The following is a 42,290-nucleotide window of genomic DNA, read 5'->3' on the forward strand; positions in this document are numbered from 1 at the left end:
TCTGTGCCTTTCTTGTGTTTGTGGTTGAACAACAAGTATAACACAGAGGTGTTTTCTTATGCCTAGAAGAGCTTTCATTTGACAAGAGGAACCCTTGAAGCAGTTTTGTCAGCTAAACCAAGGCTAATCTTAGCCTTGGCTTGTCAGCCTAACAGCATCAAGCCTCTTATCAAATGAAATCGAGGGCTAGCTATCAGCTAGTTGAACCATCTAATTTTTAGGAGGGCTGGGTGGCTAACTTCATTATAGAACTTTCAATTCTCTTTCTTTTCAGCCTTCTCTTCTGATTTTTCCTGATTTGCTTGATTACTTGAATCAGTCGCTACCTCTTCCTTTTTCTCTGTTTTCTCTTCTTTGATTTTGATTGAAGGAAACAGAAATTCATATTGACTCTTAGGCGTACGAACCCTCGTCACTAAGCCAGTTTTCTTGTTTTGATAGCTCACCTGACCTAGATTAAAAACCTGTTCCCCACTTTCTTGCTCGGCTTTATCCTTGGTTCGTTTAGCCATGGCAAAAGCAATCAGTTTTTCTTTATTTAAAGCATAGTCTTGATAGTGGGCGACTTGTCGGTTCAAGTAAAATTGCAACAAAAGACTAAAGATGGCTGCCATGGTGACTGCATAGAGGAGAACACCTGCCTTAACTTTTTTCTTTTTCCACACGATAGATGAACTCTCTCTCTAATCCTTTTTGAAATTGGAAACGAAAGTGTACCAGTTGGCCCTCCTCTGTAATCTGCGCAGACTTAAGCCCATAGACCATAGGTTGATAACCTCGACCACGAGCATTCGTTTTACGGAAATCATCTGCCCTAGACTTACCCATAGCGATCTCCTTGCCATCCTGCTTCATATAGATACGATTGCCTTCCACCTTTTCAAACTGAGAACGCTCTAACTCTGCCTCCAGCTGGTCCACAAACAAGAGCCACTCTTTTTGCTCGCTTTGTTGCTGGTAGCGAACTTCTGAAATGAGGAGCTGACTCATAGCTTGAAAAAGGAGTAATCCTCCACTGATGACAATCAGGGCAATCAGGGATTCTAACAAGGTAAAAGCCTTGACCTTATGGCTCTTTGATTGCCAACAACTGTTCTGAACCATGGTAGACCTCCAATCCCTTTTCGCTAGAAAACACCTGAATCTCAACTCCGTTTATGTTTACCTGATTTTGACCTGTCTGCAAGGCCATCTTAGCTACCCTCAAGACTTCTTCCTTTTGCAAGATTTTTGCTTCCTCTTGCCTATTTTTTTGAATTTGTCCCAAAAGGAGGGTCGCAATGCTGGCAAAGATAGCTAGAGCGACTACTGCTTCCAGTAAAATCACTGCCCTAATTTTTTGTTTCCTTAATGCGTTTAATTTTTCCATTTCCTAGATATAATTGATAGCGAATCGCTCCTTTACTGGTCTGAAATTCAACCTTAGCTAAGGACGAATTGCCCCCAGCTCGGTCAAATGTAATACTTTGGCCTGATGGTGCCTGAATTCCTTTAGGGACTGGCAAGTTTTGACTGCCATTGCTAATGGTCTGCCCATCTAAGTTCAGACTAGTCTTTTGCTGACTGGCTACACTGCGTTTTTGGGTTTCCCGATAGAGTTCTTCAAATTCCATAAAGAAAATCTGTTCCTCTACTGCCGCAAAAGTGAACTGAACAGAGCCGGACAAGCCCAAGGCAAGGATACTCACAAGACCCAAAACCAAGAGACTTTCCAGCATGGTAAAGGCCTTAATCATTGACTTTACGATTTGCCTCTCCATTTTTAGTATAGTATTCATTATAGGCTTTAGCCTGTTCTTCCGTGATGCGTCCATCGTCTTGTAACTTACTTAGGCTAGCATCTTCATTTTTTTCTAAGCTATAAAGCTCTGCCTGGCTTTCCACCACCTTAACAACAGCAGCTTTTCCTTTGTCGTTGACTGCTTCTTTTTGCTTAGTCAGACTAGGTACAAAGAGTAAGAGAAGCACGCTGATGATGAGCAAGACCACCAACATCTCCACAAGTGTAAAAGCTTTAACCTTAGCTTTTTTCAAGAATGTCATCATTTTTTTCATTTTAAAAATTTACCTCCATATTTTGATACATGGGCATGAGCATTGCCGCATAAAGTAAAACGATAATCAGTGCTACAAAGATAAAAACCAGTGGCTGCACCAAATTCATGGTGCGGTTGACTCGGGTAAAAAAGGCTTCCCAAGTTTTTTCAGCATAGATTTCCAACTCACTCCCCAGCTTAGACTTGACTTCCCCATACTCGATGATGAGACTCAACTCCTTTTTAAAGAAAGGATAGGTTCCTATAGTTTGAGAAAATTCTCGACCATTTTGGAGAGAATGAGCCAAATCTCGACCGATTTCTTTAAAGAGTTGGGAACCTTGTTCCTGCATCATCTGAAAAATCTGCGTCAACTCCATCCCTTGAGAAATCATATTCCCCCACTCACGCGCGTAATAGGCTGTCAAATAGGTCTGCACAAAGATTCCAAAAAAGGGAAGGCGTGCTAAGATAGAAAAGACGCGCATCTTAGAACTTCTTTTATAGAAAGTGAGCGCTAAAAGGACACCTACTGAAACAAAAACTATCATGCCTAGAAAGATTTGTGGCAGATTGCCGATAATTTGGGCGGCAATATTGCTACTATCCAGTTGTGGGAGCAGGTAATTCCGTAGCCCCAGCATAATTAAGAGAAGAAAACCCAGCAAAATCAAGGGATAGGTCGCTACTTCAATCAATTTTTTCTTGACCTTAGCCAGATTGTCCAGATATTCTTCTATCTTTCCCAAACTCAGGTGGAGATTGCCATGAACTTCAGCTAGGGATAACTGGGTGACAATGGCACTTGAACATCCCAAACTTTCCATCATTTCTGAGAATGATTTCCCCTGAGACAAGCCCACACGCATCTGGGTCACACACTGCCTGTCCAACAAAGCACTCCTATCTAAAAAGGAGATGGTCTCCACCAGATGAAAACCGCTAGAAAAGAGATTGTTAAATAGGGTGATGATATTTTTTTGCTTAGCTGTAGCTAATTTTTTCCGTCTCAGCCTGAAGACTTGTGATATGTCCATCTTTAAGAAGCTGGTCAATTTGCTCATTCCACTTGGCTGCTTGGTGTTCTTGATAATCTCTGCTTGCAAAGTCAACGATTCCTCCTCCCCCGATTAATCTCTGGTAGCAGACTCCTTGCAGAACAACTGCCAATTCTTCTTCACTCACACCCAACTCCAGCAGACGCTCATAAACACCTCGGATACTCTTGGCGTGAATGGTTGAAAAAACTGTTGCACCTGTCAAACTAGCTCTGACCACTGCACGCGCCGTCTCGCTGTCCCGAATTTCTCCGATAATCAAGAGACCTGGTCGATGACGTAAGGAAAGCTTGATGAGATTTTCATAGGTTAGTCCAATCGCCTCATTCAACTGCAACTGGAGCATGTCGTCCTGCTTGATCTCAACTGGATCTTCAATGGACATGACTTGTTGCCCCTTAAAGAGAGACTTGGCCAATTCGTGCATCAGGGTTGTCTTGCCACTTCCGACTGGACCAGCAAAGAGATAGAGACCACGTTGCCTATACTGCTTACCCAGTTCTCCAATATCCTGAAACCAAAAATGCAAATCCTGCTCCTCATCATGCAACAAGCGAATAACTAAACTCTCATGTCCTCGATAATCGCCTACGGTAGATAAACGTAGGGACGCCATCTTCTGGTCATATTCATAGTCACAGGAACCGAGTTGACTACGTCGCTTTTCTCCCACATTCATACCCGCCACAAACTTAAAGTGACTGATGACGGCCGCAAATTTTTCGAAGTTATAACAGCCAATTTTACAGCGCTCGTCTCCTACCCTCATATGAAGCTCATAGGCATCTAACTTAGGGACAAAATAAATATCTTGCGCTCCTTTTTTCCGGGCCGAACGAATGATTTCTTGTGCAATTTCTTGAACCATACCTACCTCCTCACCTATACTATTCGCAAAGATTTGGAAAAAATAAAAAAGCAACTCCAAAAAGTTACTTTTTCTCTATTTTACTTTCATACGGCAAGAACGGTGCCTTTCCTTACCTGTTTGTTTTTCATAGCCTGGACGTAGTTTTTCATCTGGAATAACCTGCTCATCCTGTAAAAGAGCCAAAGAATGGTATTGTTGTAAATAGTCATCACATTCATCACACCAGCGTTGATCTTCCGGGTCCCAAAAAATGGTCATCAAGTCCCTTCTACTTTTATAAAGAGGGGATTCTTGTTCCAATCTAAACCAGCAAGTCTTGTAGTATTTGAGAGCATCATAATACTGGTCAAATTTCTTACTTGCTACAATATCTTCTTCCCAACCTTCTAAGAACCACCAGGGTTCAAAATCTCCGTACATTTCTATAACACGATACATATTCATTCATTCCTTTGTACCATATATTATAACCAATTCCGCTAAACAAGGAAAGAAATATGCTCATTTCTTAATTTTTTTGATAAAAAATCCAGCCATCCTATGATGACTGAATTTCTATTTGCTTATGTTCCAAAATCTTTTTACTACTTAAGCTTCTGAAATATCGTTTTCGATGATGACCTTAATGGCATGGTGGTCTGCTGCCTTACCGAAGACTTCGTAGGCTTTTTCAATTTCACTGAGTTTGAAATAATGAGTTACCAATTTTTCTGGTTCAATCTTATGACTTTCAAGAGCTTTCAACAATTGTGGAGTCGTATTTGTAGATACCAAACCAGTTGTTACATTGATGTTGCGAATCCAAAGTTTGTCCAAATCGAATTCGACTGGTTTACCATGTACACCACAGTTGGCAACCGTTCCGTCTACACCGATAATCTTTTGACAGAAATCAAATGTTGCAGGAATACCAACAGCTTCGATAGCGACATCCACACCACGTCCATCTGTCAAATCATAAATTTCTTTAATAGCTTTTTCAGGGTCTGAAGAATTAATCTTATGAGTCGCACCAAATGATACAGCAGTTTCCAAGCGGTTATCGTCTAAGTCCACCATAATCAATTTAGCTGGTGAATAGAATTGGGCTGTCAAAAGAGCAGCCAATCCAACAGGTCCTGAACCAATAATGGCTACGCTGCAACCAGGTTCTACTTTCCCTTTTAAGACACCAATTTCATATCCAGTAGGCAGAATGTCTGATAGCATAACCAAGGCTTCATCTGACAAGTCTTCTGGAGTATGGTAAAGAGTGTTATCTGCATGAGGGACACGCAGATATTCAGCCTGCATACCATCAATCAGGTGACCGAAAATCCAGCCCCCTTCGTCTTCACAGTGGGCATAAATTCCTTTTTTACAGTAGTAGCATTTACCACAGGCACAGACACAAGAAATCAAGACCTTATCGCCTTTTTTGAAGTTCGAAACTCCTTCTCCAACTTCTTCAACAATCCCAATCCCTTCGTGACCAAGAATGGTACCACTTTGGCAAGCAGGAACATCCCCTTTGATAATATGGAGGTCTGTTCCACAAATAGTGGTTTTTACGATACGCACAATAGCGTCAGTTGGTTTGCGAATCACTGGTTTGTCTACATCAACAAAAGAAGCAAGTCCTGGTTTAACATAAGTATAGGCTTTCATAAAGCACTCCTCCGTTTTTTTATTTGTACTATTTATAATATAATTGTAAGCCTTTTCATTTGTTTGTTCAAGATTTTTGTGATTTTTTTAACTTTTTTATTTACCGGTAAAGCAATGTAGATAAAAAAGCAGAAGCTAGCCTCTAACTTCTGCTTTCTCTCTTATGACTCATCTCCAATTTTTCTGATACCTGCAACAAAAATCGAAGATAATAATAATTGGGTAACACTCAACTGATCAAATCCAAAAATGTAATGTGCTAGCAAATGAAATAAGAAAACAAACAAAAACAAAGATAATAAAATCTTACACATAGATTTAAGCCCAGAAATTAATCCGTCCATTATTTGGATATACATCCCTAGCATCAACCCATTGAGCTACCGCATAACCTACATTGTAGAAAATGTTAATATAATCAAATATACGTTCAAGAAGTTCAGATAACCGATTGCTATAAATGCCTAAACGAATAGCAGCTTTTTTAGCTACCCTACTTAAAGTAGCTTTAGCAACTGCCAATCCTTTTTTCTTTACCAAATTACCAATGCCTGCCACACCACCGGAAATAGCAGTAGCAATTAGATTTTCTACTTTTTTAAACTTTTTTCATTTTTTCAAGTACAGTTTTTCAAATTATAGTAAAAAGAGCCAGAATTATACTGACTCTTCTATTGATTATTAAACTTAGAAGCACGTTCTTCTCCCCACCAATAGGGCATTAGTTCTGCGGCTTTCACTGTCTTTCTTGTATCGTAGTCCATCATGAATTCTGCATCTTTATTTTCAGCGTTCAACTCTAAAAGGAATTCTCTGCAAGCGCCACAGGGCATTCCTGAACTTCCACCATAAGGTGCTTTATCTCGAAAGGCTAATACTTTCTTAACCTTAGTTTGTCCTGAAAATTGGTACATATTGAAGAGGGCCGCCCGTTCTGCACAGAGATGGAAAACACCACAGGTTCCCTCCATACAGAAACCTGTAAATATTTGTCCATCTTCTGCTTCTACTGCAGCTACAACATGATTGGCATAAACAAAGTCTGATACTTCATGTGGATTGTATAGTTTCTGTGCTTCTTCGTACATCTTTTCCCAGATGTCCATTATTGTACCCTTCTTACTTAGAGATTTCCTTTAACATATTTTCGATATGCTGGATTGATTTTTCACGACCTAACAAGAAGATAGTATCTGGCAATTCTGGCCCATGCATTTCACCTGAAACTGCGATACGAATAGGCATGAAAAGATTTTTCCCTTTAATACCTGTTTCCTTTTGGACTGCTTTAATTTGTGGGAAGATATTCTCTGTCACGAATTCATCATCTGTCATCACTTCGAGTTTTGCTTTGAAGGCTTCAAGAACTGTTGGGACTGTTTCACCTGCCATGACTTCTTTCTCAGCCTCAGTTAATTCTGGGAAGTCTGAGAAGAAGAGGTCTGTCAATGGGATAATCTCATCTACTGATTTCATTTGTGGTTTATAGAGCTCAACTAATTTTTCAGCCTTGTCAGTCAATCGACCTGCTTCTTCTAGGAATGGTTTTGCCATTTCAAAGATAGTTTCTAGGTCTGCATTCTTGATATAGTCATTGCTCATCCAGTCTAGTTTTTTCTGGTCAAAGGCTGCTGGAGACTTGCTGAGGCGATTTTCATCGAACAGTTTAATGAGTTCTTCACGAGAGAAAATCTCATCTTCGCCACCTGGGTTCCAACCAAGAAGAGCAATAAAGTTAAAAACTGCTTCTGGAAGGTAACCTTTCTTACGGTAATCTTCTATAAATTGAAGTGTATTAGTATCACGTTTAGATAACTTCTTACCAGTCTCAGAGTTGATAATCAAGGTCATGTGACCGAACTCTGGAGCTTCCCAACCAAGTGCTTCATAAACCATGAGCTGTTTTGGTGTATTAGCGATGTGGTCGTCTCCACGGATTACGTGAGAAATCTGCATATCATGGTCATCGATGACAACGGCAAAGTTGTATGTTGGATAACCGTCTTTCTTTTGGATAACCCAGTCACCACCGATATTGCCACCTTCAAATTCGATATCACCTTTGACCATATCATGCCACTTGTAGATACCTGTCTCATTGACAGCCAAACGAACAGTTGGGATGATCCCTGCTGCTTCACGTTCTGCGATGTAAGCTGCTTTTTCTTCTTCACTCATACCAAGGTATTCATTGATGTAGCGTGGTGTTTCGCCAGCTACTTCTTGGCGTTCGCGTTCAGCTGCCAACTCTTCTTCTGTAACGTAAGATTTATAGGCTTTTCCTTCAGCTAATAGTTGGGCAATGTATTTTTGATACAAGTCCAAACGCTCAGACTGGCGATAATTCTCATGTGATTCTGGACTTTCATCCCAATCCATGCCTAACCAGCGAAGGTTTTCAAGTTGTGAACGTTCACCATCCTCGACATGGCGTTTACGGTCAGTATCTTCGATACGAATGAGAAATGTTCCACCATGATGGCGCGCATACAAGTAATTAAACAATGCTGTACGGGCATTCCCGATGTGTAGTAGTCCTGTTGGACTTGGTGCGTAACGTACGCGGATATCTTTTGACATAGTTTCTCCTATAAAGTCTCTAGGCGTCTGCCTTTTTGCTCTCTATATTATATCACAAGTCTTGGCTGAGTCCAATTTCTATGGATAAAGAGAGTAAAAAGAGTGGACAAACCACTCTTTTCTTCTATTATTATAGACGTGCGTTAAGTTCTTTGCTCAATTCTTCAAATCCTGGTTTTCCAAGAAGGGCGAACATGTTACGTTTGTAGGCTTCAACACCTGGTTGGTCAAATGGGTTGATAGCATTCAAGTAACCTGAAAGAGCGATAGCCAATTCGAAGAAGTAGATTGTATAACCAAGAGTGAAAGCGTCTTGCTCTGGAAGAGTCACGTACATGTTTGGTACATCACCGTCTGTGTGTGCAAGAAGAACACCGTCAGTTGCTTTTTTGTTTACAAAGTCAACGTCTTTTCCTTGAAGGTAACCAAGTCCATCAAGGTCTTCTTCCAAAGTAGGAATAATCACATTTTTACGAGGTTTGTCAACACGAACAACTGTTTCAAACATGATACGAGTTCCTTCTTGGATAAATTGACCAAGTGAGTGCAAGTCAGTTGAGAAGTTGGCTGAAGTTGGGTAGATACCTTTTTGATCTTTTCCTTCTGATTCACCAGCCAATTGTTTCCACCACTCTGAGAAGTATTGAAGTGATGGCTCGTAGTTTACCAAGATCTCAGTTGCATAGCCTTTACGGTAAAGAATGTTACGAACTGCTGCGTATTGGTAAGCTTCGTTTTCAGAGATTTTATCTGAAGTGTAGTCTTTGCGAGCTGCATTCGCACCTTCCATAAGGGCTTTGATGTCAGCTCCTGATGCTGCGATTGGAAGCAAACCAACAGCTGTCAATACTGAGAAGCGTCCACCGATGTCATCTGGAACAACAAATGTTTCCCAACCGTTAGCGTCTGCTTCAACCTTAACAGCACCTTTTTGGCGGTCAGTTGTTGCATAGATACGTTTGTTGGCTTCTTCTTGACCGTATTTCTTAACCAAAAGTTCTTTGAAGACACGGAAAGCAATCGCTGGTTCAGTTGTTGTACCTGATTTAGAAATCACGTTTACTGAGAAATCTTTATCAGCTACGTACTCTACCAAGTCAGCAAGGTAAGTAGATGAGATTGAGTTTCCTGCGTAAAGGATTTGTGGAGCCTTGCGTTCTTCTTTTGTTTGCAAGTTTGCAAAGTGGTGGTTCAAGAAGTCGATTGCTGCTTTGGCACCAAGGTAAGATCCACCGATACCGATCACAACTAAAACATCGCTGTCTGATTTGATTTGCTCAGCAGCTTTCAAGATACGGTCAAATTCTTCGCGGTCGTAGTTTTCAGGAAGGTCCAACCATCCCAAAAAGTCGCTACCAGCACCAGTTCCTTTACGAATCAATTCATCTGCTGCTGTTACTTGTGATTGCATGTATTCCACTTCATGTGGTGCAACAAATTTGTCTAAAACTTTTGAATAATCAAATTTAATATGTGACATGTTATTCCTCCAATATTTCTTCTTTTCTATCATAACGCTTACCTTCGTTTTTTTCAAGCTTTTTTGTCGAATTTCTCCAATTTTTATCAGAATTCAAACGTTTGCGTAAAAATGTCACATTCCAAAAATTTTGAAAAAATAAAAGAAAGAACGACTAGATGTTCCAGTCGTTACAGTTCATTCAATAAATACTCAAATAATTCTAAATTACCATCTTCTTCATTAACCAGAAACTCTGGATGCCACTGCAAACCGATAATGCGGTGTTCGTCGATAGATTCAATCGCTTCAATGGTTTGATCTCTCGGATCAATAGCAGTTACACGGAAATTAGATGCCAATTCTTTGATACTCTGACGATGGACGGAATTGACCTGACTTTCTTTTCCAAATAGCTTGGCAACCACGCTTCCTTCCACTGTCTCAATAGAGTGAGATGTTCCGAAAGGTAGTCCTTGCCAGTGACCTTCGATTTCTTGATTGAGGGTTCCACCAAAGGCAACATTGACAAGTTGAACACCGCGACAGATTGCCATAATTGGTTTATTCTGACGAAGCGCTTCTTTCAAGAGGGCCAATTCAAACTCATCACGGACCAGATTATAATCATCGCTCTCAATGGTCTTTTTCTCTCCATAAAACTGAGGATGAACATTTTGACCGCCTGTCAAGATAAGTTTGTCAATCATTTCCACATAATCGCGTACAACTGACTCATCACCAACAGGAATGACTAAAGGGAGACCGCCGACTTGACGAATGCTCTCTGCGAATCTACAAGATACAGATGAATGAATGTTTTTTCCTTCTGCGTCTACGGGACATAGATTTGCAGCAACTCCTACAACCGTTCTAGGCATGATGTCTCTCCTTTCGAATGTTAATACTCTTCGAAAATCAAATTCAAACCACGTCAGCATCGCCTTACCGTATATATGTTACTGACTTCGTCAGTTCTATCTACAACCTCAAAGCAGTGCTTTGAGCAACCTACGGCTAGCTTCCTAGTTTACTCTTTGATTTTCATTGAGTATAACGATAGTCCTATCATATCACTCAAAACGCCTTTCGTCTAATATGTTTTTTTTAAGGATGTGATAAATATTTTTTATGGATAAAAACAAGCTGCCCAAGGGGACAACTTTTTTCTTATTCGAAGACAAATTGATTGTGATAGAGTTCTGAGTAGAATCCACCTAGTTTCAAGAGTTCATGGTGATTACCACGTTCAATGACTTCTCCATCTTTAAGGACAATAATCTGGTCTGCATTGAGGATGGTCTTCAAACGATGGGCAATGACAAAACTGGTTCTACCCGCTACAACCGCCTCCATGGCATGCTGAATCTTGCTTTCTGTCACCGTATCTACGTTTGAAGTTGCTTCATCGAGAATGAGGACTTCTGGATCTGTCATCAGGGTTCGAGCGATAGAAATCAATTGTTTTTGCCCTGTAGAGAAGATGCTTTGATCATCATCTATAAGAGTATCGTACTTATCAGGTAAACTTTCGATATAGTCGTGAATATGGGTTGCTTTGGCTGCTGCCTCAACCATTTCTTGACTAGCGTCTGGCACACCGAAACGGATATTGTCTCGAATGGTTCCGCTAAATAAGACCGAATCTTGCAAGACAATTCCCACCTTGCTTCTGAGACTATCTAAATCATAGTCACGGATGTCTTTGCCGTCAAAATAAATCCCACCAGCATCAACATCATAAAAGCGATTGATGAGGTTCATAATAGTCGTTTTCCCTGAACCTGTTGGACCAACAACCGCCGTCATCTGTCCTTTCGGAGCGGAAATGCTGACATCTTTCAAAATAGGTTTATCAGGCAAATATGAAAAATCAATATGACGGATTTCGACACCTTCTTGCAACTGAGTGAAGGTTGGGGCGTTTTCAGGTCGAATTTCTTCCTCTGCATCAAACATTTCCTGTATCCGTTCAGCCCCCGTAAAGGCTAACTGAAGACTTCCCCAACTAGCCGCAACTTGGATAATAGGCTGGTAGTACTGCTGTGAAAATTGGGCAAACATCACAATCAGACCTAGGGCTGTACTTGTTTCAATGGCCTTATCATTCAGTAGAACAGCTGAACCAGCAAAGATAACGATGGCTGTGTTGACCAGGCTCATCCCATTCATGACAGGGAAAAGAATTCCTGAGAACATCCTTCCTTTAAAGGTTGCCTTGCGCACGCGCTCATTTTGTTCAAGAAATCCTGCCATCATATCCTCTTGAATTCCTTGCACAATCACGGCTTTTTGGCCTGAAATACTCTCGTCCATATAGGCGTTGAGTTTCCCTACCTCTTTCTGCTGGAGGTTGGTGTATTTGCGGGCCATTTTCACGATGAAAATCAGCATGAGGAAGGCAACTGGTGTGCTGGCAATGGTGATGAGGGCCAGCGTCACATTTCTCGAAAACATGACAAGAATCAGACCGATATATAAAACAATATTGCTCATGACCTGAATCAAGCTTTCGTTAAAGGCTTGGAGGATATTATCCAAATCACTGGTAAAACGAGATAAGATATCGCCATCTTGTCGGCGGTCAAAGAAAGAAACGGTCAAACGAGCTAATTTGCCAAAAAGACCTTTACGCATCTCGTTGGTCGACTCTGCAATCACGCGCGTCATGAGACACATGTATATGACACTGGAGATAAAGAGAACCAAAACTAGCAGGCCAAGATTGACCATGATTCCTGATAGGCTTTGCCAAACAAGTTCTGGATTGCCATCTTGATAAGCTTGAACTAAATTGGCTAGCTGCGTCACTGCTTGTCCAGAAAAGACCGGAAAGAGGGCTTGGGCAAGAGTTGCCAGAACAATCATCAAGATGACAACTACAAATGATAGCTTATAGGCTTTAAAATAATTCCAAAAAAATTGAACTGTCTTCATTTTACTCCTCCTTTCCTTTCTGTGTTTCGTAGATTTCACGGTAAACGGCATTGTTGGCAACCAAGTCTGCATGCGTCCCTTGACCAATCAATCGCCCTTGATCTAGAACCAAGATTTTATCTGCATGAACAACCGAGCTAATCTTTTGCGCGATGATAATGGTTGTTGTTCCCTTCAAGTCCTTATTCAAGGCTTCTTGCACTAGGCGCTCTGACTTAGCATCCAATGCCGAGGTCGAATCGTCAAAAATCAGAATACGTGGATTGCTGACAATCCCACGCGCAATCGACATCCTTTGCTTTTGCCCACCTGAGAAGTTGGTTCCCCGTTCCTCAACTGGACTTTCAAAGGTTTTCTCCATACGATGAATGAATTCACTGGCTTGGGCAATATTGGCTGCGCGCTCCATTTCAAATAGAGTAGCATCTCCCTTACCCTGTCTCAAGTTATCTGCAATCGTTCCACTGAAGAGAATGGCACGTTGAAGAACGATAGAAACAGTTTTACGCAGGGTTCCTTCACTCACTTCTCGAATATCCTTGCCTCCGATTTTGATGGCCCCTTCCTGTGGGTCAAAAAGACGTGGAATCAATTGAGCCAAGGTTGATTTTCCTGCACCAGTCGCTCCAACTACACCAACCATCTGACCAGGTTCAATAGTAAAGCTCACATCTTTCAGCATCGGTTCCTTATCCATTGGATAGGTAAAGGTCACATTTTCAAAGCTAAGACTTCCGACCAATTCTTCATCTGGCACATCCTTGAAAGTCATGGCTGGCTCTGCATCCAGAATTTCTCGAATACGACGCATAGAAATCATGGCACGACTGACAGAATTTCCCAAAAATCCAACCATGACAATGGTAAAGATAATCTGGCTTAGGTAATTGACAAAGGAAGCAATGGAGCCAACAACAGAAGCATTCGACTGAACCATCCCAGCAACTAGCCAAATAGAGAGGAAAACCGCCCCATAGCCGACCAACATCATGAAAGGTTCCACTACTGAAAAGGCATAACCGATGTAAAGATTTTGACCGAGTAACTCGTCTGAAACCTCCGTAAACTTAGCAAACTGCTCTTTTTCTTGGACAAAGGACTTGACCACACGAACACCACGCAAATTTTCCTTGGCAATGGCATTGATGCGCTCAAGAAGGGTTTGAAACTTGGCAAAACGAGGCCCCATCATCCCCATCATGACGGCAGTCAAGGCAAAAATTAAGATTACCATGAGAACAATCACCCACCACAGAGAAGGTAAGGTTTGAACCGCCAAGATAAAGGAACCGATGAACAAGAGGGGAAGTCTGAAAAGAATTTGGAAGGTCATCATGACGACGTTCTGAATCTGGTTGATGTCATTTGTCATGCGAACGACTAGATTTCCCGCATTAAATTGTTCAATATTAGCATAAGAAAAGGTTTGGATTTTACGGAAGGCATCCTCCCGAAGGTCAGATGAAACTCCTTGGGCAATATAGGCTGCAAGGACAACATTAAGACCACCAGCAACTAGACCGACCACGGCCACACCAATCAACCAAGCCCCGATACTATAAATAGCTTCATATTTCCCAGCAAGGAGAGCGTCTAACACTTCCTGCAGGTAACGCGGTTGCAAAAGTGAACTAGCAACCATCAAGCCTGTCATCAGGAGCGAGGCCAAGGCCTGCCACTTGTAGGTTTTTATTTTCTGAATCAGCATACTTTCTCCTTAAAAAATAGACAAAAGGGAGCGACAATGTGTCAGCTCCTTCTCATTCTGTTTGTGTGATGTTATTCTAGCAAAAAAGTGGGGGATTGTCAAAGAAGTCTCCTTGATACAGCTAGAATGACTAGTAATTTTCTCTTTATAGTTTCTGTTTTAACTCGACCAAGACATTCATAGCCTGCATAGGTGTCATATTGTAAACATCCAGTTTAGCTAATTCTGCTAGGATAGGATGTTCTTCAGTCGTATCAAAGAGTGAAATTTGTTCTGAGACAGTACTTGTTTGTTTCATAGGAGCAGGACTTTCTTGCCCCTGACTCTCCAGTTGCGTTAAAATCTTATCCGCTCTCGCTAAAAGATTAGCCGGTAAACCAGCAATCTTGGCAACATGGATACCATAGGATTTATCAGCTGGCCCTGGTTCAATCTTGTGAAGGAAGGTGACCTGCCCATCCTGCTCCAAGGTTGCCACGTGGACATTGACCAAGTGTTGTAAACTAGACTCCAGACTAGTCAACTCATGGTAGTGGGTCGCAAAGAGGGTCTTGGCTCCGATATGTTCATGGATGTATTCGATGATGGACTGGGCAAGAGCCATCCCGTCATAAGTTGCAGTTCCACGACCTAACTCATCAAAAAGAATCAAGGAATTCTTTGTTGCATGCGAAATGGCATTGTTGGCCTCCATCATCTCCACCATGAAGGTTGATTGGCCTGAAACCAAATCATCGGCTGCTCCGATACGGGTAAAGATAGCATCAAAAATAGGTAAATGGGCACTTTCTGCTGGCACATAAGAGCCCAACTGGGCCATTATCGCCGTCATGGCTAACTGACGCATGTAGGTTGACTTCCCGCTCATGTTGGGCCCTGTAATCAGTTGAATACTGGTATCTTCTGCCATCTGAATCGTATTGGGAATATAGGTCTGAGCCCCCATAACCTTTTCAACGACAGCATGGCGTCCTTTCTGGATATCAATTCGCGAATCATCTCCGAATTCAGGTCGAATCAAATGCTGGGTTTCAGCTACAACCGCCAGACTTTGCAGGACATCAACTGTCGCAATTCCTTGGGCTAGAGCTTGTAAACGTTGGATGTACTTGCTGACCTCTTCACGAATACGCATAAAAATTTCGTACTCTAGATTAGCTGACTTCTCACGCGCCTCCAGCATATCGCCCTCGATACGGGCTAATTCTTCGGTTCCAAAGCGTTCTGAGTTTTTCAGCGTTGCCTTGCGGAAAAAGTGAACAGGAACATTTCCCAGTTGAGAATTGGTCACATGGAAATAGTAGCCATCTTTTTTATTGTAGTCAATCTTAAGCGTGCTGATACCAGAGTTTTCTCGCTCCTTAGCCTCAATCTCAGCAATCCAGCTAGTCCCTTCTCTGAGCACACGACGGTACTTGTCTAAAGTCTCATCAAAGCCAGTCCGGATAATCCCCCCATCTGTAATCACATGAGGAGCTTCAGGAGCAATCGCTGCGCTAATCAAGCTCTCCAACTCAGGGATTGCATCCAGTTGTGCGATGAGATAAGCTAGAACAGGTTGCTCCATCCCTTCTAAAATCGCACGAATCCGTGGCACACTAGACAAGGTGGTCGCCAACTGCAAGAGATCCTTTGGGTTGGTCTTGCCAAAAGAAACCCGACTAGCCAAACGTTCGATGTCATAAACACCCTTGAGACTGTCTGTCAAATCACTACGCTCAAAGAAATGGCCGAGAAAGACCTGCACTACTTCTTGACGTTGGACGATTCGTTCCTTATCAATCAAAGGACGATGAATCCAAGAACGCAAGAGACGCATGCCCATAGCCGTCTTGGTTTCATCCAAAAGCCAGAAAAGACTGCCTTGCTTCTTGCCTGAACGGGCATTCTCAACCAAATCCAGACTAGCCTTGGTCGCATAATCCATCTGCAAGAAATCTTTAATTTCATAACGGATAACAGGCTTGAGGTGGTTCAATTCCCTCATCTGAGTCCGATGAACATACTGTAGCAGCTTACTGGATGCCGCTTGCTCCACCGTTGCCAATCGCGAATCCAGTAAATGAAGGTCTTCAAAGTTTTCTTTTTCATAAGAGAGCACCAGATTCATCTGGCGGCTGAGGATTTGTTCTTCTTCCTCAGACAAGTCATAACCCAGCACCACTTCTCGCGCCTTGAGATTACGGATTTCCCCACAAACCAGCGTAAAATCCAAAAGACCTGTCACATAAAAATCACCCGTCACCAGGTCCATATAAGCTAGGCCAAATTGATTGCCTTCGCGGTCTATGGCAACCAAAAAATTATTCTGACTGTCTGGCTTACTACTATCGACCACTGTCCCTGGCGTAATGACCTGAACAACCTCTCGTTTCACAACCCCAACTGCTTGTTTAGGATCTTCCATCTGCTCTGCGATAGCCACCTTATAACCCTGCTCAATCAAGACATCAATATACTGTTGGGCAGAATGATAGGGAACACCCGCCATAGGGATCGGATTGTCGGCATTCTTGTTACGACTCGTTAAGGAAATTTCCAGAATCTGCGCAGCATTGACCGCATCCTCATAAAATAATTCATAAAAATCACCCATACGAAAGAGCAAAAACGCATCTGGATATTGCTTTTTAATCTCCACATACTGTTGCATGCCAGGTGATAGCTTTTCTGTCGCCATTGTCCGTCTCTCCTTGTCAAAAATAAGTCTTGAGAGCAACTCCCAAGACCTTACTTATCTTTCATCAAATCTAGCAAACGATCTTCCATGAGTTTGGCAACGTGCTGGTCTCGACAAATAACCAATAAGGTATTGGCACCAGCAACTGTTCCTAAAATCCATTCATCCTTGTTTGCATCTACAATATTTGCCAAAACAGAGGCTTCTCCTAATTTGGTATGAAGTACCAAGGTAAACTCTGCTCTTGCAACACCTTCTAAATGATGAGACAAGAATTCCACCAAATCAATCTTTTCTGTCTCATTTGCTAGCACATAATACACCATATCATTTTTCTTGACCTTGGTCAAGCCGATTTCGCGCAAATCACGAGACAGGGTTGTCTGCGTCACACAAACATTGTGCGCCTCCAACCGATCTTGAATTTCTTTTTGTGTACTTAATTTCTCCTCAGTAATCATTTTTTTTATTAACTGATGACGATCTCTTTTTCTCATAAAATCCTCTTATGTGAATATTTATAACTATTTTTATAACTATATTATACCAAAAAAATAGGAGATTTCAAAAATTTTTTCTTCTTTCTTTAAAATTGTGATAAAATAGTAGAAAAGTCCAAAAAGGAGCTCTTAATGAATACAAAAGAATTGATTGCTAGCGAATTGGCTAGCGTCATTGATAGCCTGGACCAAGAGGCTATTTTAAATTTACTGGAAACCCCTAAAAACTCAGAAATGGGAGACATTGCTTTCCCTGCTTTTTCTCTTGCAAAAGTCGAACGTAAAGCACCTCAAATGATCGCGGCTGAACTGGCTGAAAAAATTAACAGCCAATCCTTTGAAAAGGTTGTTGCAACAGGACCTTACGTCAACTTTTTCCTTGATAAATCTGCCATTTCTGCTCAAGTATTGCAAGCTGTTATCACTGAAAAAGAACACTATGCTGATCAAACTATTGGCAAACAAGAAAATGTTGTTATCGATATGTCTAGTCCCAATATCGCTAAGCCATTCTCTATTGGCCACCTACGCTCAACTGTTATCGGAGATAGCTTGTCACATATTTTCCAAAAAATCGGTTATCAAACAGTCAAGGTCAACCACTTGGGAGACTGGGGTAAACAGTTTGGGATGTTGATTGTTGCCTACAAAAAATGGGGCGACGAAGAAGCTGTAAAAGCTCATCCAATCGATGAACTTCTTAAACTCTATGTCCGCATCAACGCTGAAGCTGAAAATGACCCTAGCTTGGATGAAGAAGCGCGCGAATGGTTCCGTAAACTTGAAAATGGAGATGAGGAAGCTCTCGCTCTTTGGCAATGGTTCCGCGATGAAAGTTTAGTGGAATTTAACCGCCTTTACAATGAATTGAAGGTTGAATTTGACAGCTATAACGGAGAAGCCTTCTACAATGATAAGATGGATGCAGTTGTAGACATTCTTTCTGAAAAAGGACTACTTCTTGAATCAGAAGGTGCCCAAGTTGTGAACCTTGAGAAATATGGAATTGAACATCCCGCCCTCATCAAGAAGTCTGATGGTGCAACTCTCTATATCACACGTGACTTGGCTGCAGCCCTTTACCGTAAAAACGAATACCAATTTGCTAAATCTATCTATGTCGTTGGTCAAGAACAATCTGCCCACTTTAAACAGCTCAAAGCTGTCTTGCAAGAGATGGGCTACGACTGGAGTGACGACATTACTCACGTTCCTTTTGGTCTGGTTACAAAAGAAGGGAAGAAACTCTCTACTCGTAAAGGGAATGTCATCTTGCTAGAGCCTACTGTTACAGAGGCTGTTAGCCGTGCCAAAGCCCAAATTGAAGCAAAAAATCCTGAATTGGAAAATAAAGATCAGGTAGCACATGCTGTTGGGGTTGGAGCCATTAAATTCTATGACCTCAAAACCGACCGTACAAATGGATACGACTTCGACCTAGAAGCTATGGTATCCTTCGAGGGTGAAACTGGACCTTACGTTCAATATGCCTACGCTCGTATCCAATCTATCTTACGTAAAGCCGATTTCAAACCAGAAACAGCTGGCAACTATAGCTTGAATGATACTGAAAGCTGGGAAATCATTAAACTCATTCAAGACTTCCCACGTATTATCAACCGTGCGGCAGATAACTTTGAACCTTCTATCATTGCTAAATTTGCAATTAGCCTGGCTCAATCCTTTAACAAATACTATGCACATACACGTATCTTGGATGAAAGCCCAGAACACGACAGCCGTCTAGCCCTCAGCTACGCAACCGCAGTCGTTCTCAAAGAAGCCCTTCGCTTGCTTGGAGTAGAAGCGCCAGAGAAGATGTAAATCGCCAAAGTTACTTGATTGCAAAGCAATCTAAGTAACTAACGCCAAATCCTATTCGGACTTTGGCTAGGCGCTTCACTAGTTTTAGGACATAAATATGATCGATTTATGTCCTAAAACGAGGAGTTCTTGAAATCGTAAAACCACTTTGAACAAGAGTTACTTCAACCCATTGGCCCCGATGGATAAAGAAGACTTGATAAGAACTCTAGAGTTAGCTCCCCATGTTGAAGGTGGCTATTTTAGACAAACAAAAAAAGCTTCAGACACTATAAACCTTGCTGGTAAGGGAAGGGCGCTTTATACCAGTATTTATTTCTTATTAGAAGAAACGAATCCTTCACATTTTCACCGATTGACAGCAGATGAAATCTGGTATTTTCATGCAGGATCCCCACTTACTGTTCACATGATTACAGCAGATGGTCACTACGAAGTAGTCACTTTAGGCCTGGACATATCCAAAGGGCAACAACTTCACTACTGTGTTCCTAAGGGCACTATTTGGGGATCAACAGTTGATAAGGATTATGCTCTGGTTTCTTGTCTTGTTGCTCCTGGTTTTGAATTTGAGGATTTTGAATTATTTGAAAGGGCAGATCTACTGGCGACCTATCCAGAGCACAAGGAGATGATTGAGCATTTGACCAGATACTAGTCTTGATAAGCAAATTTAATCTAATTTAGCAATGTTAGGATTTCTGATAATTGTGTTATAATGTTACCAATAGGAGATAATAGATGACAAAACAAGTCTTATTAGTGGATGATGAAGAACACATTCTGAAATTGCTTGACTACCATTTAAGTAAGGAAGGCTTTTCTACTCAATTGGTAACAAATGGACGGAAGGCCTTAGCTTTGGCAGAAACAGAACCCTTTGATTTTATCTTGCTTGATATCATGTTACCACAATTAGATGGCATGGAAGTTTGTAAGCGGCTGAGAGCCAAAGGCGTCAAAACTCCAATTATGATGGTTTCTGCGAAAAGTGATGAATTTGATAAGGTTTTGGCCTTGGAATTAGGGGCTGATGACTACCTGACCAAGCCTTTTAGCCCTAGAGAATTGCTGGCGCGTGTCAAGGCTGTCCTCAGGCGAACTAAAGGAGAACAAGAAGGAGATGATTCAGATAATATCGCTGACGATTCTTGGCTATTTGGGACCTTGAAAGTATACCCTGAGCGTCATGAAGTCTACAAGGCGAATAAGTTACTGAGTTTGACCCCAAAAGAATTTGAACTCTTGCTCTATCTTATGAAACATCCCAACATGACACTGACTAGAGAGCGTCTTTTGGAACGTATCTGGGGGTATGACTTTGGGCAGGAAACACGTTTGGTGGACGTTCATATTGGTAAGTTGAGGGAAAAAATTGAAGACAATCCTAAAGCCCCTCAATTTATTCGAACCATTCGGGGTTATGGTTATAAGTTCAAGGAGTTATAGATGAAACGCTACCTTCAATTTTGGCTAGTCAATCTAAGTGTTAGCCTCATTCTGATTGCAGGGATGGCATTAACTTGGATCAGTAAAGGCATCGGTCTCTTTCTTCTAGCCCTTTCTTTGGGACTAGGTGGCTACTGGCTCTTTTGCCTTTGGAAATGGGAAGTTGCTTTTGAGACCTTGCACCAACCTCTCTTGACCAGTAGTGAATACTTTTTAGAAAAAGGGCAAGAAGACTTAAAGTCTTTGGCTCAGTATGTGTCTGGCCTAAAAACCAAAGTCTCCCAACAGGATCAGCAATACAAGGACCTAGCCGAAACAATGGAGGTTCTTCTGTCGCACCTAACCATGGGGACGTTTTTAGTTTCCGCTCAAGGTCAGATGTTATTATCCAGTCGCTCTCTGCCTCATTATTTTCCCGATGTGGACGGCGACATAAGTTCACTTGATGACCTCAAACGGATGGATATTCGGAATTTAGTTCACCAAGCCTTTGATCAAAAAACAAGGTTAAAACAAGAAGTAAGTGGGTTTCATGAGGGTGACTTGATTTTAGAAGTGACAGCAGTTCCCGTTTTTAGCCCCACCCAATCTGTGGAAGCTGTGCTCGTCTTGCTATATGATTTAACAACGATTAGAACTTATGAAAAGTTAAATTTAGCCTTTGTTTCAAATGCCTCCCATGAATTGAGGACACCAGTTACTTCGATTAAGGGCTTTGCTGAAACCATTAAGGGGATGTCAGTTGAAGAAGAAGCGCTCAAGGATGACTTTCTAGACATTATTTACAAAGAAAGCTTGCGTCTTGAACATATTGTTGAGCATCTTCTTACCTTATCTAAGGCTCAACAAATGCCTGTACAATGGACGACCCTTTCTTTGGCAGAATTTGTACAGGATTTGACTCAAAGCTTGCAACCTCAGCTCAAGAAGAAGGATTTACAGCTAAAGGTGCAGGTGCCAGATGATGTCACCCTCGTATCAGATAGTCAATTACTTTCCCAAATCTTACTCAATCTTTTAACCAATGCCATCCGTTACACTGAACAAGGGGGAAAAATTGAGGTCAAGACCCAAAAGGTGAACGAAGGCATTAAGATTTCTGTGTCAGATACAGGGATTGGTATTAGTCAATTAGAGCAGGATTGTATTTTTGAACGTTTTTACCGAGTTAATAAAGGTCGAAGCAGACAAACTGGTGGCACTGGTCTTGGCCTTGCTATTGTCAAAGAACTTAGTCAATTATTAGGTGGCCAAGTCACGGTGACGAGTCAGCTTGGCAGAGGCAGTTGCTTCACGATTTTTCTTCCTAACCAATCTTTCGCACAGGACTAATAATTTTTAAAGCTATTTTTAGGAGCAGCCACTTTTCAAAAGTGGCTTTTTTTGATTCTTTACACAATCTTTACATGAATCAGGGATAAACCTTTACAAAGACTTGTTAGACTATAAGTGTAGTAATCCTACACAAGAAAAATACATAGAAATAAAGGTGATTATTATGAAATTCAAAAAAATGCTTACTCTTGCAGCCATTGGCTTATCAGGATTTGGGCTTGTTGCCTGTGGCAATCAGTCATCTGCTTCCAAACAGTCAGCTTCAGAAACGATTGAGGTGATTTCACGAGAAAATGGCTCTGGAACACGGGGTGCCTTCACAGAAATCACAGGGATTCTCAAAAAAGACGGTGATAAAAAAATTGACAACACTGCCAAAACAGCTGTGATTCAAAATAGCACAGAAGGTGTTCTCTCAGCAGTTCAAGGGAATGCTAATGCTATCGGCTACATCTCCTTGGGATCTTTAACGAAATCTGTCAAGGCTTTAGAGATTGATGGTATCAAGGCTAGTCGAGACACAGTTTTAGATGGTAAATACCCTCTTCAACGTCCCTTCAACATTGTTTGGTCTTCTAATCTTTCCAAGCTAGGTCAAGATTTTATCAGCTTTATCCACTCCAAACAAGGTCAACAAGTGGTCACAGATAATAAATTTATTGAAGCTAAAACCGAAACCACAGAATATACAAGCCAACACTTATCAGGCAAGTTGTCTGTTGTAGGTTCCACTTCAGTATCTTCTTTAATGGAAAAATTAGCAGAAGCTTATAAAAAAGAAAATCCAGAAGTTACGATTGATATTACCTCTAATGGCTCTTCAGCAGGTATTACCGCTGCTAAGGAGAAAACCGCTGATATTGGTATGGTTTCTAGGGAATTAACTCCTGAAGAAGGTGAGAGTCTCAGCCATGATGCTATTGCTTTAGACGGTATTGCTGTTGTGGTCAATAATGACAATAAGGCAAGCCAAGTCAGTATGGCTAAACTTGCAGACGTTTTTAGTGGCAAATTAACCACCTGGGACAAAATTAAATAAAATGTTTGCTCCATAAATCTCTAAAGAGATGCAGACGTTTCATCGTACAATAAGATAAAGAAGGCAAGTAGGGAGGTGTCGTATCTCCCTTACTTTCTTCACTAGAAAGGACAAGATGTGACAAAACAAGCCTTCAAAGAAGCAGTTTTTAGGGCAATTTTTTTCATGAGTGCAACAGTAGCTGTTGTAGCTATTTTGCTAATCTGTTTCTTTATTTTTAGTAATGGCTTACCTTTCATGGCTAACTACGGCTTTGCCCGTTTTTTATTAGGCAGTGATTGGTCGCCAACTAACATTCCGGCAAGCTATGGTATTTTACCAATGATCGTTGGTTCCTTATTAATTACCTTAGGAGCGATTGTGATTGGGGTGCCAACAGGCATCTTGACATCGGTGTTTATGGTTTATTATTGTCCAAAGCCCGTCTATGGCTTCTTAAAATCAGCTATCAACTTGATGGCGGCCATTCCATCTATTGTTTATGGTTTTTTCGGCCTACAATTATTGGTGCCTTGGATTAGAACCTTTTTAGGAAATGGCATGAGTGTCCTAACCGCTTCGTTACTATTAGGAATAATGATTTTGCCAACCATTATCAGTTTGTCAGAATCTGCTATCCGAACAATTCCCAAAACGTATTATTCTGGTAGCTTGGCTCTAGGAGCTAGTCATGAACGGAGTATTTTTAGTGTCATCTTGCCAGCTGCGAGATCTGGTATTTTATCAGCAGTTATTTTAGGAATCGGTCGCGCAGTAGGCGAAACCATGGCAGTTATTTTGGTGGCAGGCAACCAGCCGATTATTCCAAGTGGACTCTTTTCAGGAACCAGAACCTTAACAACCAATATTGTTCTGGAAATGGCTTACGCATCAGGTCAGCATAGGGAAGCCCTTATTGCAACCTCAGCAGTTCTCTTTTTCCTTATTCTCTTGATTAATGCCTACTTTGCCTACTTGAAAGGAAAATCATCTTATGAGTAAATACCTGCTAAAACTTCTCGTTTATTGTTTTTCAGCTTTAACCTTTGGCTCTCTCTTTTTAATCATTGGTTTTATCCTCATCAAAGGCTTACCTCATCTAAGTCTATCCCTCTTTTCTTGGACTTATACTTCTGAGAACATTTCCCTTATGCCAGCGATTATTTCCACCGTTATTCTGGTCTTTGGTGCTCTTCTTTTAGCCTTGCCCATAGGGATTTTTGCTGGTTTTTATCTTGTGGAATATACAAAAAAAGATTCCCTTTGTGTTAAAATCATGCGATTGGCCTCAGATACCTTGTCTGGGATTCCTTCCATTGTTTTTGGTCTGTTTGGCATGCTCTTCTTTGTAGTCTTCTTAGGTTTTCAATACTCTCTGTTATCAGGAATCTTAACCTCAGTCATCATGGTGTTGCCAGTCATTATTCGCTCAACAGAAGAAGCCCTTTTATCTGTTAGTGATAGCATGCGTCAAGCAAGTTATGGACTTGGGGCAGGTAAGTTACGGACTGTTTTTAGAATTGTTCTACCAGTTGCCATGCCAGGTATTTTAGCTGGAGTGATACTAGCTATTGGCCGTATCGTTGGTGAGACAGCTGCCCTCATGTATACATTAGGTACCTCTACCAATACGCCAAGTAGTCTCATGTCTTCAGGTCGTTCTCTAGCCCTGCATATGTATATGCTGTCAAGTGAGGGGCTACATGTCAATGAAGCCTATGCTACCGGTGTGATTTTGATTATTACTGTTTTAATGATAAATACTCTATCAAGCTTATTATCTCGAAAACTTGTGAAAGGAGCTTCCTAGTATGGGAACATTTTCAGTCAGACACCTAGACTTATTTTACGGGGACTTTCAAGCCTTAAAAAATATTTCGATTCAATTACCAGAAAGACAGATTACTGCCTTGATAGGCCCATCTGGTTGTGGTAAATCAACTTTTCTAAAAACCCTTAATCGGATGAACGATTTGGTTCCTTCTTGCCATATTGAAGGCCAAGTCCTCTTAGATGAGCAAGATATTTATAGTAGCAAATTCAACCTTAATCAGCTACGTAAGCGTGTAGGGATGGTTTTTCAACAGCCTAATCCCTTTGCCATGTCTATCTATGATAACGTGGCTTATGGCCCAAGGACACATGGTATTCGAGACAAAAAACAATTAGATGCCTTAGTGGAAAAATCTTTAAAAGGGGCAGCCATTTGGGACGAAGTCAAAGATAATCTTAAAAAGAGTGCCATGTCCTTATCAGGCGGTCAGCAGCAACGCCTTTGCATTGCGCGAGCTTTAGCAGTAGAACCTGATATTCTGTTAATGGATGAGCCGACTTCAGCCTTAGACCCTGTCTCCACTTTAAAAATTGAAGACCTCATTCAGCAACTAAAAAAGGATTATACGATTATCATTGTTACCCATAACATGCAACAAGCTTCACGTATTTCAGATAAAACTGCTTTTTTCTTAACAGGAGAAATTTGCGAATTTGGAGATACCGTTGACATGTTTACCAATCCAAAAGATCAGCGCACAGAAGACTATATTTCAGGACGGTTCGGATAAGGAAGGAAAAACCTATGAGAAATCAATTTGACTTAGAATTGCATGAATTAGAACAATCCTTTTTAGGACTAGGGCAACTTGTCCTTGAAACAGCTTCAAAAACCTTACTGGCCTTAGCCTCCAAAGACAAGGAGATGGCAGAGCTAATTATCAATAAGGATCATGCTATCAACCAAGGTCAAAGCGCTATCGAATTGACCTGTGCCCGTTTGTTGGCCTTGCAACAGCCACAAGTGTCTGACCTTCGATTTGTGATTAGCATCATGTCTTCTTGTTCAGACCTTGAACGTATGGGAGACCATATGGCAGGCATTGCTAAAGCTGTTTTGCAACTAAAAGAAAATCAACTAGCCCCTGACGAAGAACAGTTACACCAAATGGGTAAATTATCCCTCAGCATGCTAGCCGATTTATTGGTTGCCTTTCCTTTGCACCAAGCCTCAAAAGCTATTAGTATTGCTCAAAAAGATGAACAGATTGACCAATATTATTATGCCTTATCAAAGGAAATCATTGGACTTATGAAAGACCAAGAAACCTCAATTCCCAATGGAACTCAATACCTTTATATCATAGGTCATCTGGAACGCTTCGCTGATTACATTGCTAACATTTGTGAACGCCTAGTCTACCTAGAAACAGGAGAACTAGTGGATTTGAATTAATTCAACTAATCCTTAAAAGAGAAGAGTACGATTAAGTGCTCTTTTTTATGGTTGTAAAAAAGTTCATTTGACCAATTTAAGCAGTGTAGATAGTGAGGAGCTGTTTCAATTCTATCGTGAACGAGGGAATGCTGAAAACTTTATCAAAGAAAGGAAAGCAGGATTCTTTGGGGATAAGACAGATAGTTCGACCATGGTTAAGAATGAAGTACGTATGATGATGGGCTATCTGGCTTATAATCTCTACCTCTTTTTAAAGCAGCTAGCTGGTGATGAAGTAAAGGTCTTGACTATCAAGCGTTTTCGACCTCTCTTCCTTCATATTGCCGGAAAATATGTCTCTACTGCTAGACGACATATTCTCAAATTCTCAAGTCTATACGCCTATTCAAAACAATTTCAAGCCTTATTTGATACAATCTGCCAGATAAATCTGATACTCCCTGTTCCATATAGAGCTAGAGGGCAGGGGAAAACATGCCTAACAGAATAAGTCACCTTATTTTAAAAATCGAGCATCAAACCAAGGGAGGAGTCTACCCTTTTTTAGGAAAAAATCAAGACAAATCTCCTCAATTATGTCTCGAACATCAGAAATTAAGCAAAATCACCAGAAGGACAGTAGTTTAACTAGCTTTTCTGGTGATTTTTGAACTGTGTAGTTCGTTAGTGCCAGATATGAATAATTTGGGATGATAAATCTTTCTTCCTCAGGTAGCCTATCATAATACTCTTCAAAAATCTTATCAAAAACACTCTCTTTCTTTTGGGCGATAGTTTCATCTTCGTATGTAGGAGTCCTCATCAAGAAATACTTCAATTCTAGGTATTCCTTATCCAACTCTATATAACTTGGCATCAACTTGTAATCTTCAACCCCCAAACGTTCAGCGATATATTTTAACTTTGTTAGTGTTGGTCTGGATTCTCCATTTTCAATTCTAATTAATTGACGGATACTTCATTCAGACTCATCGCCACAAAATTCTGAACTACTGATTTTTTTAGCCAAACGTAATCTTTTAATTTTTTCGCCAAACTCTCGCAAGCTACAAGAACCTCCTGAGTTGTTTACCTCTATTATAAGCATATACTGAATCAAACTATCTATCAGATTTCTTCTCACTTTAACTAAAGACTGAGAGTTTAATACTAGCCCCGGTTTTTGTGTATTTTTGAAGTCACAAAGACACCACTTCCCAGCAATGCAAGTGCAAAATCCTCTAGAATATGATAGAATAAGAGAAAGGACTCTATTAAGGAGGAAATCATGAAAAAACAAACCGTCGCCGTCTTGGGGCCTGGTTCCTGGGGAACTGCCCTTTCACAAGTCTTAAATGACAATGGACACGAGGTACGTATTTGGGGAAATCTTCCCGAACAAATCAATGAAATTAATACCTATCATACTAACAAACACTACTTTAAAGATGTCGTTCTAGATGAAAATATCATTGCCTACACCGACTTAGCAGAGGCACTGAGAGATGTGGATGCGATTTTGTTTGTTGTCCCAACAAAAGTGACACGACTTGTTGCCCAACAAGTTGCACAAACCTTGGACCATAAGGTTATCATCATGCACGCATCAAAGGGATTAGAACCTGATAGCCATAAACGATTATCAACCATTCTTGAAGAAGAAATTCCTGAACATCTCCGTAGTGATATCGTCGTTGTTTCAGGACCTAGTCATGCAGAAGAGACCATTGTGCGTGACCTAACTTTAATAACTGCTGCTTCTAAAGATTTACAAACAGCTCAATACGTTCAGGAGCTATTTAGTAATCACTACTTCCGACTTTATACCAATACGGATGTTATCGGGGTCGAAACCGCTGGTGCTCTCAAAAATATTATCGCTGTCGGTGCCGGAGCTTTACATGGTTTGGGATTTGGTGACAACGCTAAGGCAGCCATCATCGCTCGAGGCTTGGCAGAAATCACCCGCCTAGGGGTAGCACTCGGGGCTAATCCACTGACCTATAGCGGCTTATCTGGTGTGGGAGATTTGATCGTAACAGGAACCTCCATCCACTCTCGTAACTGGAGAGCCGGAGATGCTCTTGGTCGTGGAGAATCCCTAGCTGATATCGAAGCCAATATGGGCATGGTGATTGAAGGAATTTCAACGACTCGAGCAGCCTATGAGCTAGCGCAAGAACTTGGAGTCTATATGCCGATTACGCATGCCATTTACCAAGTTATTTACCAAGGAACCAATATCAAAGATGCCATTTATAATATCATGAACAATGAATTTAAAGCAGAAAATGAGTGGTCTTAACCCTCTAGAGAAAGGATTCTTATGGCACTGAAAGTTAGAAAAGCAGTCATTCCTGCCGCTGGACTAGGAACTCGATTTTTACCAGCAACCAAGGCCCTTGCTAAAGAAATGTTGCCAATTGTAGACAAACCAACTATCCAGTTTATCGTGGAAGAAGCTCTCAAATCAGGTATTGAAGATATTCTGGTTGTCACTGGTAAATCAAAACGTTCTATTGAGGACCACTTTGATTCAAACTTTGAATTGGAATATAATCTCAAAGAAAAAGGGAAAACAGATCTGTTAAAATTAGTAGATGAAGCAACTGGTATGCGCCTTCATTTCATCCGCCAAACTCACCCTCGTGGTCTTGGAGACGCTGTCTTACAAGCCAAAGCTTTTGTGGGGAATGAGCCCTTCGTTGTTATGCTGGGTGATGACCTTATGGACATCACAGACGAGAATGCCGTTCCTTTGACAAAACAACTGATGAATGATTACGAAAAGACACACGCATCAACCATTGCTGTCATGCCCGTACCACACGAAGATGTTTCATCATATGGAGTTATCGCTCCTCAAGGTGAAGGGATTAATGGTCTCTACAGTGTCGAAACTTTCGTTGAAAAACCAGCTCCCGAAGATGCACCAAGTGATTTAGCAATTATCGGTCGTTATCTTCTCACACCAGAAATTTTCGACATCCTCGAAAAGCAAGCTCCTGGTGCGGGAAATGAAATCCAGCTTACCGACGCTATTGATACCCTTAATAAAACACAACGTGTTTTCGCCCGTGAATTTACAGGAGCTCGTTACGACGTTGGGGATAAGTTTGGATTTATGAAAACATCTATTGACTACGCCCTCAAACATCCACAAGTCAAAGATGACTTAAAAGATTACCTCATCCAACTGGGAAAAGAATTGGCTGAGAAGGAATAATACTCTTCGAAAATCTCTTCAAACCACGTTAGCTTCACCTTGCCGTACTCAAGTATAGCCTGCGGTTAGCTTCCTAGTTTGCTCTTTGATTTTCATTGAGTATAAAATAAAAAAAGATAAGGTTCAAAAAATGCCTTATCTTTTTTCATTCCACAAATTTTCATCCCATTCCCTTGTAGAGAAGTAAGACTGCGAGTCCTACGAACAAGACTAACGCTACCAGTCTCTGACTAGCACTATACATCCGTCTTTCTCCTCTAACTGGAAAGATAATTGCTAGAAATGCGCCACCAACTGCACCTCCGATATGGCCTGCTAGGCTGATTCCTGGAATCAGAACACTTCCAATAATGTTAATCACAAAAAGTGTCAGATAAGACTGTCCTAGCTGTTGGATATAAGGATTACGAGTTGCATAGCGAAGAATGATAATCGCGGCAAATACACCATAAAGAGAGGTGGATGCACCTGCTGCTAAGGATTTGGGACTAAATACAAAAACAAAGAGATTGCCCATCATTCCTGATAAAAGATAGAGAAAGAAAAACTGCTTAGAACCGAAAATCTCCTCTACCTGCCTTCCAAGATAATAAAGTGAAAGCATATTAACAATGAAATGCTCCCACCCAATATGAACAAAAATAGCCGAAAAGAGACGCCAAATTTGCTCGGGAAAGAGGCGAATGGCAGGCCCATACATGGCTCCAAATCGAAATAGAGTATCCGCCCTGTCAAAGTTTCCTCCTGTAGTTACCAACATTAGTAGAAATACCACGGCCGTCACTAAAAGAAAGAAACTCGTCACAGGGTAACGCCTATCAAAGATTTCCTTCATCAATCAAAACCTCCTGAACAGGAATATCATGGTTTTCAGGGATAAAGTCCTGAACTTGATAATGATAAACCGTACTCAAAGTATGACCAGTAAACTGTTCCAGATAGCGGTCATAATAACCTCCGCCATAGCCAATCCGATAGCCTTCCATCGTAAAAGCCAGCCCTGGGACATGAATCAAATCAATCTGAGAGGCATCTACCACTTCCAAATTTCCCTGTGGTTCCAGTAAGCCAAAGGAAGTTTTGACCAGTTGTTGCAGATCATAGACCACAAAGTCCATGCGCCCCTTGGAATAGGTTTTGGGTATCAGAACCTTCTTGCCGTCCCTCAGCGCCTGCTCAATCAATCCCTGCGTTTGAAATTCGTGCGGAAAAGAGAGATAGGTTGCGATGACCTTGGCTTCTTGGTAGAAGGGATGGTGTAAAAGCCGCTCGGTTAAAGCTTGCTCTATAGCCTGTTTTTGCTCTTGAGATATAGCCTTCATTTCTTGCAAGACTTGCTTGCGTAGTTCCGATTTCATAGACAACCCCTCTACTCTGCTGCCTTCTTTTTCAGGAAACTAGAGACCGCATCCACCCCAATAGCTAATGCTTCTTCCTTAGGAGCCATCTGAGGGTGATGAAGGGCGTAGGGACTATCGATACCCAGCCAAAACATCACGCCATCAACCTTTGAAAGGAGATAACCAAAGTCCTCGCCTGTCATAGCAGGCTCGATATCAATCAACTCAATTCCGTCTTTCTCTTCAAAAAAGTCCATTAGTTCACGCGCCAAGGCTGGATGGTTCTCAACAGGTAGGTATCCACCTTGTTTGAGTTCCACTTCGACTTCCATATCAAAGGCAGCTGCAACTCCTTCTGCAACTGTTTTGACCCGCTTTTGTACCAAGAGACTCATGTCCTGAGTCAAGGCCCGAATAGTTCCATGCAAAAAGGCTGTATCTGTGATAACATTGTTGGTTGTTCCAGCTTGGAAAACTCCAAAGGTCACCACCGCTCCCTCGATTGGGTTGACATTGCGGCTGACAACTGACTGCACCTGGGTCACAAAGTAACTAGTTGCCACCAAGGCGTCATTAGCTTCATGTGGAAAGGCTGCGTGTCCTCCTTTTCCTTTGAAACGGATCTTCACCTCGCAAGTTCCTGCAAAGAGTGTATGAGTATTGGTCGCAATCTGACCAACCTTCAAATCTGGTCGAACATGAAGCCCATAAAACTGGTCTGGCAACCAGTCTCCAAAAGCACCATCCTCATACATGAGCATGCCACCAGCTTCATTTTCTTCAGCAGGCTGAAACAGGAAGAGTAGATTATTTTTAGGTTGTTCCTCAAGGGCGCGCTCGAGACAGCCTAAGGCAATAGTCATGTGGAAATCATGGCCACAAGCGTGCATGCGACCTTGATGCTGAGAAGCAAAAGGAAGTCCTGTTTGTTCAACGATAGGCAGACCATCAATATCCGTCCGCCAACCAATAGTACGCTCTGGCTGACTTCCCTGCAAGTAAACCAAAATACCTGTCCGCCAAGTACGAACTTGAACAAACTCCTTGCCCGCAGTCAATTTCTCAATCACATCCAGCAAATAAGCATGAGTTTTGATCTCCTCCAAGCCAATCTCTGGAATCTGGTGCAAATCTCGTCTAATCTGAATCAAATCTAACATCTATCTATCCTCCCATATAGCAGAAAGAGGCTGGAAAAGGGTTCCGCCTCTATTTTTCTTTTACAATTACAAGGTACGAAGCGCATCTTCTAGCGCTGTTTTTTGTTGAGTTTGGGCATCAATCTCTTTGATAATTCGAGCTGGAACACCTGCTACTACTACATTTTCTGGAACATCTTGGGTAACGATAGCTCCTGCTGCGACAACTGAACCACTACCGATTTGGACTCCTTCGATAACCACTGCATTGGCACCGATAAGAACATTGTCTCCAACACGGACTGGTTCTGCGCTAGCTGGCTCAATCACACCTGCTAAAACTGCACCTGCACCAACGTGGCTGTTTTTCCCAACGATGGCACGGCCACCAAGGATAGCCCCCATGTCAATCATGGTTCCTGCACCGATTTCAGCACCGATATTGATAACAGCTCCCATCATGATAACAGCATTGTCACCAATTTCTACCTGGTCACGGATAATAGCGCCTGGCTCGATACGAGCGTTGATAGCACGTTTATCTAGCAAAGGAACTGCAGAATTGCGAGCATCTTGCTCAACAACATAGTCTTGATTTTCTACCAAACCATTGAGAAGCGGAGCCACGTCCTTCCAGTCTCCAAATAAAACATTCCCTAGTCTAACAACCGAGCTAGGTACAGCAGTTGCGAGTTGTCCCTCAAAAGTTACTTTCACACTGGTTTTCTTCTCAGCATTAGCGATAAATTGGATAATTTCTTGAGCATTCATTTTTGTAGCAGTCATAAAAAAACCTCTCATTCTTTATAATGATAACTATTCTACCAAAAAAAGCCTCAAATTTGAAGCCTTTTTGTCTGTTTTTAGGTATGATTTTTTAGGGATGTGAGATAAAACGTGCTGTCGGTAAAAGCAAACCCCTACCGATACAACCTAAAAACACTCTTCACAACTATCTCCCCGTGTTTTATTGACTATTCTAGTATAGCACACTTTTAGAATTAAGAAAAGACTTTTTATCTACTTTCTTTCGCTTCTTCTATAGACAAAAATATCATGGGTAAAATAATCAAGGCCATAGCTAGAAGGAGTGACCAATCCACTACCAGGCCTAAGAACAAAACACTCAAGAGAGCAGAAGAGAGAGGTTCACTGGCACTGATAACGGAAACCACCAAAGGAGAAACCAAGGACACCGCCTTCATGGAAATAAAAAAAGCAAAAGCCGTCCCAAAGAAAGCGATAATGAGACAAATCAAGATACTCCAAATATCAAGAGTAAAGGAAAGCTGATGCACTGGCGAGAGAACATTGCTAAATAAACCTGCCAAAATCATCCCCCACCCAACCGTGGGTACAAAACCATAGCGCTTCGCAAAAGGCTGGGGCAAGATAACATTAAACATAACACCCATAGCACTCAGTAATCCCGTCACAAGGGCTAGTGGTGTCATGGATAACTGAGAGAGATCTCCCTTTGTCGCCATCAAGCAAACACCCAGCATGGCAACCAAAACATAGAAAACAGCGCTTTTTGACGCTCGTTTTTGATAAACCAAGCGATTGTAAAAGAGGATAAAGACAGGGCTAATAAACTGTAAAATAGTTGCTGTCGTAGCATTTGAGTATTCTACACAGAGATAGAAAAAATACTGAACTGAAAAAATCCCCAAAATAGCATAGGCTAAAAAGGGCAGGTAATTTTTCTTGTCTCGCCAAATATCTAGCACTTGCGATTTTAATTGTATTGCAGACCAAATGAGTACAAGACTCCCTGCCAGTGTCAAACGCATAGAGGTAATCCAGCCCGAAGACACCTGATAATGAGTAAAGAAGTACTCTCCTAAAATTCCACAGATTCCCCATATTAAGCCGGATAGGAGCGAATAAATTTTTCCGTTAACAATCTTTTTCTGATACTGATTCATACCCTTATTGTAACACGAAAGGAAAAAAGTGGCAATCCATTGATTGGCCACTTCATTTAGAGAATTATCGTCTCGCCCTTGAAGAAGAAGGTCGTGTAGTAGTTGAGTTACTGCTATCGCTAGAACTACTACTTGAGCTGCTGGAGCTTGATGGAGTTGGTAGACTCCCCACGATGCTAGACCAAGCATTCTGATAATCCGCATCACTTCCACCAATAGCAAAGCGATAACTAGTCGTTGGCGCTCCTGTCTTATTAGCCCAATAGCTGGTAACAGTCGAACCTGTAACATCTACCTCTTTTCCTTCGACAGAAACCTTCCCTGGTTTTTGACCTGTTGATTTCAAGACTTCCGATTTCACTACACTAGGATCTAAAGTAAAGCGCTCGTTCCCCCAAATGCTTGGTGAGGCTTGCTGAATCGCATTTACCAGATGAGCCATGTAATTAGAGTTATTGGAATAACCTGCTCTACGTGACAATGAATGATTATCATCATGCCCAATCCAGCCACCTAGGGTTAATCTAGGTGTCGAAAGCATGAGCCACATATTTTCGTCTTGGTTGGTTGTACCAGTCTTCCCAATCCAATCTGCATTAGCCAGAGTAGGATTTAAAACAGTCAGATTCGTCTTGAAGGTTGTTGTCACACGAGAGGATAGAACTTCTCGCAGCAAGCCCTGCATAATTGTCGCAGTAGCTTTTGAATAGACTTGAACTGGTTTATCCTGATACTCATACACCACTCTACCATCTGCTGCTTCAATTTTAGAAATCACATGTTTCTGATGATAAACTCCGTTATTAGCTAGGGTCTGATAGCCATTAGTATGCTGGGCAACTGTGACTTCAATACCACCACCCATTGGCAGGCTCTCAATACCGTACTCAGGAATCTCGTAACCCATCTTTTCCATATAACCCTTGACATCAACACCCTTTTCACGGAGCATACGATAGGTCCAGTAAGCAGGGATATTCCATGAATAGTTCAGAGCTTCTCCCAAGGTCATCATTCCTGTTCCCTTGCTATTAGCATACATAATCGGATTACCATTAGCAAAGTTTGTTGGATAGTTAGATAGAATCGTTTCGCTTCCCATCAAGCCCTGATCAATAGCAATACCGTAGGCCAGCAAAGGCTTGGTAGTAGAAGCTGGTGAGCGTTTGGTATCAAAGGCATGATTATTTTGATTTTCTTGATAATTACGACCACCTACAAAGCCTAGAATAGCACCTGTTTGGTTGTCCATCAAGACATTCCCTACTTCTACACGACCTGTTCCATCGTCTAAAAGATAGCCATAGTCAGCAACCGCATTTTGCATGGCAGAATGAATTTTCTGGTCTATGGTAGTAGTAATCTTATAACCACCATTTTCAATTTCCTTGGCTGCCAAATCACGATAAAACTTCTGAGTTGCCTCATTTTTCAATTCCTTAGTGGAGACATTGTCTCTCTGAGCTAGATAGTCATACATACGTTCTTGAGCTTCTGCCAAAGTTGTAAAGTATAAATAGTCTCGTGAAATTCCTGTGACCGTGCCCGAGGGTAAAAAGTCCTGTTTAAGGTCATAATCCTTGTACTGAGAATACTCGTCCTTGCTTAAGGCACCTGTACGATACATACTGTAAAGAACTGCCTTAGCCCGTCTTAAGCCAATTTCTAGGTCTTCATCACTCTTCAACTCCCCAGTATTTTCATAAGGAGAGTAAGTAATGGGACTCTGTGGAAGTCCTGCTAAAAATGCTGCTTGAGGAACAGTCAACTGACTGGCATCGACACCGAAAATCCCCTCAGCCGCCTGCTGAGCTCCTGCAATATTCTGCCCCTTATTATTTCGGCCAAAGGGAGCCACATTGAGATAGGTCGTTAAAATCTCATCTTTATTCATGGCGCGTTCCAAGGCAAGAGCATCCACAATCTCTGTCGCCTTACGAGCCAAGGTCGGCGCATCCCCAACCACCTGCTGTTTAATCAGTTGCTGGGTCAAGGTTGAACCCCCACTAGAGGAACCCAAACCTACAAATTTCCCCAAGGTCGCACGAATCACCGCCTTGGGTACTACACCCTTATGTTCTTTAAAGTGTTCGTCTTCCGTCGCAATGATAGCCTTCTTCAGATTTTCCGAAATTTGCTCAGATGAGATAGAAGTGCGCAACAAATCACTCTCTATGGAAGCAATCACCGTCCCATCCGCATAGGTAATCTCTGAAATAGAAGAGATGTCCTTGACCTGATGTACCAATTCTTCTGTCTGAGGCACCCGAACCTTGTCAAATAAGGCCACTCCGTACCCCAAAGCAATCCCAGCTCCCAACATTCCTCCTAGAAAACCGAGTACAAAGAGTAAGTTAAATAAGGCTTTTATACTCAGTAAAATAGCTGGAAAAACGGCTGACTTATCTAAGGTTTTAGATTTTTTGGTACTTGAACCTTTCTTGCCAGGTCTAGCTGATTTTTTATGTTTTTGTTTTTGCTGGAAAAATTCCAGCATTTTTCGTTTTAATTCATTTAATTGATTTTGCATGGACTTCCTCACTCTATCTATTATACCACAAAAGGGAAACTTTCAATAAAATAGCCACTTTCTTCCCTATTCTGCTAGGCTATTGCCCAAGTTTGTGATACAATAGGTAGAAACAATAATTTTAAAAAGGAGAAAAGACACATGCACATTTTTGATGAGCTAAAAGAGCGTGGTTTGATTTTTCAAACGACTGATGAAGAAGCTTTGCGTAAAGCCCTAGAAGAAGGTCAAGTTTCTTATTATACTGGCTACGATCCAACTGCTGACAGCCTTCACCTAGGCCATCTTGTCGCAATCTTGACAAGTCGTCGCTTGCAACTAGCAGGTCACAAACCTTATGCGCTCGTTGGCGGTGCTACAGGTCTCATCGGAGATCCGTCCTTCAAAGATGCTGAACGTAGTCTCCAAACAAAAGACACAGTAGATGGCTGGGTCAAGTCTATCCAAGGACAACTTTCTCGTTTTCTTGACTTTGAAAATGGGGAAAACAAGGCTGTCATGGTCAACAACTACGACTGGTTTGGCAGCATCAGCTTCATTGACTTCCTCCGTGATATTGGAAAATACTTCACTGTCAACTACATGATGAGTAAGGAGTCTGTGAAAAAACGGATTGAAACAGGGATTTCTTACACTGAGTTCGCTTACCAAATCATGCAAGGGTACGACTTCTTCGTCCTTAACCAAGACCATAATGTCACTCTTCAAATCGGTGGTTCTGACCAGTGGGGAAATATGACAGCTGGTACCGAATTGCTTCGTCGTAAAGCTGACAAGACTGGACACGTTATCACAGTTCCGCTTATCACAGATGCAACTGGTAAGAAGTTTGGTAAATCAGAAGGAAACGCAGTCTGGCTCAATCCTGAAAAGACCTCTCCATACGAAATGTACCAATTCTGGATGAATGTTATGGACGCTGACGCTGTTCGCTTCTTGAAGATCTTTACTTTCTTGTCACTTGATGAGATTGAAGACATTCGTAAACAATTTGAAGCAGCGCCACACGAACGCTTGGCTCAAAAAGTCTTGGCTCGTGAAGTCGTTACACTTGTTCACGGCGAAGAAGCCTACAAAGAAGCCCTCAACATCACTGAGCAGCTCTTTGCAGGAAACATCAAAAACCTTTCTGTTAAAGAACTTAAACAAGGACTTCGTGGTGTGCCAAACTACCAAGTTCAAGCAGACGAAAACCACAATATCGTGGAACTGCTCGTGTCATCTGGTGTGGTTAACTCAAAACGCCAAGCCCGTGAAGATGTCCAAAACGGAGCTATCTACGTCAACGGCGACCGTATCCAAGACCTTGACTATGTCTTGAGTGACGCAGATAAGTTAGAGAATGAACTGACTGTTATCCGTCGTGGAAAGAAAAAATACTTTGTATTAACTTACTAAATTGTTCAACATTTACCTATAAAAAAAGGAGTTACCCTCGAGAAAGGTAACTCCTTTTTGCTGTTAATAGTCCCCACCTATCCCTTAATAGACAGGCTACGCAGTACAATACGTAAGGTTGTTAGATTATGTAAGATAGAAAGATTTGAAGGACTGAGCCAATTAAACAAGCCAAAGCCAATCAAACTACTATTTACGACAACGGTATCTTGAATATTCTTCTTGATGAGTGTTTGCAAAGATGATGATAGCCAATCCAACTCTTGGAAGAAATCCAAACGATTATCTAACAATAAGATATCACTCATCTGCTTAGAAATATCTGCACTCTCATTCATCACCACACCGATATCTGATAGGGTTAGAGCCGCTGAGTCATTCAATCCATCTCCAACCATCAAAATAGTGTGACCTGCTTTCTGTAGTTCCTCTACTAACTCAAATTTTCCATCAGGTTTCAAGTCTGTATAGACCTGATCAAAGGGCAAATCTTTGACTAATGCCTCTGTTCTAACCAAGGTGTCCCCTGTTGCCAGAATCAATTTTTTCCCTTGTGCCTTAAGTTTCTCCAAGGCTGCTTTTGCTTCTTTTCTCAAAGGAGTATGAATGCAGAACATTCCAATCAATTCATTCTGGTAGGCTAAGAATAAGAGATTGTAGTGACTCTTGTACTCTTCAATTAAAGCATTTTGTTCTGAACTGATATGAATTTGCTCATCCTGCATCAAGACATAATTTCCAATAAGAACTGGTTGACCATCGATATGGGACTTAATTCCCTTGCTTGCGATATATTGGAGTTTCCCATGCATTTCCTCATGTTCAATCCCCTCTATCTCAGCTTGCTTGACGATGGCATTAGCAATAGGATGATAAATGTGTTCCTCAAGACAGGCACTGATTCTGAGAATATCTTCCTCACTATAGTCTCCAAAAGGTAACACCTTTTCAACTATAGGATAACTAGTTGTGATTGTTCCTGTCTTATCAAACAAGAAAGTATCAACTTCCAGATATTTCTCCAGAACATCTCCATCCTTAATTACCATCTCACGATTCAACCCCTCCTTAATAGCTGTCAAATAAGCTACAGGAGTAGAGATTTTCAAAGCGCAGGAGAAATCGACTAATAGGAAAGAAATAGCCTTAGAAAAAGAACCTGTCAATAGGTAAGTTAGCCCAGCCCCCAAGAAATTATATTTGACGACCTTGTCCGCCATCTTGATAAAATAGCGTTGTTTCGTTTTCTTGTTTTCTTCAGATTTCTTCATCAACTCAATCAGTTGTAAAACCCGGCTGTTCATCTGATTATCGGTTACACGAATACGTAACTCTCCAGTTTCTAATACTGTATTTGCATAAACCAAATCAGACTCTCTTTTTTCAACTGGAAAACTCTCTCCCGTCAAGGAACTTTCGTTGACCATACCTAAACCTGAAACTACTTGTCCATCAAACAGAATTTCATTTCCTTGAGATAGGACCAAGACATCTCCGATTTGAACATCGGAACTCTTGATACTAACAACCGTATCGCCCTGCACTAAGAATACATCGCTCTCTTTTGAAAGAAGACTCTGTTCTAAATCTGTTGCAGTTTTTTTCAAGGACCACTGATCTAAATGATTCCCCAAATCAAGCATAAACATGATATTGCTAGCTGTCTTGGATTGGTTCATAAACAAGGACAATAAAATCGCCGAACAGTCCAAGACTTCCATCGTTAGTTCCTTACGCGCTAGTGTTTGATAGGCTTCTCTAATATAACCCAAAGCCTGATAACAAGTCCATATATAGCGAATAGGATACGGCACAAAACTACGAAAAAGTACACGCTTAATCGCTGCACCTGAAACAATAGAATAAGCACTCTCTTCTCTACGAATGGGAAGAGTCATCAACTCAGAAACTTTCCCTTTATCAATTCTTTTTAAAAAGGCTTCTGCATTATCTAATACAGAAAAGCCTTCTTTTATACGTAGAGTAAAGTGCTGTTGATCCATGTAAAACTGGATAGACTCAATCCCCTTTTCATCTCTCGCCAAGGAACGAAGATAGTCTTGAATATCCAAGGTGAGTGAAAAAGAAGATGATAGTCGGATATGTTGGTATCCTCTATGTAGCACTTTAAAAGACATATTATTCTCCTATAAGGCTATCTAATTGCTCTTCTTTTTTCTCTTGCTCGTACAAATATTTGGCATCTTGCAAGACATCGTCTCCATGTTGCTTCACAACAGAAACAGATGCATCTAGCTCGTCCTTCAATTTGTAAGCCTTAGCCAAGGCTTTAGAATAACCTTTTTTAGCTTCCTTACTTGCTAAGATTTTCAAACCAAGGGTACCAAATGCGACACCACCCAAAAAGAGTGATGATTTTTTCGCAACTTTTGCAACGCTTAATACTTCTTTTAACATACTTATTTCCTCCTAGATATTATTATATAGCAATTTAGATATAAAAGCAATTTAATTTTGGCACTTTGAAAAGTAATGATACTACTATTTAATTCTATTACAAATCATCCTAAAGTTGCTTTCATTTACCTCTTTTGATACACTTAAACTATGAATATAAACCTCAAACCTAAACTCCAGCGTTTTGCTTCTGCGGCTGCCTTTGCCTGTCCTATCTGCCAAGAAAATCTGACTCTGGTAGAGAGCAGTCTCAAATGCTGCAACCGTCATTCTTTTGACTTGGCGAAATTTGGCTATGTCAATCTAGCACCTCAAATCAAGCAATCTGCTAACTATGACAAGGAAAATTTTCAAAACCGTCAACAAATCCTAGAAGTCGGCTTTTACCAAGCTATCTTAGATGCTGTATCTGACTTGCTTGCAAGCTCAAAAACAACCACAACAATTTTGGATATCGGTTGTGGTGAAGGATTCTATTCTCGCAAACTACAAGAAAGTCACTCTGAAAAAACTTTCTATGCCTTTGACATCTCCAAAGATTCAGTCCAAATCGCTGCTAAAAGTGAACCCAACTGGGCAGTCAATTGGTTCGTTGGTGACTTGGCTCGTCTTCCTATAAAAGACACCAGCATGGATATCCTACTAGATATCTTTTCACCTGCCAACTATGGAGAATTTCGTCGCGTTTTATCCAAAGACGGTATCTTGATCAAGGTTATCCCAACTGAAAATCACCTCAAGGAAATCCGTCAGAAGGTACAAGACCAGCTGACAAACAAGGACTATTCCAACCAAAATATCAAAAATCATTTCCAAGAACACTTTACCATCCTATCTAACCAAACTGCCTCTCTGACTAAGACTATCACAGTAGAACAACTCCAAGCCCTACTCAGTATGACTCCTCTCCTCTTTCACGTTGACCAGAGCAAGATTGACTGGAGCCAACTGACAGAGATTACTATTGAGGCTGAGATTCTGGTTGGGAAAGCATTCTAAACTAGACTTCCCAAAGGTATAAAACTTACCGAAAATCTTCAATATTACAAAAACGCATAAGAACAGGTACTCAAACCTTAATCTTATGCGTTTTGTTATGCAAAAATCACTGGAGTTTCCATACATATTAAGTGGAAATAGTTGAAATCAGTTCTTTTAATAACCATTGAATACCATATAGTACATTTACCCCAAATATGATATAGGCCGTATAAATCAAGTATTTCGATTTTTCCCGTCTCAAAGAATAAATCTTGTACAAAATAGATAAATTTAAAATAATAAATAATAGAGACAAAATCTTCCTCCAAAATCAATATTAAAAGTAGCCAGTCAGGCATATACCTCATATTTATTTTCGATTCGAGATAACAAACTTATCAATAAATAGCAAGTGATATAAGGCAAGTACAGACCCCCAGAAACTACCTCGAAGAGAGATTTCTTGATGATTGAGAGGAAACAAATCATGGTTACCTATATAGAGGCAGGTCAAAATAACAAATAAAATCCAAAATAAATCCGTCCATTTATATTTTGAAAAATATTTTTTCCACATAAAAACACCTTCTTTCCTACAATTATATTATAATACTTTATGTAAGCGAATACAAGGGGTATAAGGCTGAAGACAGTAAAAACCAGCATTTAAAGCCTTCACTGTATCTATAATTTCTCTATTTTTAGACAGGATTGACTAAAATCCACAACATTTAAAAAAGCGAATTTCAATTGAAACTCGCTTTTTTACAAAATGTATTAGTATAAATCTTGTATCTTATACTCAATGAAAATCAAAGAGCAAACTAGGAAGCTAGCCGCAGGTTGCTCAAAGCACAGCTTTGAGGTTGCAGATAAAGCTGACATGGTTTGAAGAGATTTTCGAAGAGTATTAGTTCAAGTGCCAGATATCTTCGTTATACTGAGCGATTGTACGGTCAGATGAGAAGAATCCTGCTTTAGAAATGTTAACGATAACTTTATCCAACCATGCGTCAC

Annotated in this window: 41 protein-coding genes and 1 pseudogene; 14 read left to right on the top strand and 28 right to left on the bottom strand. The window is 41.1% G+C overall.

Annotation, left to right across the window (positions count from 1 at the left end):
- Nucleotides 1–254: 254 nt before the first annotated feature.
- The 18 genes from comGG to argR form a co-directional block, all read right to left on the bottom strand.
- Entirely contained in the window at nt 255–665 is a 411-nt protein-coding gene (comGG, locus tag HT701_RS05475) for a competence type IV pilus minor pilin ComGG (RefSeq protein ID WP_119919739.1), read from the bottom strand.
- Nucleotides 643–1,104, bottom strand: a complete 462-nt coding sequence (gene comGF, locus HT701_RS05480) for a competence type IV pilus minor pilin ComGF (protein ID WP_054393006.1) — start codon at nt 1,102–1,104, stop codon at nt 643–645. Before comGF ends, comGG begins: the two co-directional genes overlap by 23 nt.
- The gene (gene comGE / locus HT701_RS05485; RefSeq protein ID WP_000413380.1) at nt 1,067–1,369 is read right to left on the bottom strand and encodes a competence type IV pilus minor pilin ComGE; all 303 of its coding nucleotides are present in this window, start codon (nt 1,367–1,369) and stop codon (nt 1,067–1,069) included. Before comGE ends, comGF begins: the two co-directional genes overlap by 38 nt.
- Nucleotides 1,332–1,736 (bottom strand): competence type IV pilus minor pilin ComGD, encoded by a 405-nt coding sequence (gene comGD / locus HT701_RS05490; RefSeq protein WP_259390922.1) that lies wholly within the window; start codon nt 1,734–1,736, stop codon nt 1,332–1,334. The genes comGE and comGD overlap by 38 nt, the downstream gene beginning before the upstream one ends.
- Nucleotides 1,729–2,055, bottom strand: coding sequence for a competence type IV pilus major pilin ComGC (gene comGC, locus HT701_RS05495; RefSeq protein WP_023935304.1), 327 nt, complete (start codon nt 2,053–2,055; stop codon nt 1,729–1,731). The genes comGD and comGC overlap by 8 nt, the downstream gene beginning before the upstream one ends.
- A 1-nt stretch (nt 2,056) precedes the next feature.
- The gene (gene comGB / locus HT701_RS05500) at nt 2,057–3,073 is read right to left on the bottom strand and encodes a competence type IV pilus assembly protein ComGB (RefSeq protein ID WP_119919741.1); all 1,017 of its coding nucleotides are present in this window, start codon (nt 3,071–3,073) and stop codon (nt 2,057–2,059) included.
- Complete coding sequence (gene comGA / locus HT701_RS05505) at nt 3,021–3,962, bottom strand: competence type IV pilus ATPase ComGA (protein WP_172931285.1); 942 nt, start codon at nt 3,960–3,962, stop codon at nt 3,021–3,023. Before comGA ends, comGB begins: the two co-directional genes overlap by 53 nt.
- Before the next feature lie 75 nt (nt 3,963–4,037).
- Nucleotides 4,038–4,403: a DUF1033 family protein gene (locus HT701_RS05510; RefSeq protein ID WP_119919743.1), complete on the bottom strand. Its 366-nt coding sequence runs from the start codon at nt 4,401–4,403 to the stop codon at nt 4,038–4,040.
- A 150-nt stretch (nt 4,404–4,553) separates the two neighbouring features.
- Nucleotides 4,554–5,612 (bottom strand): zinc-dependent alcohol dehydrogenase family protein, encoded by a 1,059-nt coding sequence (locus HT701_RS05515; RefSeq protein ID WP_084886478.1) that lies wholly within the window; start codon nt 5,610–5,612, stop codon nt 4,554–4,556.
- Between the two features lie 318 nt (nt 5,613–5,930).
- Nucleotides 5,931–6,170, bottom strand: coding sequence for a hypothetical protein (locus HT701_RS05520; RefSeq protein ID WP_000907299.1), 240 nt, complete (start codon nt 6,168–6,170; stop codon nt 5,931–5,933).
- Nucleotides 6,171–6,283: 113 nt separating this feature from the next.
- Nucleotides 6,284–6,718, bottom strand: a complete 435-nt coding sequence (locus tag HT701_RS05525) for a cytidine deaminase (RefSeq protein ID WP_000355903.1) — start codon at nt 6,716–6,718, stop codon at nt 6,284–6,286.
- Nucleotides 6,719–6,731: 13 nt separating this feature from the next.
- Complete coding sequence (gene gltX / locus HT701_RS05530) at nt 6,732–8,192, bottom strand: glutamate--tRNA ligase (RefSeq protein ID WP_000031077.1); 1,461 nt, start codon at nt 8,190–8,192, stop codon at nt 6,732–6,734.
- Between the two features lie 130 nt (nt 8,193–8,322).
- Complete coding sequence (locus tag HT701_RS05535) at nt 8,323–9,672, bottom strand: glucose-6-phosphate isomerase (protein ID WP_000018269.1); 1,350 nt, start codon at nt 9,670–9,672, stop codon at nt 8,323–8,325.
- 170 nt (nt 9,673–9,842) lie between these two features.
- Nucleotides 9,843–10,532, bottom strand: a complete 690-nt coding sequence (locus HT701_RS05540) for a gamma-glutamyl-gamma-aminobutyrate hydrolase family protein (protein WP_172931286.1) — start codon at nt 10,530–10,532, stop codon at nt 9,843–9,845.
- Nucleotides 10,533–10,821: 289 nt separating this feature from the next.
- Nucleotides 10,822–12,588 carry a multidrug efflux ABC transporter subunit PatB gene (gene patB / locus HT701_RS05545; protein ID WP_172931287.1) on the bottom strand — a complete coding sequence of 589 codons (1,767 nt, stop codon included), beginning with the start codon at nt 12,586–12,588 and terminating at the stop codon, nt 10,822–10,824.
- Between the two features lies 1 nt (nt 12,589).
- Complete coding sequence (gene patA / locus HT701_RS05550; RefSeq protein ID WP_119919441.1) at nt 12,590–14,296, bottom strand: multidrug efflux ABC transporter subunit PatA; 1,707 nt, start codon at nt 14,294–14,296, stop codon at nt 12,590–12,592.
- Nucleotides 14,297–14,441: 145 nt separating this feature from the next.
- A complete protein-coding gene (gene mutS, locus HT701_RS05555) occupies nt 14,442–16,976 on the bottom strand; it encodes a DNA mismatch repair protein MutS (protein ID WP_119919440.1) in 2,535 nt (844 codons plus the stop codon).
- Nucleotides 16,977–17,026: 50 nt separating this feature from the next.
- Nucleotides 17,027–17,473: an arginine repressor gene (argR, locus tag HT701_RS05560; protein WP_023939905.1), complete on the bottom strand. Its 447-nt coding sequence runs from the start codon at nt 17,471–17,473 to the stop codon at nt 17,027–17,029.
- 135 nt (nt 17,474–17,608) lie between these two features.
- Between argR and argS the strand changes: the two genes are divergently transcribed.
- The 10 genes and pseudogenes from argS to HT701_RS05610 all read left to right on the top strand — a co-directional run.
- On the top strand, nt 17,609–19,300 hold the full coding sequence (gene argS, locus HT701_RS05565) for an arginine--tRNA ligase (RefSeq protein WP_119919439.1): 1,692 nt from the start codon (nt 17,609–17,611) through the stop codon (nt 19,298–19,300).
- 181 nt (nt 19,301–19,481) lie between these two features.
- Nucleotides 19,482–19,958 (top strand): cupin domain-containing protein, encoded by a 477-nt coding sequence (locus tag HT701_RS05570; protein WP_044012301.1) that lies wholly within the window; start codon nt 19,482–19,484, stop codon nt 19,956–19,958.
- A gap of 83 nt (nt 19,959–20,041) precedes the next feature.
- The gene (locus HT701_RS05575; protein ID WP_000166475.1) at nt 20,042–20,749 is read left to right on the top strand and encodes a response regulator transcription factor; all 708 of its coding nucleotides are present in this window, start codon (nt 20,042–20,044) and stop codon (nt 20,747–20,749) included.
- A complete protein-coding gene (locus HT701_RS05580; RefSeq protein ID WP_172931288.1) occupies nt 20,750–22,081 on the top strand; it encodes an ATP-binding protein in 1,332 nt (443 codons plus the stop codon).
- A gap of 166 nt (nt 22,082–22,247) precedes the next feature.
- On the top strand, nt 22,248–23,123 hold the full coding sequence (locus HT701_RS05585) for a substrate-binding domain-containing protein (RefSeq protein WP_023939915.1): 876 nt from the start codon (nt 22,248–22,250) through the stop codon (nt 23,121–23,123).
- A 117-nt stretch (nt 23,124–23,240) separates the two neighbouring features.
- The gene (gene pstC / locus HT701_RS05590) at nt 23,241–24,104 is read left to right on the top strand and encodes a phosphate ABC transporter permease subunit PstC (protein ID WP_119919437.1); all 864 of its coding nucleotides are present in this window, start codon (nt 23,241–23,243) and stop codon (nt 24,102–24,104) included.
- Complete coding sequence (pstA, locus tag HT701_RS05595) at nt 24,097–24,912, top strand: phosphate ABC transporter permease PstA (protein WP_000049768.1); 816 nt, start codon at nt 24,097–24,099, stop codon at nt 24,910–24,912. The genes pstC and pstA overlap by 8 nt, the downstream gene beginning before the upstream one ends.
- A 1-nt stretch (nt 24,913) precedes the next feature.
- Complete coding sequence (gene pstB / locus HT701_RS05600) at nt 24,914–25,666, top strand: phosphate ABC transporter ATP-binding protein PstB (protein WP_023935337.1); 753 nt, start codon at nt 24,914–24,916, stop codon at nt 25,664–25,666.
- Nucleotides 25,667–25,680: 14 nt separating this feature from the next.
- Nucleotides 25,681–26,331 (top strand): phosphate signaling complex protein PhoU, encoded by a 651-nt coding sequence (gene phoU / locus HT701_RS05605; RefSeq protein ID WP_001245788.1) that lies wholly within the window; start codon nt 25,681–25,683, stop codon nt 26,329–26,331.
- A 61-nt stretch (nt 26,332–26,392) separates the two neighbouring features.
- Nucleotides 26,393–26,824, top strand: a pseudogene (locus HT701_RS05610) (transposase); the annotation flags it as partial.
- 114 nt (nt 26,825–26,938) lie between these two features.
- On the opposite strand, the gene HT701_RS11760 reads toward HT701_RS05610, so the two are convergent.
- Nucleotides 26,939–27,190, bottom strand: a complete 252-nt coding sequence (locus tag HT701_RS11760) for a hypothetical protein (protein ID WP_007284768.1) — start codon at nt 27,188–27,190, stop codon at nt 26,939–26,941.
- A 411-nt stretch (nt 27,191–27,601) separates the two neighbouring features.
- Between HT701_RS11760 and HT701_RS05620 the strand changes: the two genes are divergently transcribed.
- Complete coding sequence (locus HT701_RS05620) at nt 27,602–28,618, top strand: NAD(P)H-dependent glycerol-3-phosphate dehydrogenase (protein WP_119919435.1); 1,017 nt, start codon at nt 27,602–27,604, stop codon at nt 28,616–28,618.
- 21 nt (nt 28,619–28,639) lie between these two features.
- Nucleotides 28,640–29,539, top strand: a complete 900-nt coding sequence (gene galU, locus HT701_RS05625) for a UTP--glucose-1-phosphate uridylyltransferase GalU (protein WP_050392047.1) — start codon at nt 28,640–28,642, stop codon at nt 29,537–29,539.
- Between the two features lie 160 nt (nt 29,540–29,699).
- Here the strand turns inward: galU and HT701_RS05630 are convergent, their stop codons facing one another.
- The 6 genes from HT701_RS05630 to pbp1b form a co-directional block, all read right to left on the bottom strand.
- Nucleotides 29,700–30,374, bottom strand: a complete 675-nt coding sequence (locus HT701_RS05630; protein WP_054392634.1) for a rhomboid family intramembrane serine protease — start codon at nt 30,372–30,374, stop codon at nt 29,700–29,702.
- Nucleotides 30,358–30,897: a 5-formyltetrahydrofolate cyclo-ligase gene (locus HT701_RS05635; RefSeq protein ID WP_000834335.1), complete on the bottom strand. Its 540-nt coding sequence runs from the start codon at nt 30,895–30,897 to the stop codon at nt 30,358–30,360. Before HT701_RS05635 ends, HT701_RS05630 begins: the two co-directional genes overlap by 17 nt.
- Before the next feature lie 11 nt (nt 30,898–30,908).
- On the bottom strand, nt 30,909–32,039 hold the full coding sequence (locus tag HT701_RS05640) for an N-acetyldiaminopimelate deacetylase (RefSeq protein WP_023933685.1): 1,131 nt from the start codon (nt 32,037–32,039) through the stop codon (nt 30,909–30,911).
- Between the two features lie 66 nt (nt 32,040–32,105).
- Entirely contained in the window at nt 32,106–32,804 is a 699-nt protein-coding gene (gene dapD / locus HT701_RS05645) for a 2,3,4,5-tetrahydropyridine-2,6-dicarboxylate N-acetyltransferase (RefSeq protein ID WP_000127477.1), read from the bottom strand.
- A 230-nt stretch (nt 32,805–33,034) separates the two neighbouring features.
- Nucleotides 33,035–33,946 (bottom strand): DMT family transporter, encoded by a 912-nt coding sequence (locus tag HT701_RS05650; protein WP_054388467.1) that lies wholly within the window; start codon nt 33,944–33,946, stop codon nt 33,035–33,037.
- A 64-nt stretch (nt 33,947–34,010) separates the two neighbouring features.
- The gene (gene pbp1b / locus HT701_RS05655; protein WP_054388468.1) at nt 34,011–36,476 is read right to left on the bottom strand and encodes a penicillin-binding protein PBP1B; all 2,466 of its coding nucleotides are present in this window, start codon (nt 36,474–36,476) and stop codon (nt 34,011–34,013) included.
- A 141-nt stretch (nt 36,477–36,617) separates the two neighbouring features.
- On the opposite strand from pbp1b, the gene tyrS reads away from it, so the two are divergent.
- Complete coding sequence (tyrS, locus tag HT701_RS05660) at nt 36,618–37,874, top strand: tyrosine--tRNA ligase (RefSeq protein WP_000546884.1); 1,257 nt, start codon at nt 36,618–36,620, stop codon at nt 37,872–37,874.
- Nucleotides 37,875–37,951: 77 nt separating this feature from the next.
- On the opposite strand, the gene HT701_RS05665 is transcribed toward tyrS, so the two are convergent.
- Together HT701_RS05665 and HT701_RS05670 are read right to left on the bottom strand one after the other, a co-directional pair.
- Complete coding sequence (locus HT701_RS05665; RefSeq protein ID WP_119919434.1) at nt 37,952–40,012, bottom strand: heavy metal translocating P-type ATPase; 2,061 nt, start codon at nt 40,010–40,012, stop codon at nt 37,952–37,954.
- A gap of 1 nt (nt 40,013) precedes the next feature.
- A complete protein-coding gene (locus tag HT701_RS05670) occupies nt 40,014–40,292 on the bottom strand; it encodes a DUF6110 family protein (RefSeq protein ID WP_000910903.1) in 279 nt (92 codons plus the stop codon).
- A gap of 150 nt (nt 40,293–40,442) precedes the next feature.
- On the opposite strand from HT701_RS05670, the gene HT701_RS05675 reads away from it, so the two are divergent.
- Nucleotides 40,443–41,291, top strand: coding sequence for a putative RNA methyltransferase (locus HT701_RS05675; protein ID WP_001024685.1), 849 nt, complete (start codon nt 40,443–40,445; stop codon nt 41,289–41,291).
- Between the two features lie 352 nt (nt 41,292–41,643).
- Here HT701_RS05675 and HT701_RS11865 read toward each other — a convergent pair whose 3' ends face one another.
- Nucleotides 41,644–41,850: a hypothetical protein gene (locus tag HT701_RS11865; RefSeq protein ID WP_000265678.1), complete on the bottom strand. Its 207-nt coding sequence runs from the start codon at nt 41,848–41,850 to the stop codon at nt 41,644–41,646.
- Nucleotides 41,851–42,290 lie beyond the last annotated feature (440 nt).

The organism is Streptococcus sp. 10824 (genome assembly GCF_013276595.1).
Lineage (GTDB): Bacteria > Bacillota > Bacilli > Lactobacillales > Streptococcaceae > Streptococcus > Streptococcus pseudopneumoniae.

Coding starts and splice junctions, on each gene's coding strand:
- comGF (WP_054393006.1), bottom strand. CDS start 1,104: ATGGTTCAGAACAGTTGTTGGCAATCAAAGAGCCATAAGGTCAAGGCT.
- comGE (WP_000413380.1), bottom strand. CDS start 1,369: ATGGAAAAATTAAACGCATTAAGGAAACAAAAAATTAGGGCAGTGATT.
- comGD (WP_259390922.1), bottom strand. CDS start 1,736: ATGATTAAGGCCTTTACCATGCTGGAAAGTCTCTTGGTTTTGGGTCTT.
- comGC (WP_023935304.1), bottom strand. CDS start 2,055: ATGAAAAAAATGATGACATTCTTGAAAAAAGCTAAGGTTAAAGCTTTT.
- comGB (WP_119919741.1), bottom strand. CDS start 3,073: ATGGACATATCACAAGTCTTCAGGCTGAGACGGAAAAAATTAGCTACA.
- comGA (WP_172931285.1), bottom strand. CDS start 3,962: ATGGTTCAAGAAATTGCACAAGAAATCATTCGTTCGGCCCGGAAAAAA.
- HT701_RS05510 (WP_119919743.1), bottom strand. CDS start 4,403: ATGTATCGTGTTATAGAAATGTACGGAGATTTTGAACCCTGGTGGTTC.
- HT701_RS05515 (WP_084886478.1), bottom strand. CDS start 5,612: ATGAAAGCCTATACTTATGTTAAACCAGGACTTGCTTCTTTTGTTGAT.
- HT701_RS05525 (WP_000355903.1), bottom strand. CDS start 6,718: ATGGACATCTGGGAAAAGATGTACGAAGAAGCACAGAAACTATACAAT.
- gltX (WP_000031077.1), bottom strand. CDS start 8,192: ATGTCAAAAGATATCCGCGTACGTTACGCACCAAGTCCAACAGGACTA.
- HT701_RS05535 (WP_000018269.1), bottom strand. CDS start 9,672: ATGTCACATATTAAATTTGATTATTCAAAAGTTTTAGACAAATTTGTT.
- HT701_RS05540 (WP_172931286.1), bottom strand. CDS start 10,532: ATGCCTAGAACGGTTGTAGGAGTTGCTGCAAATCTATGTCCCGTAGAC.
- patB (WP_172931287.1), bottom strand. CDS start 12,588: ATGAAGACAGTTCAATTTTTTTGGAATTATTTTAAAGCCTATAAGCTA.
- patA (WP_119919441.1), bottom strand. CDS start 14,296: ATGCTGATTCAGAAAATAAAAACCTACAAGTGGCAGGCCTTGGCCTCG.
- mutS (WP_119919440.1), bottom strand. CDS start 16,976: ATGGCGACAGAAAAGCTATCACCTGGCATGCAACAGTATGTGGAGATT.
- argR (WP_023939905.1), bottom strand. CDS start 17,473: ATGAGAAAAAGAGATCGTCATCAGTTAATAAAAAAAATGATTACTGAG.
- argS (WP_119919439.1), top strand. CDS start 17,609: ATGAATACAAAAGAATTGATTGCTAGCGAATTGGCTAGCGTCATTGAT.
- HT701_RS05570 (WP_044012301.1), top strand. CDS start 19,482: ATGGATAAAGAAGACTTGATAAGAACTCTAGAGTTAGCTCCCCATGTT.
- HT701_RS05575 (WP_000166475.1), top strand. CDS start 20,042: ATGACAAAACAAGTCTTATTAGTGGATGATGAAGAACACATTCTGAAA.
- HT701_RS05580 (WP_172931288.1), top strand. CDS start 20,750: ATGAAACGCTACCTTCAATTTTGGCTAGTCAATCTAAGTGTTAGCCTC.
- HT701_RS05585 (WP_023939915.1), top strand. CDS start 22,248: ATGAAATTCAAAAAAATGCTTACTCTTGCAGCCATTGGCTTATCAGGA.
- pstA (WP_000049768.1), top strand. CDS start 24,097: ATGAGTAAATACCTGCTAAAACTTCTCGTTTATTGTTTTTCAGCTTTA.
- pstB (WP_023935337.1), top strand. CDS start 24,914: ATGGGAACATTTTCAGTCAGACACCTAGACTTATTTTACGGGGACTTT.
- phoU (WP_001245788.1), top strand. CDS start 25,681: ATGAGAAATCAATTTGACTTAGAATTGCATGAATTAGAACAATCCTTT.
- HT701_RS11760 (WP_007284768.1), bottom strand. CDS start 27,190: ATGCCAAGTTATATAGAGTTGGATAAGGAATACCTAGAATTGAAGTAT.
- HT701_RS05620 (WP_119919435.1), top strand. CDS start 27,602: ATGAAAAAACAAACCGTCGCCGTCTTGGGGCCTGGTTCCTGGGGAACT.
- galU (WP_050392047.1), top strand. CDS start 28,640: ATGGCACTGAAAGTTAGAAAAGCAGTCATTCCTGCCGCTGGACTAGGA.
- HT701_RS05630 (WP_054392634.1), bottom strand. CDS start 30,374: ATGAAGGAAATCTTTGATAGGCGTTACCCTGTGACGAGTTTCTTTCTT.
- HT701_RS05635 (WP_000834335.1), bottom strand. CDS start 30,897: ATGAAATCGGAACTACGCAAGCAAGTCTTGCAAGAAATGAAGGCTATA.
- HT701_RS05640 (WP_023933685.1), bottom strand. CDS start 32,039: ATGTTAGATTTGATTCAGATTAGACGAGATTTGCACCAGATTCCAGAG.
- dapD (WP_000127477.1), bottom strand. CDS start 32,804: ATGACTGCTACAAAAATGAATGCTCAAGAAATTATCCAATTTATCGCT.
- HT701_RS05650 (WP_054388467.1), bottom strand. CDS start 33,946: ATGAATCAGTATCAGAAAAAGATTGTTAACGGAAAAATTTATTCGCTC.
- pbp1b (WP_054388468.1), bottom strand. CDS start 36,476: ATGCAAAATCAATTAAATGAATTAAAACGAAAAATGCTGGAATTTTTC.
- tyrS (WP_000546884.1), top strand. CDS start 36,618: ATGCACATTTTTGATGAGCTAAAAGAGCGTGGTTTGATTTTTCAAACG.
- HT701_RS05665 (WP_119919434.1), bottom strand. CDS start 40,012: ATGTCTTTTAAAGTGCTACATAGAGGATACCAACATATCCGACTATCA.
- HT701_RS05670 (WP_000910903.1), bottom strand. CDS start 40,292: ATGTTAAAAGAAGTATTAAGCGTTGCAAAAGTTGCGAAAAAATCATCA.
- HT701_RS05675 (WP_001024685.1), top strand. CDS start 40,443: ATGAATATAAACCTCAAACCTAAACTCCAGCGTTTTGCTTCTGCGGCT.
- HT701_RS11865 (WP_000265678.1), bottom strand. CDS start 41,850: ATGTGGAAAAAATATTTTTCAAAATATAAATGGACGGATTTATTTTGG.